The following is a 57,671-nucleotide window of genomic DNA, read 5'->3' as shown; positions in this document are numbered from 1 at the left end:
TGGCTTTTGTAATACGTGCTAAAGTAGCACCGATACCGTAGTAAGTCGCCCCTTTTTTAGCGATAATTTCGTAAGCTGCATCACGCACTTGGAAGAATACTTCGACTAATTTTTCTTCATCTACATGTGGATTTTGACGAACCCATTCATAGATTTGTAAACCACCGACATTTGTATGAGACCAAACTGGGAATTCAGTATCTCCGTGTTCACCCATGATATATCCGTGAACATTACGAGCGTCAACACCCACTAATTCAGCAATCGTTTGACGGAAACGAGCACTATCTAAAGAAGTACCGGAACCGATAACACGTTCTTTTGGAAGTCCAGAGAATTTCCAAGTTGCATAAGTTAAGATATCCACAGGGTTTGAAGCCATTAGGAAGATTCCATCAAATCCACTAGCCATAATAGAATCTACAATGTTTTTCAAAATCTTTAAGTTTTTAGAGACTAAATCCAAGCGAGTTTCACCTGGTTTTTGGGCTGCTCCAGCAGTAATACATACAATATCTGCATCGTGGCAGTCTTCGTATGTTGCTGCGTAAATCTTTTTAGGGGCATTGAAAGCTAAGGCATGTGATAAGTCTAACGCATCGCCTTCTGTTTTTTCGAAATTGATATCAATGATTCCAAGTTCTTCCGCAATCCCCTGTAATACAAGAGCGTAAGCGTAACTAGAACCAACGGCACCATCACCGACTAAAATTACTTTATTACCATGTTTTTGAGATTTTTCCATGTTCATACCTCCTAAAAAATTAGTAATGGAATATCCATAAATAAGTATAGCACGATTTCCTGAAAATTGATTTTCATAAGGCCTTTATTATGATAAATAATACATAAAAAACACAATTTCGTGAAAAAGTGAATTAATAACGGGAAGTTGTGGGGGTATGGTATAATAGCAAAATAGAAGAAAAAAGAATAGGTGAAAGTATGAAATTAGTCGTTGGTCTAGGGAATCCCGGAGCAAAGTATAAAGGGACCAGACATAATGTCGGATTCATGACAATGGACGAAGTGGCCTATCAAGAAAAATTTGATTTTGATAAAGCACTTTTCGATGCAGTATTTGCACAGGGCCAAATGGGCGGAGAAAAAGTCATCTTCATGAAGCCCTTGACGTTTATGAATTTATCAGGGGAAGCGATTCGACCATTGATGAATTATTATAAAATAGGGATTGAAGATCTTTTAGTCGTTTATGATGATATGGATCTGCCGGTTGGAAAGATTCGTCTTCGTCAAAAAGGTAGCGCTGGTGGCCATAATGGGATGAAGAGTATTATTTCCTGCCTCGGGACAAGTGAGTTTAACAGAATTAAGGTTGGGGTTGGCCGTCCTAAAGAGGGACGTACTGTCGTAGGACATGTGCTCAACCGGTTTGAAAAAGAGGAAGAAGAGGACATTATTTTTGCAGTGCAAAAGAGTGTCGATGCGATTCGTTCGTGGATTGATACGGATGATTTTGTTAAAACCATGAATCAATTTAATTAAAAAAATAGAAGAAGAGATGCTGCGAAGTTTTTCGCGGTCTCTTTTTGTCGTTAGAAAAAGGAGAAATTTATGCAATTATTGCACCAAACAATCAGTAAACTGAAAGGATTTAAAGAGTGGTTCGATACTCTCAGTCTCCACGAGAGTCAATTGGTTCTAGGACTCAGTGGTTCTGTAAAACACTTGGCCGAGTCGTGCGCATTTGAGAAATTAGATAAGCAATTAGTGATTGTGACGCCAACGCTCTTACAAGCAACGCAGACTTATGAGGAATTATCAGAGTGGTATGATGAGGATATTGTTCATCTCTTCCCGGTAGAAGAGTCGCTTGCCGCGGATTTTTCAGTGGTGTCACCAGATGTGGTGAGCCAACGCATTCGCACGCTTGATTTTCTAAGCCGCGGACAAAAGGGAATCGTCATTGTGCCATTATCAGGAATTCAAAAGCTCTTAGTTCCAGCAGCGTTATGGAAGAAGAGTTCGATTGAACTTGCGATGGGGTCTGAAATTGAATCGATGGATGCTTTTGTGGAGCGGTTAGTGGAATTAGGATATCGTCGTGAAAATATGGTCGCGACTCCTGGTGAATTTGCGCTTCGTGGAAGTATCGTCGATATTTATCCGCTCGACCAAGAATATCCACTTCGTCTTGATTTCTTTGATACAGAAGTGGATTCGATTCGCGCATTTAATGCGGAGACACAACGTTCGATGGATGTGATTGAAGAAGTGCGAATCTTACCCGCCACAGACTTACCTCTGCAAAAGGAAGCCGTTTGGAAGGCGCAAACGAAAATTCACGCGCTCTATGATAAGGACGTGAAGTCTTCCCAAAGTCCAGAGCGCAGAGACCAAGTGTCGAGTATTCAACAAGCTATCGATGCACAATTAGAAAATGGAGAGATTCCTTCAAACTTACCGTACTTCTTGGAATGTATTTATCCTGAGAAGACTAGTTTATTAGATTATGTTTCTAAAGATGCGTACCTCATTATTGATGATTACGCTCGTTTTATCGAAAAGAGTAAATCGTTAGAAGAAGAGGCTGGCTATTGGAAGACGCACCATATCGAAACAGGTGCGATTGCGTCTGGATTGTCTCTCGTTCAAGATGGACGAAAATTGTTAAAGGAGAGTCCTCTTAAGAGAACGTATTTAGCCATTTTCCAAAAAGGACTCGGACGACTATCTCTCGATGCGATTCATCCGATTACGACTCGCACGATGACACAGTTCTTCTCGCAAATGCCGATGGTGAAAGTCGAAGCGGACCGCTGGAAGAAACAAGGCGCAACAGTCATCGTTTTAGTCGATGATGCCAAACGTGCACAAAAAGTAGAACAAACCTTTGCCGATTTTGATATCAAGAGTGTGATTTCAAACGGGACTGTACTAGAAGGGCAACTTCAAATCATGGTCGGCAAGATGCACAATGGATTTGAACTGCCAGAAGACAAATTTGCTATTTTAACGGAACGCGAATTATTTAATAAACTCACAAAACGTGCTCCGAGAAATCAAAAAATATCGAATGCGGAACGCTTGAAGAGCTACACCGAGTTAGCTGTTGGAGACTATGTAGTTCACGTGAATCACGGGGTCGGTGTGTATCAAGGGATGGAGACGCTCGAAATCGGCGGCATTCACCAAGACTACATGTCGATTCATTACCAAGATGGCGGGAATTTATTCGTTCCAGTTTCTCAAATTAAGCTCGTTCAAAAATACGTGTCGTCTGATGCCAAAGTACCAAAACTCAATAAATTAGGTGGTACGGAATGGGCGAAAACAAAACGAAAAGTGGCTGCGAAGATTGAAGATATCGCTGATGAACTGATTGAATTATACGCAAAACGCGACGCCGAAAAAGGCTATGCGTTTAGCCGCGATACTGTGGAACAACAAGAATTCGAGCAAGCCTTTCCTTACACGGAGACTCAAGACCAACTGCGAAGTGTGGCAGAGATTAAGGAAGACATGCAAAAGGACAAACCGATGGACCGTCTGCTTGTAGGCGACGTTGGATACGGGAAGACGGAGGTAGCGATGCGTGCGGTCTTCAAAGCCGTAATGGATGGGAAGCAAGCAGCTGTTCTTGTTCCGACAACGATTCTCGCCGAGCAACATTACGAGAATTTTGTTCAACGATTTTCTGACTATCCGTTTAAGATTGGTTTACTGAGTCGATTCCGAAGTAAGAAAGAACAAGAAGAAACCATTAAAAAGCTTCGAAAAGGATCAGTGGATATCGTGATTGGGACACATCGTCTTCTTTCAAAAGATGTGCAATTTTTAGATTTAGGACTCCTCATTGTCGATGAAGAACAACGTTTTGGTGTGAAACATAAGGAGCGTTTGAAACAATTGAAATCGCAAGTGGACGTATTGACGCTAACAGCAACGCCAATTCCACGCACACTCCATATGTCGATGCTTGGGGTGCGTGATTTATCCGTCATCGAAACGCCACCAGCAAACCGATATCCGGTCCAAACCTTTGTGATGGAACAAAACCCAATGACGATTCGAGACGGAATCGAACGCGAGATGGCTCGTGGCGGACAAGTCTTCTATTTATATAATCGAGTTGAGACGATTGAGAAGAAGGCCGATGAACTGAGAGTTTTGGTTCCAGGTTGTCGTGTCGGTGTAATTCATGGTCAAATGAGTGAAACGACGCTGGAAAATATTCTCTTCCAATTTATCGAAGGGGAATACGATGTCTTAGTAACAACGACGATTATCGAAACCGGAGTCGATATTCCAAACGTAAACACGCTCTTTATTGAAAATGCAGACTACATGGGACTTTCTCAATTGTATCAATTGCGTGGACGTGTTGGCCGTACGAATCGTATTGCCTATGCATACCTCATGTATCAACCAGATAAAGTCTTAACCGAAGTCAGCGAGAAGCGACTCCAAGCGATGCGCGACTTTACAGAACTTGGATCTGGATTCAAGATTGCCATGCGTGACTTATCGATTCGTGGGGCAGGGAATTTACTTGGAAAACAACAGCATGGATTTATCGATTCGGTCGGATTTGATTTATATTCTCAATTATTAAGTGAAGCCGTGTTGAAGAAACAAGGAAAAGAAGTGAAGTCGGACGAAGAAACCGTCGAAATCGACTTGCAGATTGATGCGTATATTCCTGCAAGTTATATTCAAGATGAACGCCAAAAAATCGAGATGTACAAACGGATTCGTTCAATTGATAGCGTGGAAGCTTATGAAGAACTGCTCGATGACTTTATAGACCGCTTCGGGGACTTCCCAGATGAAGTTAGTGCATTAGCGGAAGTTGGATTGATTAAACATTACGCGAATGAAATTAACGCTGTTTCGATTAAGCGTAAAGACAATTCGGTGACGATTACGATTGCCCAGCCAACTGCAACTCGTTTGCAAGGGGTGCCTGTCTTTGAGGCGCTTGGTCCAGTGAAATTACCAGCACAAGTGGCCAACAAGGGCGAAAGTCTTCAGATTTTATTAAATATCACGCAAAAGCCTGTTGACTTATGGCTTGAGCAAGTTAAACTGTTTGTAAAAACATGCGGGGAAATTCTAGCCCGCGATGAGGAAAAACATGAAGAAAATCAACAGTAAAGGGATGATGCAAGGGGCAATTGCGCTTTCGATTGCTGCATTTATTGCAAAAATTTTAAGCGCTGTATACCGAGTTCCTTTCCAAAACATGGTCGGAAACACTGGGTTTTATGTATACCAGCAGGTGTATCCTATTTATGGAATCGGCATGACCTTTGCATTAACAGGATTCCCGGTATTCGTTTCAAATGTGGTTGCGGAATACTTGGAGTCGACACATTTAAAGAAATTATTGAAGCAGCTATTCGTGATTTCTAGCCTCATTGGAGTGGGGATTTTTGCCTTCCTCCATTTGGGGGCTGGAATGATTGCCCGCTGGATGGGTGACGTTGAACTATTGCCGGTCGTCCAAAGCGTTTCCTGGATGTTTCTATTGATGCCATTTTTGGTCATCACAAGAGGGTATTTCCAAGGAAGTTTTCGGATGATGCCAACTGCCATCTCACAAGTGGTGGAGCAGGTCGTTCGTGTCGCGGTGATTCTCTTTGTGGCGAGTCTGTTTGGTAGCACCATTTCAGACTATTACACGATGGGGACATGGGCGATGTCGAGTGCGACGATTGCGGCAGTGTTTGCAATACTTGTGATGCTTTATTATGCATATCAGGAAACGAAAGATCCGCTCGACGCCTTGACGATTTCACCAGTAGAAATGGAAGTTCCAACTTTTGGGCATCTCTTTAAACGCTTTGCCTTTGAAGGAGGAACCATCTGTCTCCTTAGTTCGATTTTAGTCTTGTTCCAATTGGTGGATTCATTCTCTGTGTACAATGTCTTAACGGACCAAGGAATGATTCCGGAAGTGGCGAAAGACCTGAAAGGAATTTACGACCGTGGACAACCGCTTGTTCAATTAGGAATGGTAGTTGGAGTAGGATTTTCGTCGAGCTATATGCCGATGTTATCGCGTGCCTTCAAGAAAGGCCACGACTTAGAGTTTAAGAGATTATCTGCGTCTCTTCTTCGAATGACGATGACTTTCTCACTCGTTGCTACGATGGGGATGATTGCCATCTTGCCGTGGTTAAATACTGCACTCTTTGGAGATGCGAATGGACAGGCAGTGCTGCTTGTTTATATCACAAGTATTTTCTTTGCGTCAGTCATTATGTCGCTGCACGGCATTTTCCAAAGCCAGCATCAATATCCAAAGACGCTTCTGGCACTCGTAGCAGGACTCGTAGTGAAAGCTGGTACGAATTACTTATTCGTAGCGATGTTTGGAACACTTGGTGCCAGCCTTGCGACGGCGCTCGGATTATGTGTCATGATGGGCGTGATGATGGCTTTTGCAAAAGACATTTTTATAAGTGTGTTGCATGAAGGAAATTTCATACAGCTTCTTACTGGAATTGCGATAGGAATGACTGTTATCGTGTCGATATTATCCTACGGTACGTGGCACTTTGCAGGACTTCAAGATTCTAGAACGATGGCTTTTGTATTTTCATTGTTCTATGCCTTCGTCGGAGTAGCACTCTTCTTAGCTGGAACGATGAAATGGAATTTATTTACAAAACGCGAATGGGTGCTAATCCCTAAAGGAAAAACCTTGCTTAGAAAATTTAGTAGAAAAGAGGAAAATGATGAGACTCGATAAGTTTTTAAAAGTATCCCGATTAATTAAACGTCGTACAGTGGCCAAAGAAGTAGCCGATAAAGGACGTGTGTTTATTAATGATAAAGTGGCGAAATCTTCAACGGACGTAAAAGTTGGCGACAAAATCGCGATTCAATTCGGGAACAAACATGTCTTAGTACAAGTGGAAGCGTTGATGGATTCAACAAGAAAAGAAGACGCTAAAGAAATGTTTACGATTTTAGAAGAAAAATTCATTAAAGAAGAAAACACAAATTTATAAAATGAATCTAAAACTAGGTTCTCTCATTTGAGGGAGCTTAGTTTTTATCTAAAAATGTATGCGTTTTCTGTTGACTTCCATTGCAGAAAGGGGTATGATGAATAGTACTTTTTAAAAAGGACTAAAGGAGGAGAAACCATGGATTTACATGCCATAAATATATTGCAACCATTCAATGGATGGATGGAATTACGTCATTTTTTGGCTATTTTTATATCATGCGCATGTGGATTAGCGATTGGTTATGAGCGTACCTCTAGAAATAAACAAGCGGGTGTGAAAACGCACATGATTGTGGCGTTAACTTCTTGTTTGATGATGATTATTTCAAAAGAAGCTTTTTTAGATACTCCAAACTATGATACGGCTCGTGTAGCTGCTCAAGTGGTCAGCGGGATCAGCTTTATTGGAGGGGGAATCATCTTCATGCGTGATAAACGCGTAAGTGGTTTGACTACAGCCTCTGGAATTTGGGCAACTTCAGGGATTGGACTTGCAATTGGTGGGGGATTCTGGTTCTTTGGGGCATTATGCTCAGCCGTTATCGTCATCGTGCAAAAACTTGCGTATGAGCCTTTATTACAAGGGAAAAGCCGTCAGGTAAATATTTACTGTGAAATTCCAAATCCAACAATTGTACAATCTATTTATAATTATTGTCATTTTGGGGATTATCAATCCATACAAGTTGAAGCTAGAGAATTAGACGATGAGAAGTATGAACTAGTAATTCGTATTCAAAATGATGAAGAGATTGTCATTGAAAACTTGAAAAATTACATTCGTGAAACGGAAAATCAAGTCGTAATAAAGCGTGTTAAATTACGGACTGAAGATGTGAATTAATTTTTTTGATGCCGCAGAGAGCTTATCTGCGGTATTTATTTTTAAAGAAATCGTTTTTAAGAAATTTTAGAAGGAAAGTCCATCCTTAAAAAACAGGGATAATCATAAAAAAATAAAAAAATTCTTAGTGTTATCATAGACGATAAGGCTCATTCTTGTTATACTCATTGTGTATAAGTTAAAAAGGAGACAATTAAGGTGAAGCAACAAAATCAATCCACAAATTCGAATATCGTTTCTATCAACCAAAAAAGAAAACAAAAAACTTCTTCGCCAGTTTGGAAAAGTCATTCACTAGTAACCAAACTGATTGTGATTGCATTAATTGCCATATCCGGAGTGATGATTGTCGGTATTGGGAATCAATTACAACAGGCGAATCAATTAGATCAAAAGATCGAAAAGGCAAAAGCTGAAAAAGAATTCGCTGAAAAACAAAAAGAATCTTTAACACAGCAAGTTGAACTTCTTCAAAGCGATGAATACATTGCGAAGTTAGCGCGTAGTGAATACTATTTAAGCAAAAATGGTGAAATTATTTTTAGTACGCCTAACGACACTGCTGAAAACAAAGCGCAACAAGTCAAAGAAGAAGTGGAACAAGGGGAAACGGTTGTTAAAGTAACCACACAAAACCGATAAGGCAACGAACCCTTTTTATACGTGAGCGTGTATAAAAAGGATAAAAATGAAGGAGGAACGCTTTTTATATGTCAATCGAAGTAGGAAACGTAATCCCAGGTAAAGTTACTGGAATTACAAATTTTGGAGTTTTTGTCGATTTAGGAGATCGTAAAACAGGTCTTGTTCACATCAGTGAGGTTTCAGATTCGTTTATCCAAGATATCAAAGAAGTTTTGAAGGTTGGAGACGAAGTTAAAGTGAAAGTCATGACAATTGCTGACGACGGCAAAATTAGTTTATCGATTCGTCGTGCCGTTGATAAACCAAAGGAAGATTCTGAAGATAAATCTAAAAACAAAAAAACTTTCACACCACGTAATCAAGATTCACAAGATTTCAAGAAAAATCGCTTTGCTGGGAAATCAGCTGCTCCATATGAAAAGAAATCTCCTTCGCAATCAAAGGCAACTGATTTTGATTCATTAATGAGTTCCTTCTTGAAAGACTCTGAAGATCGTTTAACTTCATTGAAACGTAACACTGAAGGGAAACGTGGAGGCCGTGGCGGTCGCCGTTCATAATGACTATCCTAATCTCTTCTAGTACATGCTAGAGGAGATTTTTTTGACAGAAAGGAGAGACCTATGCAACATCAATTTGCCAGCTTATTTAGAAAAAGAGTACCTGAGTATACTCATCAAAAATATGTTCTCGCTGTATCGGGCGGAGTCGATTCGATGGTCTTGTTGAATGCGATGGCTCTCTTGTTCGAAGACCATGCGAAAGACCATATTGTGGTTGCACATGTGAACTATGGACTTCGAGCACAATCGATGGATGAAGAACAATTAGTCCGTCGTTTTTGTAAATCGCGTCAAATTCCATTTGAAATAAAAAATTTTAAGGAAACGAAGGAAGAAAAAGCTTCAGAAAGTATCTTAAGAAATTTTCGTTATGAATTCTTTGAGGAAGTATTGAAGAAACATCAAGCCCATTATTTAGTAGTAGCACATCACCAAGATGATCAACTCGAAACCATTTTAATGAAGTGGTCTAGAGGAAGTACATTGGAAGGATTGTCCGGGATGAAGGAAATTCGTCAGGTGAAAGGGATGACGATTTTACGCCCCTTCCTATCACTGAATAAAAAAGAGTTATACCAAGAAGCCGAAACACATCAAGTTCCTTATTTAGAAGATGAATCGAATGAATCGGACAATTATACTAGAAATAGATATCGTCATCATGTGGTTCCTTTTCTAAAGGAGGAAAATCCAAATGCCGGAAGTCACTTCCAAAAGAGTGCGCAGATGATTGCGGATGCCGTGGCCTGCTTAATGCCAATTTTAGAGGAAAAACAGGAGCTGTTATTCCAAAAAGGAAAGAAAAGAGTTTTATTCCACCGCGAAGCATTCCTAAAGGAACCTGTAGAAATGCAACGATTACTCTTGCAACAAGTTCTCATCCAAATGGATACAACGATTTCAGTTGTCCAGATGGAACAAATTTTGGAAAAGATAGGTTCGAATAAAGCGCAGCTCACTCTAGATTTGTCAAATGGATGGAAGTTTAAGAAACGTTATGAAGAATGTTTATTTGAAAAAGGAAGACCTAGAGTCGTTCCAAATATTGAATACGTACTCTCCAAGCCAGAAGATACATTAATTCGTCCAAATGAAGATGAACAAATTTTGCTCACAACAGGAAAGACGTCTTCAGAATTTGCTTTTCCAGTGAATAAAGAGGATTTTCCACTAACCATTCGTCATGCAAAAGCTGGAGATAAAATTGCACTGAATGCAGAAGGAACGAAACATCAAAAAATTTCCAGATGGTTTATCAATTCAAAGATTCCGCTTGAAGAACGAAAACAAATTTGGGTTGTGGAGGATGCAGGAAAAAAAATTCGTGCAATTTTAGGTTATCGCTATGCTCATCCGTTGTCCTTTGAGGAGGAAACTGGTAAAATGATTCTATCTTACGAAAACAAAACGAGGTGCACACATGTTAAAAAATGATATGTCAGAAATTTTAGTATCAGAAGAACAATTACAAGAAACAATCAAGAAATTAGGTGCTACTTTAGCGGAAGATTACCGTGGGAAAGATCCGTTAGTCATTTGTATTCTTAAGGGTGCTATTTTCTTTATGGCAGATTTAGTTCGTGCGATGGACTGTAACTTAGAAATTGATTTCATGGATGTATCTAGTTATGGAAATGAATTTGAATCAAGTGGTGAGGTTCGTATTTTAAAAGACTTAGGTCAAAGCGTTAAAGATCGCCATGTGATTATCGTAGAAGATATTATCGATACTGGACGTACTTTAAAACACGTAGTTGAATTATTAAAACACCGTCAAGCAGCAAGTGTAAAAGTAGTCACTTTATTAGATAAACCAGAACGTCGTGAAGAAGCCATCGAAGCAGATTATGTTGGAATTGAAGTTCCAAATAAATTTGTTGTAGGTTATGGATTGGACTTCAAACAATTTTATCGTAATCTCCCTTGTATCGGCGTATTGAAACCAGAATTTTACGAAAATTAAGAATGAGTTAAACTATTCGTCAATAAAAGTCAAATATGTTATGATGGAGCGGTAGTTAAGAATACTATCGTTCTTCTTTTTTAAGAAGATGAGGAGGTCCAATGAATACAAATAATAACCGATCAATTTTTAGATCAAGTTTACTATATATGCTTATTTTCGGTGCGATTGTCATTTTTGTAGGAATGTTCAATGGTAATTCGAAAGGCCCTGTAGCAGATATTTCTTATACAGAATTTATGCAAAGTTTGAAAAAAGGCGAAATTAAAGAATTAAAAATGCAATATTCAAACTCTGTTTATACGATTACTGGGGAATATACAGACCCTAAGGAACAAACTACAGAGGAAGCTAAAAATCAAAATGGATTATCGATTTTTGATAATCGTTCTACAAAGAGTACACAATTTAAAACAACAGTATTGCCAAATGACTCTACTGTAAAAGAAATTAATGAAGCCGCTCAAGCAAAAAATACAAAAGTTGAATCTTTACCAGAAAGTTCTACAGGAGTATGGATTGCTGCTCTTATCCAAGTGGTTATTCCAATGGGGATTTTAGGATTCTTGCTTTATAGCATGTTTATGAGTCAAGGTGGCCAAGGCGGACGTAACAATCCGATGAACTTTGGTAAGAGCCGTGCAACCAATCAGAAGAAACAAAACGTAAAAGTGCGCTTCTCTGATGTAGCCGGTGCCGAAGAAGAAAAACAAGAGCTTGTAGAAGTGGTTGAATTCTTAAAAGACCCACGTAAATTCACAGCGCTTGGTGCTCGTATTCCTGCCGGAGTACTTCTTGAGGGCCCTCCAGGAACAGGGAAAACCCTTCTTGCAAAAGCCGTTGCCGGTGAAGCAAACGTACCTTTCTTCTCGATTTCAGGTTCTGAATTCGTAGAAATGTTCGTAGGGGTTGGGGCAAGTCGTGTGCGTGATTTATTCGAAAACGCGAAGAAAAATGCTCCAGCAATTATCTTTATCGATGAAATCGATGCCGTTGGTCGTCAACGTGGAGCCGGAATGGGTGGCGGACACGACGAACGTGAACAAACATTAAACCAATTACTAGTTGAAATGGACGGGTTCGAAGGAACAGAGGGAATCATCGTGATTGCCGCAACAAACCGTTCAGACGTATTAGACCCAGCCTTACTTCGTCCAGGACGTTTTGACCGTCAAATCTTAGTAGGTCGTCCAGACGTAAAAGGCCGTGAAGCGATTCTGAAAGTACATGCACGCAATAAGAAACTTGCAAAAGACGTGGACTTAAAAGTAATTGCGCAACAAACTCCAGGATTCTCTGGTGCTGAACTTGAAAACTTATTAAACGAAGCAGCTTTAGTAGCCGCTCGTCGTGATAAAACCGCCATTGACGCATTAGACGTGGATGAAGCACATGATCGTGTAATTGCTGGTCCAGCGAAGAAAGATCGTGCTATCAGCAAGAAAGAACGCGAAATGGTGGCTTACCACGAGGCAGGTCATACAATTGTTGGTATGGTCTTAAGCGATGCACGTGTGGTTCATAAAGTAACGATTGTCCCTCGTGGACGCGCTGGCGGGTATGCGATTATGCTTCCAAAAGAAGATCGTTTCTTAATGACAAAAGAAGAATTATTCGAACAAGTAGTTGGACTTCTTGGTGGTCGTGCTGCTGAAGAATTTATCTTTGGCGTGAAGACTACAGGAGCAAGTAACGACTTTGAACAAGCAACAGCTATCGTTCGTAGCATGATTACAGAGTACGGAATGGTGGACGAATTAGGAACGGTTCAATACGAAGGAAATCATCAAGTATTTATCGGACGTGACTATGGTCAAACAAAAGCTTACTCAGATCAAGTGGCCTTTGAAATCGACAATGCAGTACGTCGTATTATGAAAGAAGCTCATGAAAAAGCTCTTCAAATTCTTGAAGAACATAAAGAACAATTAGAATTAATTGCTCAAAAACTTCTAGAATTAGAAACATTAGATGAACGTACCATCAAATCACTTTTTGAAACAGGTGAAATGCCAGCTACAATCGTGGAAGATGAATATCCAAGCGAATCAGAAGCGGCAAGTTTTGAAGAAACAAAAAAAGCCTTAGCAAAACGTGATGCAGAACAAGCAGAAGGTAAAGAGATTCCTGAAGAGGACGAGGAAGTGGAAGTTGCAGATGTAACTGAAGCTCCAAGCGAACTTGAGGGTGAAAACAAAGACGAATAATAGAAAGAAAAAGAGAGCTGAGGCTGTTGTCACAGCTCTTTTCTTTTAAAAGGAGAAACAAATGGCAGATTCATTATTAAAAGTATTAGCATTCAATGATGAGGTTAAAGCCGTTGCTATGGTGGCAACAGATGCTATCGCCCAAGCCCAACGCAGACACGACACTTGGAGTTCTGCAACAGCAGCGCTCGGACGTACCATCATCGGAACACAATTATTAGCAAGCAGTTTAAAAGGGGATGAACGCATCACGGTTCAAGTGAATGGGGATGGCCCTGGCGGGAAAATCATGGCGGATGCGAATGGCCGCGGGGAAATGCGTGGTTATATCACGAATCCTCATGTCAGCCTTGAGTTAAACGACAAAGGAAAATTAGATGTCCGTGGGGTCGTTGGAACAAACGGAACGATTACCGTCATCAAAGACTTAAATATGAGAGAACCATTCTCTGGTCAAGTGCCCATCGTGGACGGGGAACTCGGAATGGACTTTACGTATTACTTAGCAGTTTCAGAACAAATTAATGGAGCTGTTGGGGTATCGGTTCTAGTCAATCCAGATGAAACGGTTCGTGCAGCAGGTGGCTTTATGATTCAATTATTACCAGGGGCTAGCGAAGCGACAATTTCAGAAATCGAACGTCGTATTAACGAGATTCCAATGGTTTCAAAATTGATTGACCAACAAGAACAACCGCGCGATATTTTAAATCGACTATTAGGTTCGGAAAACATTCGTGAATTAGAAGAAATGCCTGTGAAGTTCCATTGCGGCTGTACACGTGAACGTTTCAGTGCAGGATTGATGTCGATTGGAGTAGATGACTTACAACATCTCATTGACGAAGATCACGGTGCAGAAGTGGTGTGTCATTTCTGTGGTGAGAAATATCATTTCGAAGAAGCTGAACTACAAAGCTTAATTGATGAGATTAAATCTCAACGCGAGAAATAAGGATTAAAGCTTTAAACACTGCTTGGGTGTTTAGAGCTTTTTTGGTTTATCTGGCTGTATGATTACTTGATTTTTCTGCTGTTTTAAAGTGCAACTGAAGGTGCAACCACTAGTTGACAAAAAGGTTAGGAGGCTGTATTTTCAAGTTGAGATAAAATTGTTAGGATTAGAATAGAATAAAGGAGGATGATATGATGAAACTCGCTGAAAAAATATACAACCTTAGAAAAGAAAAAGGATGGTCACAAGAAACGCTAGCGGAACAAATTAAAGTTTCCCGTCAAAGCATTTCTAAATGGGAATCCGGTCAAGCTGTTCCAGAAATCGAGAAGATTATTGAGTTAAGTACTATCTTTCAAGTAACGACAGATTACCTGCTCTTAGATGAAAATACGACTAAAAGTCAAAAGATCGAACTGACTGAAGATGAAAAAGACAGATATTATAAAGAAGTGAAGTCTTTTGGTCGCTGGCAGGTCATTTATATTTTTGTAGTCGCATTGGCAATCTATCTTGTTTTTGCTGGGGCTAGCTTCCCTGCTGAATTTACCACATGGATTTGGTTAACCTTCATTCTGTTAATCGCTTCTGCATTTGCAATCAGTAAAGCTTTAACGATAAAAAAACAGTACTTAGATAAAGTGATTGGGAATGAGGAAGATTCCAAACAAAACAACGCTACAACTGAATAGAACGATTCGAAGGCTGCATCTCGGGGGGATTATCTTAGAGGGCAGCCTCTTTCATTACAGCGATGGAGTATATTTTCAGATGTTTTTTACCTTCTTTTGATTTATAATGGGCTGGACAGTTTATTTTTGAATCATTTGTTTCCTATCCATAAAGATAATCATCATTCATTCTGTATAGGAACAAGCATAAGGAAGTGGAGTTAGTAGTGCATAAAGGATATGTGAGACGAACGCTCTCTCTCTGGGGGACGGCTCTTTTTTTAGCAATGATAGGAATTTTCTTTCTGTTTGGAACCGTTAAAGGATACATGGGAGGAGAGGCGCTCTATAAGGTGGGGGAGATTTATCATTTGAATCATGCGGGAACGTCCGTTGCGATTCGTGTGTTGGATATAGACTTAGAGGCCGTCACTTACGATGGAAACGAATATTATTTAGTAAAGCATGAAAAAGGGGTTACACCTCTTCAAGCGCAGGCCAATGACATTCAGCAGTTATTGGATTTGAAAAAAGAGAATTTGAAGGGATGGGAGCCTTTAAGAGATAAGAATATTTATTTAAATGTTCGTGTAACACCAGCAGTGACGAAAGGTCGTAGAGGGAGTACTACCGTCCATATACCGGCAGTATTGATAGAAGCCTTTACAAGACAATATCAGAAGGGGACTCTCTTACCGACAGAAGACTCTGTACCGCTGGACTTCCTTCATTATTTAACTCTTACATCCACTACAAATCGTTTATTGGAGACGGCGGTTTCGCTTTTTGTCATTTTAATAGCTTTGGCATACTTTTACGGTGCATATAAACGAGTACGGTCTTTGAAGGAACATTACGAGATGTTCGATAAAGAGTTTCTGAGATACGCACTAAATATGAAGGCTTTACCAATGGATGCAGATTTTCACGATCCTATCCTAAAAGTACTGGTGAAGGATCACAAATTAGTTTGCTATAATAACGATTTTAGAGTGATTAAGCTACGGGAAGTACGAAATGTTGAAGTTCGTCGCCAATTGGCAAAAAGCAGTGTTGCCTATGCCATCGATTTTAGATTTAGCGGGAATAAGAAAGTAACCATTCAATTAAAGAATCGTCTAGAAGATGTTCGCCAATTAGTGGAATATTTGAATGAAAAAGAAAGAACCAAAATATCGATATCGTTTTAATAGTAGTGGATATGCGGTTCGAAGAAGATAAGTTAAAAATTTCAATAGAAAGTAAGAGGGGTCGGGATGCATAAAGGAATTTTAAGACGAACATGGGGAATGTGGATACTCACGGTCCTGTTAGGATTAATAGTGGCAATGGTGGGGATTGTAGTTTCGTTTGGCTTTATGAGTGGACGTGAATTATACGAACATGGAATCATTTATGAAATGGAAAAAGATTCATCGTCTAGTTCGATTAAAGTGTTAGATATTGACCCAAGTCCGCTAGAGATAGACGATGAAACATATTATTTAGTGAAACATAATTATGGAGTATCGTTCTTAAAAACAGATACTTCCGAAATCAAACAAATTCTAGAGTTTAAACAGGCGCTTCCGGATAAAACGAACGCGCTCGCCACATCAGACTTCTACTTGAATATACGTGTAGTTAATGAGAAAGAGAAAAAAGGGAGATCTAGCGTCAAAACAAATATTACGCAAGAAATGAAGGAAAGATTTGAAGAAAAATTAAAACTGAGCCCACTTTCGGTGCAGGTGACTCTCGATAAATTGGATAAAACTCATTATTTAACCATTACGAATAATGCAAATAGATTTTTCGACATCGTGATGTTAATGGTGGTCATCGTGTTTTTTGTTATTGTGTTGGTGTGGCAAATCGTTCGCGTTCGTCAAATAAAAAAACACTATGCTCGTTTTGATGAGCTTTTCCCTGACTATCAAAACGATATGAAACGTTTATTGGATGATGCGGAGTATCTTGATGATCAACTTGGGGTACTTGTCAAAGATGGAATTTTGGTTTCTTTTGGGACGGAGTTCAGGGTAGTAGACTTAGAAAAAGCAGTCAGTGCATCCGTTATTCGTCAAAAATCAAAATGGGGCGCGAAATATCAATTTTCGTTCTTCAATGAAGGCCGAAAGCCAGTAGAAAAAGTTCCACTTGCTAATTTACAGGACAATGTCATTGATTTAGTTCATTATTTAAGAGAAATTTGCTCATATAATGTTTATATTCAATTTTAAAAAAATAAAATTTTTTTTATGGTACTCAAAACAGTCTACGATTTGTTCGTGGGCTGTTTTGCTATACAGAAACCTTTTGATACTGCGGGTTTAGATCGGCAATAGGAACATTAATTCGGTCACAAACAAGTTAAAAAGTTAACAAATGATAACCATAAAAAGAGTCGAATGTTCATTGTTTAGTGATATGATGAACATATCAAATCAAAGGACGTGATTTTATGGATTTCACAGGTAAAGTTGCCATTGTCACTGGTGGGGCAAATGGTATTGGTAAAGAAATCGTTCGCGGTATCGTAGAAGGTGGCGGTTTTGTAGTCATTGCAGATATTAATGAAGCTGCAGCAAACAAAACTGTTGAAGAATTCGGACCAGAACACACAAGCTTCAAATACATGGATTTAGGAAATCATGAATCTATCGTAAAAAGCATGAATGAAATTTTAGCAGAACACAAAGTCGATATTTTAGTGAACTGCGCTGGGGTGATTAGTGCAAAACCATTCGATCAATTAACATACGAAGAATGGGAAAGAACAATCCGTATCAATCTTTCAGGATGCTTCTCAACCATTAGCACCATTTTCCCTCACTTTATCGAAAACAAGGGTGGACGTATCGTAAACGTTTCTTCCGTTGCCGCTAAATTGGGTGGTGGACTTTTAGGGACTGCTGCTTATGCTTCTTCTAAAGCTGGTTTAAATGGGCTAACAAAAGCCGTTGCTAAAGAAGGCGGTAAATACAATATCGCATGTAATGCTGTATGCCCTTCATTCACTCGTACAGATATGACGACAGTATTATCAGAAGATAAAGAAAAGAGCCAAAAAGTAATCAGCATGATCCCTCTTGGACGTCGTGCAGAACCAGTTGAAATCGCTCAAATGATTCTCTTCTTCGCAAGCGATCTTGCAAGCTTTGTAACAGGGGAAATCGGTGACTGCGATGGCGGTATCACATTAGATGGCTGATTTTAGCTAGATTCTTATTTCAAATCAGAGAAGGACTGTGAACAGTATGAAAAAGATTAAAATTCCTGGGGATACAATCATTATTCCAATGTTTATTGGATGTGTGATAAATACGTTTTTCCCTCAAGTATTACAAATTGGTGGATTTACCACTCCAATCGTGAAAGGTGCTGGACCACTTGTTGGGGCATTCCTCTTCATTATCGGGGGGACCATTTCTCTTAAAAACACACCAAAAGCCGTTGGACGTGGGGCAGCGATTATTTTAGCGAAAATTGCGGTATCTGTAGTCTTAGGGTTGTTGGTCGCGAAAGTATTCAATGACAACTTCCTCGGACTTAGCGCTGTTGCCGTTATTGGTGCCATTTCTGTAGCTAATAATGCCATGTATGCGGGGATTGTAGATGTATACGGGGACGAAATCGATGCTGGAGCCGTTGGGATTACAACCTTGAGTGTTGGCCCAATGGTAACAATGGCCGTATTAAGTAGTGCCGGCCTTGCAAACATCTCGATTTGGAACTTAGTCGGAACGGTATTACCACTTGTGTTAGGGATTGCGTTAGGAAATGCCTTCCCTTACATGAAAAAAGTACTCTCAAATGGGATTACGGCTATCATTATCGTCGTTGGTTTCTGTTTAGGGGCAAATATGAGCTTTGGTCAAATCCTTGAAGGGGGTCTACCTGGTATTTTACTAGGGGTGATTACTACACTCGTTGGGGGTATTGCCTCCATCGCCGCAGACCGCTTAACAGGTGGGAACGGGGTTGCCGGTGCTGCCATCTCAAGTACAGCAGCCAGCGCTATTGCTACACCAGCTGCACTTTCAGCAGTGGATGCAACGTTCAAAGGAATTGAAGCAACCGCAACGACTCAAATTACCGCTTCAGTAATCGTAACAGCGATTTTAACTCCAATCTTAACAGCGTATATCGCTAAAAAATTCGGAAACAAAAAAGAAGCTGAAGTACAAGAAGCTTAATCGTATTTAAAAAGTGAAACCACCTCGGATTTTTCCGAGGTGGTTTTTGTTTTCCCTTGAGTGTAACAATAATGTTACGTAACAAAAATTTTACAACTCAATAAGTTGGGTTGTATCAAAATTGATACAAAAAGAGTAGAGTGTATCATGCATGATACACTCTGAATTCTGTGAGCCTTTCACCTGAATTTTTGCACAAAAAAGAACCTCAAAAACTGAATGGAAATCTTTTGAATTCTATAGTGAGAGCAGTAGTGACTACTGCCTTCGCTATGAAGAACTTCAAAAGATTGAAATAAAGTATCTGAGACTCTTCTCTTCTTATTTTTTACAATGAATTACGCTTCACCGAAAATGCCTGTTGAAAGGTAACGTTCGCCTGTATCTGGTAATAGAACGACAACAGATTTGCCTTTTCCTAAGCGTTTTGCCACGCGTAAAGCGGCAGTTACAGCAGCTCCAGAAGAAATACCAGCAAGGATACCTTCTTTAGCAGCTAAGTTTTTCGCTGTTTCAATCGCATCGTCACTTGTTACAAGTTCAAAACCGTCGATCACATCACGGTCGATAATGCTTGGTTTAAAACCAGCAGAAATTCCTTGGATGCGGTGTTTTCCTTTTTGACCTTTAGAAATAAATGGCGCTTCTTCAGGTTCAACCCCGATGATTTCAACGTCTTTATTGACTTCTTTTAACGCACGGCCAACACCTGTAATCGTACCCCCAGTACCGATACCGCTGATATAAGCATCTGGAGTTTTTCCGTCGAAGGCTTTAATAATTTCTTGTCCAGTTGTTTGATAGTGGATAGCTGGGTTTGCTTCGTTGTCAAATTGACGTGCCCAGAAGTAGCCAGGTTGTGCAGCTAATTCTTCTGCTTTGGCAACGGCAGCGCCAAATCCATCCGCAGCAGGCGTTAATAATACTTCTGTACCGTATGCTTTCATTAATTGACGGCGTTCGATAGACATGGATTCAGGCATGATTGTAATGACCTTATATCCTTTAGCAGCGCCGATAAGTGAAAGTCCTACCCCTGTATTTCCACTTGTTGCTTCGATGATTGTGTCGCCAGGTTTTAGCGAGCCATCTTTCTCAGCTGTTTCGATGATGTTTAAAGCGATACGATCTTTGACAGATCCACCGGCGTTAAACGACTCGACTTTTACATATACATCTGCAGAATCGTCTGAAACTAAACGGTTTAGTTTCACAAGGGGAGTGTTCCCGATTAATTCTGTGATAGTTTCTACTGATTTGACCATAAATGATTCCTCCATAAAGTTAGACTGGGCAACTTTAAGGGTTGCTTGGTTTTAATTGTAACTGGGAATGAGTAGGTGCACAATAGTTTTTTATAAAAAAACAAAAAAAGTATAGAAAATTCACTTTAGTTATGATACACTACCCTCTAGCAAGGGCTTTTAAACTCATCCAGAGAGGTGAGAAAGGCTAAGAACAAGTTTATTAGACTAGCCCTACGCTTAATAACATAGGGCTTTTTGTGTGCACAAAAACGCCCGGAAAAGAGGGGAAAATGGAGTTACAAACTTCAAAAGTCGATCTGTTGTTGGATGTGGATCAAAAACCGGAGCTCGTGCCTGGACTGTTCTTGAGTTTGCAGCACGTGTTTGCGATGTTTGGAGCCACTGTTTTAGTGCCGTTAATATTGGGGATGCCAGTATCGGTTGCTTTATTTGCGTCAGGATTAGGAACACTAATCTATATGGTAGCGACACAATTTAAAGTACCTGTTTACTTGGGATCCTCTTTTGCTTTTATTACGGCCATGCAGTTTGCAATGGCGCAAATGGGCGGAAGTCCAGATGCAGCTCAGACAGGGGTAGTGTTAGTCGGACTATTGTATGTGGTAGTGGCAATTTTCGTGAAGTTATTAGGAACGGGATGGATTAACCGATTATTACCACCGATTGTCATTGGACCGATGATTATCGTAATTGGTCTAGGTCTTGCAAACAGTGCGGTTAAAAATGCGGGCTTTGTTGTGGATGGAGACTGGAAACCAATGTTCGTGGCGGTGGTGACCTTCCTTATTACAGCATTTATTAATACGAAAGCAAAAGGTTTCTTGAAAATAATCCCATTCTTATTTGGGATTATTGGTGGATATATCGTAGCCATCTGCTTTGGTCTAGTAGATTTCACAAAAGTAATAGAAGCTCAATGGATTGCTTTGCCAGAGTTATACTTGCCGTTCGATACAAATGGGCTTTTCAATCAGTATCATTTATACTTCGGTCCGGAAACATGGGCGCTTCTACCAGTAGCTGTTGTGACGATTGCAGAACACATTGGAGACCATACCGTACTCAGTCAAATTTGCGGGAAGCAATTCTTGAGTGATCCAGGTTTACACCGTACCTTAATCGGAGATGGCGTAGCAACCGCCGTATCTGCCTTTCTAGGAGGACCAGCGAATACGACTTATGGTGAAAATACTGGGGTTGTGGGTTTAACACGTATTGCTTCTGTATCAGTCATTCGTAATGCAGCGATTATTGCAATTCTCCTCAGTTTCTTTGGTAAATTCACGGCTTTAGTTCGTACGATTCCAAATGCGGTACTTGGAGGAATGGCGATTCTCTTATACGGGGTTATTGCTTCCAATGGGTTGAAAGTGTTAATTGAAAAACAAGTAGACTTCCGTCAAGTACGTAACTTAATTATTGCAAGTTCTATGTTAGTACTAGGATTGGGTTCTGCGGTATTACAATTAGGACCAGTAACGTTATCAGGTACAGCTCTTTGTGCCATTGCAGGAATTCTGCTCAATCTCATTTTACCTCACGAAAAAGTAGAAGATAACGAATAATAGTCATTAAAAACTATAAAGAAAAGCACTGAAGACATGAATACGTGATGTCTTCAGTGCTTTTTTGACGGTTTAGTTCAAAAATACAGCATTTATATAAAAAAATTAATAATAAATCTGATTAATCACAATGGAAGTAAATTTTTTAGGGTGATTTTATTGATAAAAGAAGCTTAAATTACTTGCGCCAATGGATATATACTCTTATATTATATAAGTAATGTAGTTAAAATTATTTACAAAAATATATAAGAATGACTGTTTTTGACCGTTTTAAACCGAATCGGTCAAGAAAATTAGCAGATTGATACATTTAGGAGGAACTGCATGCTTACTGAAAAGAGAAGAAGAATTATTTTAGATTTATTAGACAAGGAAGATACAGTTCACCTAAAGGATTTAATGGAGGCTCTCCAGGCTTCTGAATCCACTATTCGACGCGATCTTTCTTTATTAGAAGAAGAAGGAACCCTGATTCGTATCCATGGTGGTGCTAAAAGAGTGTATTCGAAAGAGTTTGAACCGACCACCAAAGAAAAAGAACGTTCAAATCGAAGAGAAAAAGAATGTATTGGTCGCTATGCAGCCTCTTTAGTAACGAAGGGCGAAACGATTTATATGGATGCAGGGACAACGACTTTAAGAATGATTCCGCATTTAGAAGGAAAAGATGTCACGGTGATTACAAATGGGGTACAGCAGGCCCATCTTCTTGCAGACTATGGAATCAAAACGGTGTTATTAGGCGGTCAAGTAAAGGTAGAAACGAGTGCAGTTATTGGAACTCTTGCTCAAAACCAACTCAGAGAATATTTCTTTAAAAAAGCGTTTCTCGGGATGAATGGAGTCGATCTCAGTTATGGGTATACAACGCCGGATGAGGAAGAAGCTCAAATTAAAAAAATTGCCATTAGTAAGAGTAATCATGCTTATGTTTTGGCGGATTCTAGTAAATTTGCTAAAGTAAGTTTATGTAAGGTTGCTGATTTTCATCAAGTAACCATGGTAACAAACACGACGAAAGAGCAAGCGGACTTACGTTACCGTATGGCTGGTAGCATTCGTCTTGTTGAAATGGACGCATAAAAGAGGAGAGATAGCATGATTTACACGATTACGTTTAATCCAGCAATTGACCTTGTTGTAAAAGTTCCTAACTGTGAACTAGGGACTTTGAACCGATCTATAGAAGAAAATTACGTTGCAGGCGGTAAAGGAATTAATATGTCGGTAATCCTAAAACGATTAGGGTTTGATAATACAGCCACTGGGTTTTTAGCAGGTTTTTCAGGGAACTTCATCAAAGAAGCTCTCCAATCCGAAGGTATCGGGACAGACTTTATTCAAATCGATGGAGTCACTCGAATTAATCTAAAGTTGAAGAGTAATGAAGAAACGGAAATTAATGCAAATGGACCGGTTGTAACCAAGGACGATTTTGGACGTCTAGTGACCTATTTTGAAGACCGACTTCAAGAAGGGGATGTTGTATTTTTAGCAGGGAATGCAGGAAATGGAATGGACCATTCGGCTTATACGACCATTGCTAAATTATGTGACGAAAAAGGGGTCAAACTAGTCCTCGATACAACAAAGGATTTACTGACCAAATGTCTTCCATACCATCCGTTTATCATTAAACCAAATCATCATGAATTAGGTGAGATTTTCGGGGTAACGATTGAGACAGAAGAACAAATTGTAGATTATGCAAAACAATTACAGCAAATGGGGGCTAGAAATGTACTGATTTCTCGCGGTGGTGATGGCGCAATGCTTATCACAGAAACTGGAGAAGTGTACACATCGAATGTTCCGAAAGGGACACTTGTGAACTCTGTAGGCGCAGGGGACTCAATGCTTTCTGGTTTCATGGCAAAATTTATCGAAACAGGCGATTATGCAGCAAGCTTGAGGCAAGGAGCTGCGACTGGAAGTGCGACAGCCTTTTCTGTAGGAATTGCTGAAAAAGCATTTATTGAAGAGCTATTACCACAAGTTGTGGTTACGAAACAGTAAGAGTGAAGGTGACGAAAATGAAATTATCAGATTTGTTTATTAAAGAAGCCATGGATTTACATCTAACGACTTCAACTAAAAAAGAAACGTTACAGCATTTAGCAGGGAATTTTGCAAGCCTTGGTAAAGTAAGTGATGTGGATGCTTACGTGGCAGCTCTAGAAGCTCGTGAAGCGCAATCTACCACTGGTGTAGGTGACGAAATTGCCATTCCTCACGCACAACACGAATCCATTACGCAAGCTGCGATTGTTTTTGGACGTAGCGAACAAGGAATTGAATGGGAATCGTTTGACGGCCAACCTGCAAAATTAATCTTCATGATTGCGGCTCCAGCAGGGGGCGGAGGCGAGCACCTGCAAGCCTTAGCAAAACTATCATCAGTATTAATGAATCCTGAAGCAAAAGCAGCCTTACTTCAAGCAGGGGATTCTGATGAAGTGGTTGAAGTCTTTAAAAAATTTGAAGAACCACAAGAAGAAGCCGTTGAAGAAGTAGCAGAAGAAGCATCGCCATCAAACGACGATGTGTACATTTTAGCGGTCACAGCGTGCCCAACAGGAATTGCGCATACTTTTATGGCTGAAGAAAAATTAAAACAAGCCGGAAAAACGGCTGGGTACAAAATTAAAGTAGAAACAAACGGACAATCAGGAATCGGCAACCGTTTAACAAAAGAGGATATCCAGCGTGCAACAGCTATCATCGTTGCGGCGGACAAACAAGTGGAAATGGCTCGTTTCGACGGCAAGCCCGTCATCATCACAAAAGTAGCGGATGGAATCAACAAAGCGGACGAATTAGTAGCTCGTGCAGCTAAAGTGGATGCGCCAATTTACCACGCTAGTGAAGATGCGAATGCCACAGAAGAAAGCGTAGAAGGCGAGTCTCTTGGCCGTCAATTCTACAAACACTTAATGAATGGTGTGTCACACATGTTACCATTCGTTGTTGCTGGTGGGATTTTAATCGCTGTTTCATTCTTCTGGGGAATTACTTCCTTCGATGTGAAGGATACAGCAAATTATAACCCTATTGCTGAAGCAATCTTCCGTATGGGTAAATTAGCCTTTGCGATGATGCTTCCAATGTTAGCAGGTTTTATCGGACAATCGATTGCGGATCGTCCCGGTTTAGTGGTCGGTTTCATGGGTGGAGTTTTTGCTAACCCAGCGTTATTTACAGATTTTGCAACTGGCGGAGTTTTCGCTGAAGGATATGTTTCTTCTGGGTTCCTAGGAGCACTTATTGCAGGGTTCTTAGCTGGCGGAATTATTTCGTTCCTCAAATTTGCTTTCTCATGGTTACCAAAATCATTAGAAGGATTAAAACCAATTTTCTTATTCCCTGTATTCGGGGTTCTTATCATGGGTGCTTTAATGTTATTCGTGATCAATGGACCAATGGGTGCAGTGATGAATGGCTTAACAAACTTCTTAGCAAACGTTCCGAGAGAACTTGGCATGGTATTAGGATTTTTAGTGGGAGCTATGATGGCTATTGATATGGGTGGCCCAATCAATAAAGCAGCTTATGTAACAGGAACAGCCTTAGTGACAAGCGCTGGTGCAGCAGGTTCGGACGTGATGGCTGCAGTAATGGTTGGTGGAATGGTTCCTCCTTTAGCGATTGCAATTGCTGCAACACTTAATAAAAACTTATTTACAGAAGCAGAAAGAAACAGTGCATATGTAAACTATGTAATGGGTGCTGCATTCATTACTGAAGGTGCAATTCCGTTTGCAGCGGCACATCCTTTACAAGTCATTCCTTCATTGGCATTTGCTTCAGGTGTATCTGGTGCATTATCAATGGCGTTTGGTATTGTTAGCCGTGTTCCTCATGGTGGGTTATTCGCTGCGTTTGTAAATGGTGTTTCAAACCCATTAGCATTCGTTTTAATTTGGCTTGTTGGTGGAATTATCGGTGCACTATTGTTAAATATCACCTTATCTAAAAAAGCAAGATAAAAAGTGAATTAAGGCTTCTAAGGATTTTCCTTAGAAGCTTTTTGTTTGTTCATCAGAAAAAATCTGCAAAAATTGAGCTTAAGGATTGCAAAAGAGGAAAGTAGAGGGTATATTTAAAACAGTTAAATAAATAGAAAATGCAAAGGGGTGCCTCTATGGCTGAGATGTATGTACAAACCCTTGAACCTGTTACGTTAATGCGTGCGTAGGAATTGTATTCGATTTCGAAATTAGTTGGAGTCTCTTTGTGTTTTCAAGAAAACGAAGGAGGCTCTTTTTTTAATGAAGAGAAATGTTTTAATTTGGGTAGAGGTCGCAATTATCGCTGCACTCGCAATGGTACTATCATTTGTACCAAAACTAGCAGGGTGGTTTTCACCTTCATGGGGAGCAATTATTCTTGTTATTTTTTCACTCCGTAGAGGATTGACACCTGGTTTGGCTGCTGGACTTTTATGGGGATTGATTCACTTCCCTCTAGGAAAAGTATCATTCCTATCTGTAGAACAAGTTTTGATTGAATATATCATTGCGTTTACAGTTATGGGGCTTGCTGGTTTGGTATATGGACCTTTCCAAAAAGCATTGAAAAATGATAAATTTTCTTCTGCAATTGTATGGTCAGGAATCGCAGCATTATTAGGAGTAGGTGTGCGCTACTTCGTTCATTATATCGCTGGAGTGTTATTCTGGGGGCAATATGCTCCAGAAGGAACAAGTCCATGGGTATACTCATTATCTGTTAACGGGACAGCAGGGGCTGGAACATTTTTAGTTGTTATGGTTGCATGCATCTTGTTGATTCGTCAAAAAAAAATATGGATAGCAAAATAGGGAAATTGTGCTTTCCGAGTCCTGGTTTAACCTGAAACCAGGGCTCTTTTTGTTGGAAAAGAAAGAGAAAAAGAGTAAGACACTTCGTGCCTTCAAATAACTCTATAGTAGTCATTAGTGCTGTACCGACCTGAGCCTAGGTCTCAGGTCTAACGAGCTTCAAACTGACACTAGGAATGAATTCCAAGTGTCAGTAATTCACATCGATTACAAACGCCACAATGACTACTATAGAATTTGAAGGCACTCGTTATTCTTACTCTTTTTCCGTAAAAGAACCTAGTTTCGGTTAACCATTTTATAGGGTGGCATAAGAGCGGGAGTGTTTGACAGAAGCTCATTTCAATAGTAAAGTTAATGAAGAAAGAGGTGTTGGTATGGTAACAGAATGTGAAAAAATGAATGTCTCTCATGAGATATGGATGATGATTATGAAAATATACAATGAGAATCTACGGACGTTTTCAATCTCATTAAAAGAATTAGGATTGAATCCAACACATTTTGAAGTTTTACATGTGATTTTTAGACGAGGAACAGTGGACCAAAAGACAATTGCCTCCACGTTGAACTTAACACAGGGGAATATCACCCACTGTATTCACCATTTAGAAAAATTAGAATTGATCACTATTGAGAAAAGTTGGAAAACAAAACATGTTTCACTGACAGAAAAAGGAAAACAGCAGCTAGATCAATTAATTCCTGCTCAGCATGAAATGATGGAACATACATTAAGAGGATTAAATTGCACTCAAAAACAACAATTGCGTGATTTGCTAATTTCATTTGAAAATACGTGTAAATCCTCAGTTTAAGTATAATTTAAATTGAAATCGTATCCTTATATAGTAGGGGAAACCATGAGAATTCTAGTAGCTGAAGATGAAATTGATTTAGCGGAAGCTCTGAAGATGATGCTCGAAATGCAAAAATATAGTGTAGAAATGGTCCATGATGGCGAAGACGCGCTTTTTTATGCGGAGTCTACGCCATATGATTTAATTTTATTAGATGTCATGATGCCTAAAAAGAGTGGAATCGAAGTGGTCAGAGAATTACGTTCCAATGGGATTCATACGCCCGTTTTGATGTTGACAGCAAAAAGTCAATTAGAGGATAAAGTGACTGGGCTTGAAGAAGGAGCGGATGATTATTTAACGAAACCTTTTGAAGGTGCTGAGTTACTAGCGCGCGTGAAATCTTTACTACGTCGTCCGAATGTATTTGTGGCATCTGTTATGACACTAGGGAATGTTGAATTAAACCGAGATACCTTCACGATGATGACCTCTAAAGGGCAAGTATTATTAAATAATAAAGAATTTCAATTGATGGAATATTTTATGATGAATAGTAATCAAGTGCTTTCTACGGATTTAATTATGGAGAAAGTTTGGGGGCTTGATTCTGAGGCCGAAATTAATGTCGTTTGGGTGAATATCTCATCGTTGCGAAAAAAATTAGCAACGATTGAGGCCGATGTAACGATTAAATCTGCTCGCGGACTGGGCTATCAATTAGTGGTTGAATCAGCAGCCAACTAAGCATCCTGTATATGTTTAGAAAAAGAAAAGGAGGAGCATATGTTTCGACAACTACAAAAAAGTTTTGTGAAGAGTGCCATGTTATCTTTTACAATCGTACTCTTTGTAGTCTTAGTGATTGGGAATGGGATAAACTACCGACAAACAATCGAACAAGTAGATCGTGTGGCAACGATGTTAGTTGAAAATAATGGAACGTTCCCAGATGCTCCATCCAATGAGGAGCCAAAAGAACACCCTTCACATGGGAAGCCAATTGGTCATGAATTTAGAAAAGATGACCAATTATCCACGCGCTATGCGGTTGTTAAAGTTGAAAATAATGAAGTGACTTCTGTAGATCAATCGCATTTAATCTCTGTAGAAGAATCAAGTTTAAAAGAGTCAGCTCTGCGATTGGTAGAGTCCAAATCCTTGAGTGGATGGGAAGGAAGTTTGCGTTACAAGCTTTCGGGTGAAGAATCATCTTTTATGGTCGTTTTTGTAGATGCGAACCGTGAAGTCCAACAAGTATGGCGCTTGTTAATGGTCACAGGGGGAGTTTTTATCGCCTGTTTGATTGTTGTTTATATTCTTGTCCGTGTCGTTTCTAAGAAAGCAATTCGACCATTTGTTGAGAATGTTGAACGCCAGCAACAATTTATTGCTAATGCGAGTCATGAGATTAAAACACCGCTGGCAGTCTTGTCAGCCAATACAGACGTTTTAGCGATGATGGGAATTCAGGAGAAATTTGTTGATAGCAATAGAAGGCAAATTAAACGATTGAATGCCCTAGTCGAGCAAATGTTACTTCTTTCTAGATACGATGAAGGAGAAGCAAGCACGACGAAAGAAAAAGTGGATTTAGTGGATATTACAAAGAATATCGTTGAAGAGATTCAAGCAGTATTAGATGAAAAAGGGCTTCAAGTCAAATATACCGGAAATAATTCCAGCATGATGACAACAAATAAGGAAGCTGTCACAGAGTTAATTCGGATTTTATTAGACAATGCCATCAAGTATACGGTAGGAAGTTCTACAATTACTGTTGATGCAAAAGAACATCAAATTTCGTTTGAAAACAATACTGAGCCAATTACAAAAGAACAAGTCAGTCAATTATTTGATCGATTTTACAGAGTAGACAGCTCAAGAAATCGTGCCACAGGTGGAAGTGGACTTGGACTTGCCATTGCAAAGAAGATTGCTGAAACCAATCAAGTCCGCTTGAGCGCCGAATTAATCAGCGACCATCAGATTCGCTTTGTCATTGATGGTGAAGAAAATGGATAACCGATTTGTTTACGAAGTTTTAGAAGTGGTAGGTGAAATTCCTAGAGGGAAAGTGGCTACCTATGGACAAATTGCTAGTCTTGTAGGACGACCGAAAAACGCAAGACTCGTTGGGAAAATTTTAAGTCAGGTGGAACTCTTTGGGGACTATCCTTGCCACCGAGTCGTTAATGCGAGTGGAAGACTTGTACCTGGATGGCTGGAGCAAAAGGAGTTATTAGAAACAGAAGGAATCCTCTTTAAAAGCCCAACAAATATATCGCTAAGAGAATATCAATGGAATCCTGAAGTGGATTAGCTCAATCTGAAGAAAAGATTGGGCTTTTATTTTTATAGTGATTTAAGATAGATAGAAAATCAAAGATATTGGAAAATCATTCCAGCGTCTTTTTTTCGTACGAAATTATCATATATGGTAATTTGTACTGACCCCAAAAAGTTAGACAATTAATTTAAGTAAAGGATTTAGTTCTGTATTGCACAGGACTAAGTCCTTTTAATTTTACTTTGATTCGTTTGTTGTTGTAATAATCAATATAGTCGACGATTGCCCCCTCAAGTTCCTTTATAGACTTAAATGTCTGCTCATAGCCATAAAACATCTCTGATTTAAGAATGCCAAAGAACGATTCCATCATGCCATTGTCAGTACTATTACCTTTACGGGACATAGATGGCTGAATTCCCTTATCTTCTAAAAAACTATGATAAAACTCATGCTGATATTGCCATCCCTGATCACTGTGGAGAATAGTACTCTCGTATTGTTCTTCTCTAAAAGCTTGTTTTAACATATCTTTTAATTGGTCTAAATTTGGTGAAGACGAAAGGGAATAAGCTATAATTTCGCTGTTATAACCATCTAAAATTGGTGATAAATATAGTTTTTTGTTACTTGTTGGGATAGAAAATTCCGTAATGTCTGTATAGCACTTTTCCATCGGTTTTGAAGCTTCAAATTGGCGTTGAATAATGTTTCCAACTCTCTTTCCAACGGTTCCATGATAAGAAGAGTACTTACGTTTTCTGCGAATACGAGCCCTTAGACCTAACATTTTCATCAGGCGCTGTACCTTTTTATGGTTTACGATGAAACCACGGTTTCTAAGTTCAAGAGTAATACGACGATAGCCATAATTTCCTTTATGCTCGTTATAAATAGTTTCTATTTCGTTTTTTACGGCCTGATTCTTATCTTCTAGGTTTAGCTGCTTTAAGTGATAGTAGTAAGTTGAACGAGCAAGTTTAATAATCTTTAGAAGAATATCTAAAGGAAACTCTGGCACTAACTCTCTGACAATCTGTGCCTTTCTTCTTTCTCTTTTTCCTCCTTCAAGCGGAGTTCTCTCAACTTTTTTAGAATGGCATTCTCCGCTCTTAAATACTCATTTTCAGCCTGAAGGCGTTCTAGTTCTGTCATCTCTTCTGGTTTTTTCTTTGGCTTACGTCCCATCTTAAGTAGTCTCCCTCTTGTTTTCTCAACAATAGTATACTTATTTTTCTTGTATTGTGCGAGCCAGTTATAAAGCATCGCAGGACCTGGAAGACCGTATTCAAGAGAAACTTTTTCTATACTCAAACCTTTATGTAAGACTTTATCAATCATTTCTTGTTTTATTTCTGGAGGATAATAAATATTCTTCCCTCTTTTTACTATCTCTAAACCATAACGATCAATCAATTTAATCATATAGACAAGATTTCTCGCATTTATACCGAACGTATCCGCAAGGCGTGCGTAGCTAACTCCTTATTTTCTGAGTTCGTAAATTTGAATTTTATCCTCATAAGTTAATTTCATAAAAAAACACCCCAAAAGTTAGATTTTCTGTCTAACTTTTGGGGTGCACTTCAAATTATCATATATGATAATTTTCAGTTTGAAAAAACTTTTTCGAAAAACTTTTTTTGTTTTAAGTTCATTTTAAGTAAGCTCGCTATGATAGAACCATCAACAAGATGTTGATAGGAAGCGAGGAGGACTAACATGAGAAGAAACAAATTAATTGTTCTACTATCCGCAATTACCATTGCAACTACATTGGTTGCATGTCAAAACACACAAGCACAAACAGCGACTGAAACTTCACAAGTACAATCGCAGCAAAGTCCTCCCGCTAAACCTGGAGGAGAAGGGTTTGGCGGAAGTGACCAAGTGACTCAAGGGGATGCAGCAACAAACTTAACAACAGATGCAACAGTAACTGGAGAAACTTACGAATCTACTGGTGATGATGAAAATGCGCTTCGTGTGACAGGAGCAACAGTCACATTAGATGGCGTAACGGTTAACAAAACGGCCGGAGCGACATCGAATACAGAAAACGGAGACTTCTATGGAATGAACGCAGGATTCTTAGCAACCGATGGAGCGACAGTAACGATTAAAAACGCTACTGTAAATACAACCGCACAAAACGGTAACGGAGTGTTCAGTTACGGCTCAGGAACAACCGTCAATGTATCAGATACAACCATCACAACAACAAAAGATAACTCAGGTGGTATCCAAACTACTGGCGGTGGTACAATGAACGCTACAAACTTGACGGTGAACACCGCGGGGAATTCATCAGCAGCGATTCGTACAGACCGTGGTGGTGGTACAGTAGTTGTAGACAAAGGAACGTACACTTCTACAGGATACAACTCACCAGCCGTATACTCTACAGCAAATGTCACTGTTAAAAATGCAACTTTAAACGCTGAGAACTCAGAAGCACTTGTAATCGAAGGTCAAAACTCTATTACATTAGAAAATACAAATGTTACAGGGAATATGAGTTCAACAGAAGGTAGCTCTTCAGATAACAATGTACATAATGTGATGATTTACCAATCAATGTCAGGGGATGCTGAAAGTGGAACGGCTACTTTCACAATGAAAGGTGGCACGTTAACAGGACGTAATGGAGACCAAATCTACGTAACGAACACACACAGCGTTATCACTTTAGAAGACGTAACGATTACAAATCAAGATACATCTGGCAGATTACTTGCCGTCTTAGGAAATGATGCGACACGTGGCTGGGGTACAGCCGGTGCCAATGGTGGTCAGGTTGAATTAACAACAACGAACCAAACATTAACAGGGGCTATTGAGGTTGATACCGTTTCTACTTTGAACTTTACAATGGGTAAAGGAACAAACTTTACAGGTACCATCAATATCGTAAAAAATGCTGAAGGAGGGACTGCTGTGGACAATAATGCAGTAATCACAGTAGAAGAGGGGGCGACATGGACGTTGACAGGAAACGTCAAAATTACATCTTTAACGAACAAAGGAACCATTAACTTGAATGGATATACGATTACATTAGCCGATGGAACCGTCTTAAAATAAAACTTAACGAAACTTGAAGAAGTTAGACAATTGTCTAGCTTCTTCTTTTTTTTCTGCATTGGAGTGGGTCATTTTTTTCAAAATAGTATTGTATGATTCCTTTTAGGATGTCTCTAAAAAAAGACTTTACACTTTTTCAAGCGTTTTTTGAAAGTGGAAGAAAACAGAAGATTGTGATAAAATTTGTTAAAAGAATGTATAAAAGAGGTGCTCTGATGGATCAAAACGAAAATAAAAATGTAGAATTAGAATCGGTTGAAAAGAAAGCTACAGAAGTGAAAGAAGAAGTAGTAGAAGCTGCTGAAAAAACTGCAGAAGAAGTTAAGGAAGTTGCAGAAACAGCCAAAGAAGAAGTTTCTGAGGCAAAGAATCCTGAAGCAGATGGAGACTTTAAAGAAGTTGTAGAAACCGTAAAAGAAAAAGCAGGAGAAGCAACTGAAAAAGCAAAAGAAGTTGCGGGTGTTGCTAAAGAAAAAATGGAAGAAGCAGCCAAAAAAGTATTCACTGAAGAAAATAAAGAAAAGATGAGTCAAGCAGTGGATACAGTAGCAAGCTATAATAAAAATTCATTATTCGAAAAAATCTTCTTTGGTTTTTCGGTTGCTATTGCGTTATTCTCTGGATTAGTGGTTCTTAATGGTCTTGGCTATGCCTTAAAAGGAAATGCACTTTCATCCGTTGATTTTTACGAAGTTTCAAATAAAGTGAAAAACTTAAACTTATACTTCAGTTTAACGTTCTTCTTAACGATTATTGCAACTGTTTTTGTAGCGTATTTCTTATTTATGGCGAATAAATCTAAGAAAAACTTGTGGACAAATGTTAATGTCACTTCATTAGCAATGGTCGTTGGCGTATACTTAGCTCACCTTTTAGGCGGAGGGTTCATTAGTCTTATCGGTACAATGACAGATATGTTTAATGGAAAAGTGAACACATCTATTTCAAATCTTGTGATGCAAGCTTTCACAGATCCAAATCATGCGACAAAACAAGCGATGTCTTTAGTGAACAGCTTTGAATCAGGATCTAAATTAGCAGTATTATTCTATATTGTTGCCTGTGCAGCAGCGATTGTTACTTCTTACTTCTATTATCAAAAACTATTTCAAAAGAAAGACTAAGAAGTAGAATGACTTTCTCTTCTTAAGGGAGATTAGTTTATTTGAGAACAGTTCAGAAGTAACCAAAAAATAAAATTGCTATTCTTTGTCGGTAGTGGCCTGAATTGAAAACTAAAAATAAACGAGACAATCCCCTTTCTGTATGCTAATTGCACAGAGGGGATTCGTTGATTATAGAGAGTTATTGAAGTAAAGCCTATTTTGAATAGTTATTGAAGACATATTATGGACTGAGGTGAAATTATGGCATTTTTCTTAGTGGGAAAAGACAATTCATCGTTTTTTTCTAAGAGAACTACTTGGGAACTAGGAGCAGCCCTTGAAGCTGCTAATGAAGGCGATGTTATTGAAATTGAAGATACTTATTGCCTAGAAGGATTAGATTTATTTATTCATAAAAATATTTCTCTGATTGGGAAAATGAATAAATCAAGAGAAGATAGTTTTCCACAGATTTTGGGTGCGATATTTGTGGATAATTGTACGGTGCATTTAGAAAACATCATTATTCGAGATAATCGTGAAGAAAGCAATGCACTAAACTTATGCAATCAAGCAAAAGTATATGCGAAAAATGTTTTAATAGAAAATCAACTAGTGGAAGGAGAGCTTTATCCTCTTTGCTTTATTGAAGAGTCAGAGTTGTCTTTAGAGGATTCTTTTGTGAGAGCTGCTTCGTGCATTGCCGCTAAAGATTCTACATTAAAATTTTCTCAAACAGATTTGTATTCACATATCATTCTCGAGCATACGGATTTAGAAATTGCACATTCCAAGGTAGAAGTGGAAGGTAAAAATGCCATTGTTGCAAACGACAATTCCAATATCTCTATTCTCGACTCAACAGTTTCTGCTCAGGGACGGGTTGAAGATTACCCGATTGTGCTTTGTAGAGATTCGCAAATTTCTACAAAAGAGTCGAAAATCATTTATTTACATGCGCTAGAAAATTATACGAGTGCTCTCTATTTAGAAAATTCGAAAGCGACGATCGATTCGACTGTTGTAAACACTTTTGAAAGTAAAGGGTCAAAAGCGACGATTCACAATCAACTTTGTGTGGTAGAGACGGCTATGATGACAGAGAGTTCCCAAATAACAGGGGATGCCTTAGTTATTGGCGGTCGAGATAATGGCAAGGTGAATTTATTCCTAAGTGACAGAAGTTCTCTAGAATTAAAGCTTCTTGCTATTGGGGTTGAAAAAAATCCAGATATTAAGATTGAACGTGGATCTCATCTATCTGCAGAAAAGACCGTCTCTATTTTGACAAATGAAGAACAAGACATCTTACTAGACAGTGATAATCAATTAATGTTTGATGATCGAGAAGTGACTACAGAATATTATGGTGAAAAAACAGCCAGTGAGAGATTAGAAGAAATGATAGGGTTAGAGAACTTGAAGAGTGAAGTCAAGGAATTTATCGCTATTTCTAAAATGAATAAAATCCGTAAGGAAAAAGGATTTGCGACTTCAGGGTTTAACTTACATTCATTATTCTTAGGGAATCCAGGAACTGGTAAAACAACGGTCGCTCGATTAATGGGACAATTATTACATGAAAATGGCATTATTGCTTCTAGTAAATATGTTGAAACTTCTAGAAGTAATTTAGTGGGACAATATATTGGTCATACCGCTCAAAAAACAAAAGAAATTTTAGAATCTGCTTTAGGCGGGGTATTGTTTATTGATGAAGCATACACGCTTGCGGTAGGTGGTGAAAATGATTTTGGAATTGAAGCTATCAACGAAATTTTGAAATTTATGGAAGATCATCGAGAAGATTTGGTTATTATCTTTGCAGGCTATACGAAAGATATGGAAAGATTTTTAGAAATGAACGAAGGACTTCGAAGCAGAATTCCAAATACCTTTGTTTTTGAGGACTATACTTACGAACAACTTGTGCAAATTGGGTTGGATGAACTTGCGAAAAATGGGTATACGGTAGATGCAGAGGCGTATAAAGCGTTGATTGAAAATAATTTAGAAAAAACCAATGATCATAGTAATGGTCGATGGGTAAGAAATCAAAACGAAAAAATCTTACGAAAATTAGCAGTCTATATGTTTGATAATGGATTGGAAGATTTAAATGATATTCCAAATGCGATTATTAAACAATGTATGGTCTAATCAAAATAGAAAGAGAGGCGTACTGATGGCAGAAGAATTTGATAATGAAGTGAAAGAAGAAAAACAATATGTTTTACCTGGTGGAGAAGGCGGAAATGATAAAAGTATTTTCGGAATTTGGGAATCGATTCAAAATCATTTAACTCCCGAATATAGAAAAAGATACTTTATTCGCAGACTCCTTTGCTGTATTGTAATTACTATTATTTGGTCTTCTATTACAGCTGGGTTTATGCCAGGTTTATTAAGCAATATTGTTTCGCTCCTGTTAGGAGTTTTGTCATTTGTTTTTTGGCATTATTCTTATTGGAGTTATCAAGGTGGACATATCGATAACTTTTTAAGTGGATATATTCGATTTGGAGGGTTCATCAGTTTAGTGTTTCGAACAATTTTTCAGTATGTTTTAGTCTATCTGTGGATAACCTTCATTGCTCCTTTAAGTGGATATGTCACTTGGCAAAAGGCTGTTAAAAAAGATAAAGTACTATACATTGAAACAAAATTATAAGACAAAGAGGTGAATTTGCTCACCTCTTTTTTGTTTTAAGTTCATTTTAAGTTCGCTTCGTATACTAAAACCATCAAGAAAAGGAATCGAGGAGAACGAGATGGAACATAAAAAACAATGGTTATTGACAACAACATTATTTATCTCTCTAGGTTTGGCTGCTTGCGGATCACAAAGCGTATTAAGCCAAGCAGAAGCACAAGCGCAAACTACTACTAAGACATCTACAACTTCAAAGGAGCAGACGACTTCTTATTTTGAAACGTCCGATTTAACAGCAACTTACGATGAATCAACCGCTTCAAAAATTTCGTTGCAAGGGACAACGGCAACCGCTTCAGGTGAAGGGGTAACAGTGAATGGAAGCACAGTGGAAATCACTAAAGCTGGAACATACATCGTAGAAGGAACGGCATCGAAAGTTCAATTGAAAGTGGCAGCGGGAAAGGAAGATGAAGTACAAATCGTCTTTAAGAACGTAACATTGAAGAATACAGAAGCTCCATTATTAGTGGACACGGCGAAAAAAGTGATTTTAACGCTAGCCGATGGAACGAAAAATGAAGTGGCCGATGAATCAACATCAACGGTCAAAGGAGCCATCTACTCCGATAGTGACTTAACGATTAACGGGAAAGGGTCATTAACCGTCACAGGCGCAGCAAGTAATGCCATTAAATCGAAAGACGGCATTCGCATTGTAGATGCAACCATCACTACAACAGCCAAAAAACACGGAATTGCAGCGAATGACTTCGTGAACGTATCGGGTGCGACACTAAACTTAACAGCCGATGAAGATGGCATTCACTCAGATAACGAGGATGATGTATTGCTAGGAAATGTTTACTTAGTCAATACGAATATCACCGTCAATGCTGGAGACGACGGAATTAACGCTTCGAATACGCTGCTCATCGATGAAGGCGCGACAATTGACGTACAAAAGAGTGAAGAAGGTCTTGAGGCTCGATTGATTCATCAAGTCGGTGGCACGATTACCGTAAAATCTTCTGACGATGGATTAAACGCGAAAGATTGGACGTTAGAATCCTCTGACGAGCAAGGTCCAGGTCAACAAACGAAGAAAGTAAAATCTGAAGCCGCAAATGCGAAAAACTTAGAGCAAGCAGGTGATGTGAAGATTGTGATTGACGGAGGAACCTTAACCGTAGACGCTGAAGGGGACGGTCTTGATGCTAACGGATCAATTGAAATTAATGGCGGAACAGTCGTTGTTAATGGTCCAACAAGCGGTGCAAATGGAGCTCTTGACTATGACGATACCGCAACATTAAACGGTGGTACGGTACTCTTTGTCGACAATGGACAAATGACGATGGGATTCGGTAATGACTCTAATCAAGCTTACTTAATGGCAAGCATTCAAGGAACGGCTGGCTCGACCGTTGAAGTAGTTGATTCTTCAGGGAAAACTGTCGCAAGCTTAAAAGCCTCTAAGTCGTTCTCAACAGTATTAATCAGTAGCCAAGATATTAAAGAGGGCGAAAAATATACGATTAAAGTTGGTTCAAACACAACAACGGCTACAGCTTCAAAACAAGCAGTTAATGTTGGTGGAGGACCTGGACAAGGTGGACCTGGTGGAGGACAACCAGGACAAGGAGGTCCAGGCGGTAGACAAGGCCGATAATCATTTCTAGGAACCTTGAAAGGGGTGGGTCCACCAGAACATGAAGACGAAAGAAGTAATTGAAACATTTTTTAACAAATGAGGTGAGTCCACCAAAAAAGAGTAAGAAAATCATGAAAAATAAACAAAGGAGGTGCACGTTATGTAAAGATTGATGGATAAAATGATAACAGCACATCTGACATAAAATGGGGTATTTCTCAGCTGGCGAAAGCTTAACTGAGACAATACCCCATTATTCATGTTATATTATCTAACATAAGAGGTAAGACAGATTTTGACAACGACTCAAAATGTTTTTTAGAATATACTTACATAAAGGAGGAAGACTGATGGGTGAAAAGGAATTACGACGTTCACTAGCCGTCTTTCCAATCGGAACAGTGATGAAGCTGACCGATTTATCTGCAAGACAAATTCGATATTATGAAGAACAGCGATTGGTAATTCCTGAACGTTCTGAGACGAACCGTCGCATGTATTCCTTGAATGATGTCGATCGCTTATTGGAAATTAAAGATTATTTGGCTGATGGATTAACCATTATGGCCATTCAGAAAATTTTCAATAAAAATACAAATCCCGTAACAAAAGAGATCGTAAAAGAAACGCTGACGGATGAGGATGTCCGACGAATCTTCTACGACGAGATTATGCATATTAGCCGCTACTCTGGCGGAGAAAAATGGAACTTATAGGAGGAAGCCAATGATTACACATGAAGAGATTAGAAGACAGGTAGAAGAGAAAGATGTTCGTTACTTACGATTGATCTTTACGGATATTCTAGGAACCATTAAAAACGTGGAAGTGCCAATTACACAATTAGATAAAGTATTGGCCAACAAAATGATGTTTGACGGTTCTTCAATTGAAGGATTTGTTCGTATTGAAGAAAGTGATATGTACTTATATCCAGACCTTTCAACTTGGGTGGTATTTCCATGGAGCAGTAAACATGGTACCATCGCGCGTTTAATCTGTGATGTTTACAAACCAGACGGAACACCATTTGCGGGGGACCCTCGTTCAAATTTAAAACGTGTGTTAAACGAAATGAAAGAATTAGGGTTCTCAAACTTCAACTTAGGACCAGAGCCAGAGTTCTTTTTATTCAAACTAGATGAAAACGGCGAACCAACCCTTGAAGGAAACGACCAAGGAAGCTACTTCGACTTAGCACCAATCGACCTTGGGGAAGAATGCCGTCGCGAAATCGTTCTTGAATTAGAAAAGATTGGTTTTGATATTGAAGCAAGTCACCACGAAGTAGCGCCTGGCCAACATGAAATCGACTGGAAATACTCTGATGCGGTTGCGGCTTGCGATAACATTCAAACCTTCAAACTGGTGGTAAAAACAATTGCGCGTAAACATGGATTACATGCAACTTTCATGCCGAAACCAGTATTTGGAATTGCTGGCAGCGGAATGCACTTCAACTTATCGTTATTTGACAAAGAAGGAAAGAATGCGTTCTTCGATGAAAACGGTGACCAACGCCTTAGCGACACTTGCCGTCACTTTATCGCAGGAGTGATGAAACATGCTAAAGCTCTAACAGCGGTATGTAACCCAACCGTAAACTCGTATAAACGTTTAGTTCCAGGATACGAAGCGCCTGTATATATTGCGTGGTCAGCACGTAATCGTTCGCCGCTAATCCGTATTCCAGAATCTCGTGGAATTTCAACTCGTATTGAATTGCGTAGCGTGGATCCATCTGCGAACCCATATTTAGCAATGGCTGCGATTTTAACGGCAGGGCTTGAAGGGGTTAAAGAAAAAATGGAAGTTCCTGCAGCTATTGACCGCAATATTTATGCGATGTCTGCTCGAGAACGCAAGGAAGCAGGAATTGATGATTTACCAGGAACATTAAACGAAGCGATTGAATACTTGAAACAAGATAAAACCGTTCAATCAGCATTAGGAAGTCATATCTTAGACAACTTTATCGAAGCGAAACGTTTTGAGTGGGCTGCATATCGTAGTCAAGTATCTCAATGGGAATTAGATCAATACTTAAAACTATTCTAAAAGATTAAATCAAAGGGCGTATCGTCGTGATGCGCTCTTTTTTGTACAAAAAACAAAATGTAACATATAAGTTACGTAACTTATATGTTACAATTCAGTTTTTGATACAGATATCTTTAACCAACACCCATTTCCATTGATACATAAAGCTTTCTCTTCGTAAAGTTTTGACATATTTTGCTGAAAGTGTAATACTGATAAGGAAACATGATAAGAAAGAGAGTGCACACATGTATATAAAAGAGATGTCGAATGCGTTAGAAGAGTATCATTCTTTTATGGAAACACAAGCCAACAGAACGGTTTTTCAAACGCCTGAATGGGGTGAAGTGAAGGCAGATGGCTCATGGACAAAAGATGTATTGCTGGTCATGACAGATGCTCATGAACCCGTTGCAGCTGCGATGATTCTTTACCGTAAATTACCCGGAGTGAATAAGTATTTAGCGTACGCGCCTCGTGGGATTGTAACGGATTATACAAATGCAGAACAATTAAAATCGGTCTTTGCGACTTTAAAAGTGTATTTAAAAGATAAAAATGCATTTGGATTAAAGATTGACCCAGAGTTACAATGGCGTGAATGGACAAACAAGTTCGAAATGGTCGAAGGTGGATTCAACAATGAAGAGTTCCGCAATAACATTTTAGCGTCTGGTTTTGTCGAACGCCCTATGGATTTAGGGTTCGACGGGATTCAACCGCGTTTAACAATGATTTTATCATTGAAAGATGAAGGGAAAGGCATCGTTGAAACGTTCAATAAGAAAGAGCGTTATAAAGTGAATGTAGCCAAAAAACAAGGAGTTGTTTGCTACAAAGGAACGCTTGAAGATATGCCAATCTATGATGAATTGAACAAGATTACGGCTGAACGTGACAAATACGTTGCCCGAAGTATCGAGTATTTAACAACAATGTACCAACACCTTCACCCTAAAGGCATGGTGGATTTATACTTTGCCAAAGTAGACTATAATGTCCAATTATCATTTGCGACAAATCGCTTAGAAACTGCGCAAAAAGAGTTCGATAAGTTAACAGGACAATTGGGAACCCTTAATAATCCTAAGCGAATTGAAAATGTTCAAAAACAAATCGACTCTCTAAAAGTAAATATTGAAAAATATGAAAAGGAAATTGACCGTGTAAAAGGCGACTTAGAACAGTATCCAGAAGGGAAAGTAGTTAGTGGAGCTTTTGTAGTGACGTACCTCGATAAAGCGTACTACTTATACGGGGCTAATATTACTGACGATGGTGGATTGAATGCGAACAAAGCGCTTGTATCGTGGATTATGCAAACTCTTTATGATGAAAAAGGCATTCGCTCATTCGACTTCTTTGGAGTTTCTGAAGACCAAGAACATCATGGTGGTATTAACGGCTTTAAGCAATCGTTTGATCCTGAGTTAGTCGAATATATCGGTGAGTTCGATATGCCAATCTCTAAGTTCTGGTTTGAAGTGTTCCATACTTGGGCGCCTAAAGCAGTCAGCTTAAAGAACAAATTATTAGTAAGACGTAAAAAATAGTCAAAAGGCTGGAAGAAGTTTCCGGCCTTTTTTAAAAAAGATTGAAAGGAGAATGGAATGCAGAAAAGTAGTCATTTAAGAAAACTTGTTTTTATCGCATTATTAACAGCTCAAGGAATTGTCTTAGGGTTGTTGGAACAAGCCATTCCGTTTCCTTTTGCGTTTGCACCAGGGGCTAAGTTGGGATTGGCGAATATAGTAACTTTAATTAGTTTATATACTTTATCGTTTAAAGAGGTCGTCTTTGTCATTGTGATGAAAACGTTGCTGACAACCGTTCTTGGAGGGACTTTTTCTACTTTTCTATATAGTGGTATGGGTGCCCTTGTCAGCTTTATCGGAATGTATCTTGTAAAGCAACTTGGTGAAAAGCGTGTCAGCATGATTGGAGTGAGTGCTACTGGTGGAATTCTGCACAATGTAGGGCAGTTGATGGTAGCAAGTTGGATGGCTAAATCGTGGACGGTGCTCTTATATTTACCAGCAATGTCAATCGTTGGAATCTTTGCAGGTATAGCTGTTGGGGTTGCCGCAAATTACGCGTTGGCTCATATTAAAGTTCTTCAATATTTTTCTAAAAAATAGAAGGGTTTCTTCGTGAAGAAAAAGACAATCCTATGGACAAAAGCACAATTATAGACTATACTACTAAAGTGATAAAGCTCAAGGGGGATTTACAATGACAAAAACAAACATTGTAGTAATCGGTGCAGGTTTTGCCGGAGTTGCTGCTACCAAAACATTGTCACATAAGTTGAAAAAGAATAAAGATGTTACGATTACATTGATTGATAAACATCCTTACTTAACTTATATGACGGAATTACATGAAGTTGCTGGGGGACGTGTTGAACCAGATGCGATTCAATACGACTTACAAAAGATTTTTGCTCGTTCAAAAAATGTCAACTTAGTAACAGATACAGTTACGAACTTAGATAAAGAAAATAAAGTAGTTCGCACAAAACATGGTGAATTCTCTTATGATTATTTAGTGCTTGGAATGGGTGGAGAAGCAAATGACTTCGGCGTCCCAGGTGTTAAAGAAAATGGATTTACGTTATGGTCAATGGAAGATGCTGTTAAAATGCGTAAACACATCCTTAACTGTGTTGAAAAAGCAGCTAAAGAACATGACCCTCAAAAACGTAAAGCGTTATTAACGTTTGCGGTATGTGGTGCCGGATTTACTGGGGTTGAACTAGTCGGTGAATTAATGGACTGGATTCCAGTGTTAGCACATGAATACAATTTAGATAAAGAAGATTTTGACTTATATATTATTGAAGCCGTTCCAACTATCTTAAACATGTTAGATGCAAACGATGCGGATAAAGCAGAAGCCTTCATGGTAAAACGCGGCATCAAAGTGATTAAAGGAAACGGAATTTCCGAAGTGAAGCAAAATAGCATTCGCTTAGCAGACGGTACAGTAATTCCAACTTATTCACTATTCTGGACAGCAGGCGTTAAAGCAAACACTGAAGCAGAAGTGTTTGGGTTTAAAGCGGCAAGAGCTGGACGTTTAGTCGTTAATGAGAATATGTTAATCGATGGCGAAACAGATATTTTTGCTGTTGGAGACTTAGCGTACTATGAAGAACCAGATAAAGAAAACCGCCCACATCCACAAATTGTACAAGCGGCTGAACAAACTGGTAAAACAGCAGCGAAAAATATTATTGCATCAATTAACAATACTTCAAAAGTTGCTTACAAAGGAAAATACGATGGATTCATGGTTTCTATTGGATCTCACTACGGCGTTGCTTTCTTGATGGGGAAATGGCACTTAAGTGGATTTTTCGCAATGTTGATGAAACACTTAGTAAATATTAAATATTTCCTTGAGATTTTCTCCTTATACTATGCGATTCAATATGTATTCCATGAATTCTTCCATATTAAAAACCGTCGTAATATCTTCCGTGGACACCTATCACGCTACGGTAATGTATTATGGTCAGTGCCGCTTCGATTATTCTACGGTGGTATGTGGACAATTGAAGGCTTGAAGAAAATCTTTGGTTTATGGGGAGCTCATAGTTGGATTGATGGAACTCATTTAGCATTCCCATTCCCTTGGTTGTTAGAACCAACTTCTGCTGCAAGTGGAGCAACTGAAGCTGTTTCAGCTGCAAGTGGTGCTACAGAAACAGCAGCACAAACAGCTACTCAAGTCGTTTCATTCGGTTTCAACTATTCATATGGGGAACAACCAGCAATGGTATTAGAAAAGATGCCAGATTGGTTTGCTTCAATCATGCAAATTATGATTCCTAATGTTGAAGTTGCACATTTAATGCAAAAAGTAATGTCCTTTGTAGAGTTAGCAATCGGTCTTGCTATTATGGCTGGTTTCTTAACTTGGATTGTAAACGCAGTGACAATCGGTTTAGTCGCAACATTCTGTTTATCAGGAATGTTCTACTGGGTAAACATGTGGTTTGTTCCTGCTGCGATTGCATTAATGAACGGCTCAGGTCGCGCGTTTGGTTTAGACTACTACTTCATTCCTTGGTTCCAAAGAACAGCTGGAAAATGGTGGTATGGTAAATCGAAAGCAATCTATGGCTTCGATAAGCAAGGAAACCAACTTGTAAAATAGGATATGGTATAATGAGGTCGACAATTTTGTCGGCTTCTTTTTTTAAAAGTCGATTTGAAGGAGAAAATATATGACGGCTGTACATCCAATGTGGATGAATTATCCAGAACTTCACGAAGAACTAAAACAAGTAAAAAAAATAATGAGAGATTCCATTCAAATAGAGAATAAGGCTATTAAGGATGCAATTTTATCAGTCCTTGATTCAGGGGGGAAAATGGTTCGTCCTGCATATTTGATTCTATTCTCTATGTGGAACGACAATAGAAATAAAGAAGAAGTTCTTGCTATTGCGGCTGCTTTGGAGCTATTACATGTGGCTACATTATTCCATGACGATGTGATAGATGAATCTAGCGTTCGAAGAGGTCAAGAGACGATTAGCGCAAAATTGGGGAATCGAGTAGCCATTTATGCAGGGGATTATTTATTGACGGTTTGTTATCAACTGTTATCTTCCTATAGCAAAGATTTAGTGAATATCCAAATTCCCACGAGTGGAATGATGCAAGTGATTCAAGGGGAACTGTCTCAAATGGAAGAACGTTATCGTTTAGATGTGACGGTTCAAGACTATCTGAAGAGAATTGAAGGGAAAACAGCGCAACTTTTTATGTTAAGTTGTGTGATGGGAGAACAGTTTTCAGTCTTGAAAGAAGAAGCAAGAGCAAGACAAATTGGTCATGCGATAGGAATGTCTTTCCAAATTTTAGATGATATCTTAGATTATGAAATTGATGCTCATCAATTTGGAAAACCGGTATTAGAGGATGTAGCTCAAGGGGTGTATACTTTACCGCTCATTATGGCTTTGTCCAAAAAAGAGAAGGAATTGCTCCCACTTCTAGAAAAAAAGGAGCTTATTTCTGAAGTGGAAAGAAAGAAAGTGCAACAACTGGTATTAAAATCTGGTGGAGTAGAGTCTGCAAAAGAATTAGCCAAAAAATATACGGATCGCGCTTTGCAACAAATTGAACGACTGCCAGAAAAGAATGTGAAAGCGATGTTGTTTGATATCACAAGCCGTTTATTGCAGAGAGAATATTAATAACTATTCATTCACAAAGAAAGGTGTTTTCATTTCAGAAAACACCTTTTTCACTTTATTCCTTTAAGTGAAAAGAAGAACAAAATTCCAGAGAAAACTAGACTTTTGCCCGTGATATGCTATAATAGATGTTACGAAATATAAAATATAGAGAAGGATGGTAAAAACCATGACTATCAAAAAATCTTTATCTGCAACAGCAGTATTATTATCATCTGTGTTTGTTTTAGCAGCATGTGGCGGAAACAGCAAAACAGATTCAAGCAAAACAACAACACAAGCATCTACAACACAAACTGCAACTACACAAGCGGCGGCACAAAAATCTGATGCAGCTTTAAAAGATGGTACTTATAAATTAGTATCAGCTGCTGACAAACGTGGTTGGCATGTTGAATTTACGATTACTGTTGAAGGTGGAAAAATCACTAAATCTGATTATGACAACTTAAACGATAAAGGTGAACGTAAATCAGCAGATGCTGCATACGAAAAATCAATGAAAGATAAATTGGGTACTGGACCAGCTGAATACTTTAAAGCATACAATGAAGGTCTTGTTTCTAAACAAAATCCTAAAGATGTTGAAGTAGTAGCAGGAGCAACAAACGCACATACTTCATTTGTGGAATATGCAAACAAATTAATTGAAGCTGCTAAAAAAGGCGATACTACTGAAATTAAAGTAGAAGCACCAAAAAACTAATGGATTACAAGTGAAGACTCTGAACTCCTGTACTTTTCGTGCAGGAGTTTTTAGTTTATTGATTGGAAATAGTGTGAGGATTTACTAAGGTAAAGTTTAGTTTTTATGAAAAATGCGATACAATATATAAGGTGAATGAGAAGGAGAGTGTTATGAGAAAAAAGTGGATGACATGGGGGCTAATGGCAGTGATGGGGACAGCTGTCTTAGCTGCTTGCCAGAATCAATCGAATAATGAAGCCGACACAGTTTCGGGGGCATCAATTAAAACTCCAAGAGAAATCATTAAATCTCCGGTTAAAAAGACAGATTTCTTATTAGGAACGGCTGTTTCATTGTCTGTCTATCATCCTAATTCAGAGGCTTTAATCGAGAGTGCTTTGGAGATGATTAAAGATTTAGAAAAGAGAATTACTGTAAATGCTTCCGGATCTGAAGTGGATGAAGTAAACATTGCTGCGGGTGAAAAGCCTGTAAAGGTCAGTTCAGATGTTTATGAGCTCATTAAATTAGGATTGGAATATAGTGCGGAGTTTAATGGGTCGTTTGATATTACTGTGGGACCATTAACGTCGCTTTGGCATATTGGATTTGATGATGCCAAAAAACCTACTCAAGAAGAAATTGATGCAGTCCTTCCTCTTGTTGATTATAAGGAAGTAGAGATGAATGATGCTGACCAAACCGTTTTCCTAAAGAAAAAAGGAATGAAATTGGATTTAGGCGGGATTGCCAAAGGATATATTGCCGATAAGGTTTGGGATTATTTTGCTAAAGAAGGAGTAACGACTGCCGTTATCGATTTAGGTGGAAATATTGTTGTTATGGGAGGGTCCCCTGCAAGAAATGGGGTGGCTTGGAATGTAGGAATTCAAGATCCAGTAGAATCGCGTGGAACAACTTTAGGGACGATTTTAGAAAAAGATAAAACAATCGTCACTTCAGGAATCTATGAACGTTATTTAAAAGTGGACAATCAAGTCTACCATCATATTCTAAATCCAAAAACGGGCTATCCTTATGAGAATAATATCGAAGGAGTATCGGTGATTGTAAATCGTTCGACTAAAGGAGATGCTTTATCGACTTCGATGTTTTCTGTAGGGGTAAAAGAAGGTCTGGAATATGCAAATAGCCATAAAGATGTGGATGTCATTTTTGTGACAAAGGATAAAAAGGTCTATGTATCCGATTCGATTAAAGAGACTTTCAAACTAACAAACGGAGCACTTGAGTTGAAGGAGTCTATAGAATGATGTCAAAAAAAGAATTTATTGAATTAGTGGAATTGCGAACGAAATTGGCTAGCGTTTTCCCATTTTTAACTGCTTTATGCTATTCTTTTATATTATTTAAAGAAATTAATCTTCTTAATATGTGCCTCTTCTTTATTGGAATGTTGTCATTTGATATGGCTACGACCGTTATGAATAATTTGATGGACTATGTAAAAGCAAAGAACTCTGACTATCGTGATCATCATAATGTGATTGGAACAAGTAGTATAACGGTGAAAAAAGCGTGGCAAGTATTCGGGATTCTGTTTGCAGTAGCTACAGTTTTTGGAATCGTTCTTGTGGTGCGCACGAATATTATTTTGTTAATGGTCGGAGCACTTTGTTTCTTTATCGGTGTGTTCTATACTTTTGGTCCAATTCCGATTTCTCGGATGCCTCTTGGTGAAGTGTTGTCAGGTTTCACGATGGGATTCGGGATTTTCTGGATTACGGTATTTTTAAATGTGCCAGAAGGAACTATTTTTGCAGGCGTGCAGTTAGACGGAAGTATTTTAACGATGCAACTGGATATCGTTGCTCAGTTAAAGGTGTTTCTGTTATCATTGCCACTTGTTTGTACGATTGCCAATATTATGTTAAGCAACAATATCTGTGACTTAGAAACGGATATTACCAACCACCGTTATACATTGGTTTACTATATTGGAAAGAAACAAGCTTTAGTGGTGTATCAAGTGCTTTATGCAGTTGCGTTGGGGGCGATTCTACTAGCTGTATTGTTAGGAGTTGTGCCATGGATCCTGCTTGGTGTTCTTGTAGTTGGAATTCCTATTTATAAACATATTCAGCAGTTCAAAGCTGTACAAGATAAGAAAACAACCTTTGCTTTAGCCATTAAAAATATGGTAATGATTCATTCTTTACAAATTATTCTGCTTCTTGTAGCAATATTATTAGGCTACTAGTGTTGACTTGACAAAATTTCACTGTTTCCTTATGATTAAATAGATATGGATTTATAGAAAGTAGTGAAAGAATGGCACAGAAAAAAGCAGCGTTAGCTTGTAGTGTATGTGGATCAAGAAATTACACCATTACTCTTGGTCAAAATCGTCGAGTTGAACGTTTAGAAATCAAAAAATTCTGCAAATATTGTAATAAACAAACACTACATCGTGAAACAAAATAAAGAGGAAAGGGAGACCCAGCATGCGTTTTTTATCAAATGTTTTTAAAGAGATGAAAAAAGTAACATGGCCAACAGGTAAAGAAGTAAACAAATATACTATTACAGTAATTATTACAGTGGTAGTAGCATTAGGCTTTTTTGCTGTGGTGGACTATGGGATTCATCAACTCATTACATTCCTTTTAAAATAATAGTACTTTATAGTGATTAGTGATATACTAAAAGCAGTTGAAAAAAACCTTCATCTTGAAGGTTTTTTTGTATGGAAAAATGTTGTTGATTCTTTAAGGAGGAGTATTAATGGAAAAAGAATGGTATGTATTACACACGTATTCAGGATATGAAAACAAAGTGAAATCAAATCTTTTATCACGTATCCAAAGCATGGGGATGGAAGAAAATATTTTTCGTGTCATCGTTCCTGAAGAAGAGGAAGTTGAAGTAAAAGATGGTAAAACAAAAACAACGGTGGAAAAAACTTTCCCTGGTTATGTATTAGTAGAAATGGTGATGTCTGACCAAGCGTGGTACGTCGTTCGTAACACTCCTGGGGTAACAGGTTTCGTTGGTTCGCACGGTGCGGGTTCAAAACCATCTCCTTTATTACCAGAAGAAGTAGAAGCAATCTTAGGACGTATCGGTGAAAAAGTACATGCTCCAGTTGATTTACATGTATCTGTTGGAGATTACGTAATCATCACTGAAGGTGCCTTCAACGATATGAGCGGTAAAGTAGTAGAACTTGACCACGAAAAACAAAAAATTAAAGTAGCGATTGAAATGTTCGGTCGTGAAACCATTGCAGACTTAGAGTTCCACCAAGTGAAAGAAGATGACTCTTATTAAAATGTATCCTACAATGTTAGAACGATTTATTCGATATGCGAAAATCAATACGCGTAGTGACTTGAAATCAACTAGCATCCCTACGACAAAGAGCCAATGGGAATTTTTAGAGATGCTTCGTGATGAATTAGTGGGGTATGGCTTTACAAAAGTAGAACTCGATCCAGAGGATAGCTACTTAGTGGCGCTACTCCCCAGTAACTTAACAGAAGAAAGTACGGCTCCAGCGATTGGGTTTATCGCCCACGTCGATACCGCAGATTTCAACGCTGAAAATATCAATCCACAAATTCACGAGAATTATAATGGAGAAGATGTGTTGCTAAATGCCCAGAAAAATTTGGTGATGACGGTCAGCGAGTTTCCAAATTTGAAGAATTATATCGGTGAAACGCTAATTACCACAGACGGGACTACACTGCTGGGTGCCGATGATAAGGCAGGGCTCGTTTCGGTATTAGAAGCGTGTTTGTACTTAATGGCTCATCCAGAGATTCCGCATGGCGATATATGGTTAGCATTTGGGCCTGACGAAGAAATTGGAAAGGGCGCACACCGTTTCAAAGCGGATAGAATGCCTGCAAAATTTGCCTATACTTTAGATAGTGGAGTGGTAGGAAAGTTAGAATATGAAACGTTTAATGCGGCTCGTGCAGTGGTGACAATTCACGGGACTAGTGTTCACCCAGGGCAAGCCAAAGATGTCATGGTGAATGCTTTAGCGGAAGCGGCAAAACTATTTGCTCACATGCCAGTGGATGAAGTGCCAGAACGTACAAGTGGGTACGAAGGATACTTTATGTTATCGAAACAATCAGGCGACATCGGTAAGGTTGAATTGGAATATATTATTCGTGATCACTCGATGGAGAAATTCGAAGAGCGAAAAGCGCAGTTCCAACAAATCGTCGATGCGCAAAATGCAACGTATGATGTGCCACGTATCGAATGTACGATTTACGATGAGTACTATAATATGTATGAAATCCTAAAAGACGATATGACTTCAGTTGAAGTAGCAATTGAGGCTTATAAAGAATGTGGTATCACGCCAGATATTCAACCATTCCGTGGAGGAACAGATGGATGTATTATTACTTATAAAGGAATCCCAACTCCAAACTTATTTACCGGAGCTGAGAACCTCCATGGGCAATACGAATTCGTAACTCTCGAAAGCATGCAAAAAGCCAGTGATGTAGTATTGAAGATAATTAAATTAGTACAAAATAAAAAGGTCGGGTAATTACTCGGCCTTATTTTTATAGATATTGATTACCATTAAAGTAAGATAAAAAAGATAAGGAATACATTATCATATGTTATAATGCATTACAAATACTTAGAATATTAATAAGGCAAGCTATTCGAAAGTAGGTTTAAAATGATTTTGAACAACAGAATAGGGAGATGTTTAGGATGAAAAAAGTAATGATTATTATTAATCCAACTTCTGGTGGAGAAAAAGCTTTGGATTATAAAGAAAAAATTGAAAACAAAGCGAAAGAATATTTTGACGTTGTTGAAACTAGAATAACTGAGAAAGCGAAAGACGCAACTATTTTTGCTGAAGAAGCTGTTAAAGAAAAAGCTGAAGCTGTAGTAGTGTTTGGTGGTGATGGTACCGTTAATGAAGTAATTTCAGGAATAGCTGAAAAAGAATATATTCCTAAACTAGGGATTATCCCAGGTGGGACAGGTAATTTAATTACAAAATTATTAGAAATCAGTCAAGATATTGACCAAGCGATAGAAGAACTCGATTTCAACAATACCAACGCTATTGATATTGGGAAAGCTAACGATCATTACTTTGGATATATTTTTAGTGTGGGATCCCTGCCAGAAGCCATTCACAATGTTGAGATTGAAGATAAGACAAAATATGGGGTTTTAGCCTATGCAATTAATACGATGAAATCGGTATTAAAAGATGAAGCGTTTATGATTCATGTTGAAACAGAGAATGGAAACTATCACGGAGAAGCTAGTCAAGTACTTGTTCTATTGTCCAACTATTATGCGGACAAAAAAATGTTTGATGAAAACAAGGATGGCTATGCTAATATATTGATTCTTAAAGATGCTTCTATCTTCTCAAAACTATCACTCATTCCTAATATATTAAAAGGGGATGTGGTTGAAAATGAAAATATCGAATATATTAAAGCAAAAAATATAAAAATTTCATCGGATTCCAAACTAGAGTCTGACGTTGATGGAGACCAATCAGACGATCTTCCAGTTCAGATTAAAATTTTTGGGAATCACGTTTCAGTTTACTCAGCTCCAAAAGAGTAAAGTGAATACTCGTACAAAAATAATAATAAAAAGCGTTCAAGAAGATTCATTTGACCTCTTCTTGAACGCTTTTCTAATAGATGCCGAAAACAGGGGTCGAACCTGCGACCTACGCGTTACGAGTGCGTTGCTCTGCCAACTGAGCTATTTCGGCTGATGTACTCTTTATTATACGAGCCTCTAAAAAGAAAGTAAAGACTTTATTGAAAAATCAATGAAAAAGGAATTAAAAAATTTTTTTAAAAAATAAATCATTTCGTTTGCAAACAGTTCTTGGTTATGATAAATTAATATCACTGTTGAGCGAACGTTCGCTTATAAAACAGTTTCAAAAAACTTTGAAAAAGTTGAATAAAAACTGTTGACAGTAAAAATGTCCTGTGATAGGATATAGAAGTTGTTGCAAAACAACGATTGACCTTTGAAAACTGAACAAAGAAGACGAACCAAATGTGTAGGGACTTCATTAATTTTAATGAAGAAACAACAATTTCTTATCTCTTAAAGAGATACAATAAGTCAGTAATTAAAATGAGCTTTTCAAAGCTCATGAAAATTCAAATTTTTCATGAGAGTTTGATCCTGGCTCAGGACGAACGCTGGCGGCGTGCCTAATACATGCAAGTCGAACGAGAGCGACCGGTGCTTGCACTGGTCAATCTAGTGGCGAACGGGTGAGTAACACGTGGGTAACCTGCCCATCAGAGGGGGATAACATCCGGAAACGGATGCTAAAACCGCATAGGTCTTCGAATCGCATGGTTTGAAGAGGAAAAGAGGCGCAAGCTTCTGCTGATGGATGGACCCGCGGTGCATTAGCTAGTTGGTGAGGTAACGGCTCACCAAGGCCGTGATGCATAGCCGACCTGAGAGGGTGATCGGCCACATTGGGACTGAGACACGGCCCAAACTCCTACGGGAGGCAGCAGTAGGGAATCTTCCGCAATGGACGCAAGTCTGACGGAGCAACGCCGCGTGAGTGAAGAAGGTTTTCGGATCGTAAAACTCTGTTGTTAGAGAAGAACAAGTGCTAGAGTAACTGTTAGCGCCTTGACGGTATCTAACCAGAAAGCCACGGCTAACTACGTGCCAGCAGCCGCGGTAATACGTAGGTGGCAAGCGTTGTCCGGATTTATTGGGCGTAAAGCGAGCGCAGGCGGTTCCTTAAGTCTGATGTGAAAGCCCCCGGCTCAACCGGGGAGGGTCATTGGAAACTGGGGAACTTGAGTGCAGAAGAGGAGAGTGGAATTCCATGTGTAGCGGTGAAATGCGTAGATATATGGAGGAACACCAGTGGCGAAGGCGACTCTCTGGTCTGTAACTGACGCTGAGGCTCGAAAGCGTGGGTAGCAAACAGGATTAGATACCCTGGTAGTCCACGCCGTAAACGATGAGTGCTAAGTGTTGGAGGGTTTCCGCCCTTCAGTGCTGCAGTTAACGCATTAAGCACTCCGCCTGGGGAGTACGACCGCAAGGTTGAAACTCAAAGGAATTGACGGGGACCCGCACAAGCGGTGGAGCATGTGGTTTAATTCGAAGCAACGCGAAGAACCTTACCAAGTCTTGACATCCTTTGACCACTCTAGAGATAGAGCTTTCCCTTCGGGGACAAAGTGACAGGTGGTGCATGGTTGTCGTCAGCTCGTGTCGTGAGATGTTGGGTTAAGTCCCGCAACGAGCGCAACCCTTATTACTAGTTGCCAGCATTCGGTTGGGCACTCTAGTGAGACTGCCGGTGACAAACCGGAGGAAGGTGGGGATGACGTCAAATCATCATGCCCCTTATGACTTGGGCTACACACGTGCTACAATGGATGGTACAACGAGCAGCGAACTCGCGAGGGTAAGCGAATCTCTTAAAGCCATTCTCAGTTCGGATTGTAGGCTGCAACTCGCCTACATGAAGCCGGAATCGCTAGTAATCGCGGATCAGCACGCCGCGGTGAATACGTTCCCGGGTCTTGTACACACCGCCCGTCACACCACGAGAGTTTGTAACACCCAAAGTCGGTGAGGTAACCATTTGGAGCCAGCCGCCTAAGGTGGGATAGATGATTGGGGTGAAGTCGTAACAAGGTAGCCGTATCGGAAGGTGCGGCTGGATCACCTCCTTTCTAAGGATAAACCTCAGTGCCGTAAGGTATTGAAGGTAATACGGAACCCTACAGGGTTTAGACTTCTTTGTTTAGTTTTGAGAGGTTCATCTCTCAATTTTGTTCTTTGAAAACTGAATACTATATCACAACAAATAACCAATTAATTTACCGAGAGTTAGAGTAACATCTAACGAAAAGAGTTTTTTAACAAAACGCAACGCTATGCGACATTTAACCAACGGTTAAGTGAATAAGGGCGCACGGTGGATGCCTTGGTACTAGGAGCCGAAGAAGGACGGAACTAACACCGATATGCTTTGGGGAGCTGTAAGTAAGCTAAGATCCAAAGATTTCCGAATGGGGGAACCCAGCACCTTTCATAGGGTGTTACCAATGAGTGAATACATAGCTCATTAGGAGGTACACGCAGGGAACTGAAACATCTCATTACCTGCAGGAAGAGAAAGAAAAATCGATTCCCTGAGTAGCGGCGAGCGAAACGGGAGGAGCCCAAACCAACGAGCTTGCTTGTTGGGGTTGTAGGACTAGAACGTGAGAAGACATCAAGATAGCAGAAGTGGTCTGGAAAGGCCCATCACAGAAGGTGACAATCCTGTACGCGACATCTTGACGAACTCTACTAGCATCCTGAGTACGGCGGGACACGAGGAATCCCGTCGGAATCCGCCAGGACCATCTGGCAAGGCTAAATACTACCTAGTGACCGATAGTGAACCAGTACCGTGAGGGAAAGGTGAAAAGAACCCCGGGAGGGGAGTGAAAGAGTACCTGAAACCGTGTGCTTACAAGTAGTCAGAGCCCGTTAATGGGTGATGGCGTGCCTTTTGTAGAATGAACCGGCGAGTTACGTTTACATGCGAGGTTAAGATGAAGAGTCGGAGCCGTAGCGAAAGCGAGTCTGAATAGGGCGCATGAAGTATGTGGACGTAGACCCGAAACCAAGTGATCTACCCATGTCCAGGTTGAAGGTGCGGTAAAACGCACTGGAGGACCGAACCAGGGCACGTTGAAAAGTGCTTGGATGAGGTGTGGGTAGCGGAGAAATTCCAATCGAACTTGGAGATAGCTGGTTCTCTCCGAAATAGCTTTAGGGCTAGCCTCGGAAGTGAGAATCGTGGAGGTAGAGCACTGTTTGGACTAGGGGCCCATCTCGGGTTACCGAATTCAGATAAACTCCGAATGCCATGTATTTATATCCGGGAGTCAGACTGCGAGTGATAAGATCCGTAGTCGAAAGGGAAACAGCCCAGACCACCAGCTAAGGTCCCAAAATATCTGTTAAGTGGAAAAGGATGTGGGGTTGCACAGACAACTAGGATGTTGGCTTAGAAGCAGCCATCATTCAAAGAGTGCGTAATAGCTCACTAGTCGAGTGACCCTGCGCCGAAAATGTAACGGGGCTAAACAGATTACCGAAGCTGTGGATTGGACCTTATGGTCCAGTGGTAGGAGAGCGTTCTAAGGGCGGAGAAGCATGATCGTAAGGACATGTGGAGCGCTTAGAAGTGAGAATGCCGGTATGAGTAGCGAAAGACGGGTGAGAATCCCGTCCACCGAATAACTAAGGTTTCCTGGGGAAGGCTCGTCCTCCCAGGGTTAGTCGGGACCTAAGGCGAGGCCGATAGGCGTAGTCGATGGACAACAGGTTGATATTCCTGTACTTCTATAAATCGTTTGAGCAATGGAGGGACGCAGGAGGCTAAGAAAAGCGTACGACTGGAAGTGTACGCCCAAGCAGTGAGTCGGCTGATGAGTCAAATGCTTATCACAGATGCGACAAGCTGTAACGGGGAGGGAAGTTTAGTACCGAAGTTTCTGATGTCACACTGCCGAGAAAAGCTTCTAGCAAGATTTATAGGACCCGTACCGCAAACCGACACAGGTAGTTGAGGAGAGAATCCTAAGGTGAGCGAGCGAACTCTCGTTAAGGAACTCGGCAAAATGACCCCGTAACTTCGGGAGAAGGGGTGCTGGTAGCAATACCAGCCGCAGTGAATAGGCCCAGGCGACTGTTTATCAAAAACACAGGTCTCTGCAAAATCGAAAGATGACGTATAGGGGCTGACGCCTGCCCGGTGCTGGAAGGTTAAGAGGAGAGGTTAGCGCAAGCGAAGCTTTGAATTGAAGCCCCAGTAAACGGCGGCCGTAACTATAACGGTCCTAAGGTAGCGAAATTCCTTGTCGGGTAAGTTCCGACCCGCACGAAAGGCGTAACGATCTGGGCACTGTCTCAACGAGAGACTCGGTGAAATTATAGTACCTGTGAAGATGCAGGTTACCCGCGACAGGACGGAAAGACCCCATGGAGCTTTACTGTAGTTTGATATTGAGTGTTTGTGTCACATGTACAGGATAGGTAGGAGCTGAAGAATCCGGGACGCCAGTTTCGGAGGAGGCAACGGTGGGATACTACCCTTGTGACATGACCACTCTAACCCGCACCCCTTACCGGGGTGGGAGACAGTGTCAGACGGGCAGTTTGACTGGGGCGGTCGCCTCCTAAAGTGTAACGGAGGCGCCCAAAGGTTCCCTCAGAATGGTTGGAAATCATTCGAAGAGTGTAAAGGCAGAAGGGAGCTTGACTGCGAGACCTACAAGTCGAGCAGGGACGAAAGTCGGGCTTAGTGATCCGGTGGTACCGTATGGAAGGGCCATCGCTCAACGGATAAAAGCTACCCTGGGGATAACAGGCTTATCTCCCCCAAGAGTTCACATCGACGGGGAGGTTTGGCACCTCGATGTCGGCTCATCGCATCCTGGGGCTGAAGTCGGTCCCAAGGGTTGGGCTGTTCGCCCATTAAAGCGGTACGCGAGCTGGGTTCAGAACGTCGTGAGACAGTTCGGTCCCTATCCGTCGCGGGCGTTGGAAATTTGAGAGGAGCTGTCCTTAGTACGAGAGGACCGGGATGGACACACCGCTGGTGTACCAGTTGTTCTGCCAAGAGCATCGCTGGGTAGCTATGTGTGGACGGGATAAACGCTGAAAGCATCTAAGCGTGAAGCCCCCCTCGAGATGAGATTTCCCATCACATTAAGTGAGTAAGACCCCTGAGAGACGATCAGGTAGATAGGCTAGAAGTGGAAGTGCCGCGAGGCATGGAGCGGACTAGTACTAATCGGTCGAGGACTTAACCACGAGTTGTATAGCTGGTAGATTGATGGAGTTGGATATAGATTCAGTTTTGAAAGAACGAAAGTTTTTTCAGAAATAAAGTGTGGTGACGATGGCAAGAAGGATACACCTGTTCCCATCTCGAACACAGAAGTTAAGCTTCTTAGCGCCGATAGTAGTTGGGGGTTTCTCCCTGCGAGGGTAGGACGTTGCCACGCTTTATTATAATGGAGGTTTAGCTCAGCTGGGAGAGCATCTGCCTTACAAGCAGAGGGTCAGCGGTTCGATCCCGTTAACCTCCATTGATGAGTGATTAGCTCAGTTGGTAGAGCATCTGACTTTTAATCAGAGGGTCACAGGTTCGAGCCCTGTATCACTCATAGCCGGCTTAGCTCAGTTGGTAGAGCATCTGATTTGTAATCAGAGGGTCGAGGGTTCAAGTCCTTTAGCCGGCATTAAAACCAAATTTGCGGAAGTAGTTCAGTGGTAGAACACCACCTTGCCAAGGTGGGGGTCGCGGGTTCGAACCCCGTCTTCCGCTTAGCCAATGTAAAACCATGGCCCATGCCGGGGTGGCGGAATTGGCAGACGCACAGGACTTAAAATCCTGCGGTCAGTGATGACCGTACCGGTTCGACCCCGGTCCTCGGCATTAACTAAAT

General features: G+C 39.8%; 46 protein-coding genes, 6 tRNA genes, 3 rRNA genes, 1 pseudogene and 1 riboswitch (1 of these 57 cut by a window edge). Of the genes and pseudogenes, 52 read left to right on the top strand and 4 right to left on the bottom strand.

Going from position 1 to position 57,671, the window contains the following annotated elements:
• Positions 1-745, bottom strand: partial view of an L-lactate dehydrogenase gene (locus tag NQ540_RS08235; RefSeq protein WP_005606138.1) — the 5' portion only. It extends 230 nt beyond the left edge of the window; only the first 745 of its 975 coding nucleotides appear in the window; it begins with the start codon at positions 743-745; its stop codon lies beyond the left edge, outside the window.
• A 200-nt stretch (positions 746-945) separates the two neighbouring features.
• Here NQ540_RS08235 and pth point away from each other — a divergent pair, with 200 nt between their 5' ends.
• From pth to NQ540_RS08155, 16 genes are all read left to right on the top strand, one after another.
• Positions 946-1,506: an aminoacyl-tRNA hydrolase gene (pth, locus tag NQ540_RS08230; RefSeq protein WP_039848942.1), complete on the top strand. Its 561-nt coding sequence runs from the start codon at positions 946-948 to the stop codon at positions 1,504-1,506.
• 69 nt (positions 1,507-1,575) lie between these two features.
• Complete coding sequence (gene mfd, locus NQ540_RS08225; protein WP_005606133.1) at positions 1,576-5,118, top strand: transcription-repair coupling factor; 3,543 nt, start codon at positions 1,576-1,578, stop codon at positions 5,116-5,118.
• Positions 5,099-6,718, top strand: coding sequence for a putative polysaccharide biosynthesis protein (locus NQ540_RS08220; protein ID WP_039848941.1), 1,620 nt, complete (start codon positions 5,099-5,101; stop codon positions 6,716-6,718). Before mfd ends, NQ540_RS08220 begins: the two co-directional genes overlap by 20 nt.
• Complete coding sequence (locus NQ540_RS08215; protein ID WP_039848940.1) at positions 6,705-6,980, top strand: RNA-binding S4 domain-containing protein; 276 nt, start codon at positions 6,705-6,707, stop codon at positions 6,978-6,980. Before NQ540_RS08220 ends, NQ540_RS08215 begins: the two co-directional genes overlap by 14 nt.
• A gap of 138 nt (positions 6,981-7,118) precedes the next feature.
• Positions 7,119-7,826, top strand: coding sequence for an MgtC/SapB family protein (locus NQ540_RS08210; RefSeq protein WP_005606127.1), 708 nt, complete (start codon positions 7,119-7,121; stop codon positions 7,824-7,826).
• A gap of 198 nt (positions 7,827-8,024) precedes the next feature.
• Complete coding sequence (locus NQ540_RS08205) at positions 8,025-8,468, top strand: FtsB family cell division protein (RefSeq protein ID WP_005606125.1); 444 nt, start codon at positions 8,025-8,027, stop codon at positions 8,466-8,468.
• A gap of 68 nt (positions 8,469-8,536) precedes the next feature.
• Positions 8,537-9,031 carry a S1 domain-containing RNA-binding protein gene (locus tag NQ540_RS08200; RefSeq protein ID WP_005606123.1) on the top strand — a complete coding sequence of 165 codons (495 nt, stop codon included), beginning with the start codon at positions 8,537-8,539 and terminating at the stop codon, positions 9,029-9,031.
• A gap of 63 nt (positions 9,032-9,094) precedes the next feature.
• Positions 9,095-10,468 carry a tRNA lysidine(34) synthetase TilS gene (gene tilS / locus NQ540_RS08195; protein WP_005606120.1) on the top strand — a complete coding sequence of 458 codons (1,374 nt, stop codon included), beginning with the start codon at positions 9,095-9,097 and terminating at the stop codon, positions 10,466-10,468.
• Positions 10,455-10,997: a hypoxanthine phosphoribosyltransferase gene (gene hpt, locus NQ540_RS08190; RefSeq protein ID WP_005606114.1), complete on the top strand. Its 543-nt coding sequence runs from the start codon at positions 10,455-10,457 to the stop codon at positions 10,995-10,997. The genes tilS and hpt overlap by 14 nt, the downstream gene beginning before the upstream one ends.
• Positions 10,998-11,098: 101 nt before the next feature.
• Positions 11,099-13,204 (top strand): ATP-dependent zinc metalloprotease FtsH, encoded by a 2,106-nt coding sequence (gene ftsH, locus NQ540_RS08185; protein WP_039848938.1) that lies wholly within the window; start codon positions 11,099-11,101, stop codon positions 13,202-13,204.
• Between the two features lie 61 nt (positions 13,205-13,265).
• Positions 13,266-14,159: an Hsp33 family molecular chaperone HslO gene (gene hslO / locus NQ540_RS08180; RefSeq protein WP_005606110.1), complete on the top strand. Its 894-nt coding sequence runs from the start codon at positions 13,266-13,268 to the stop codon at positions 14,157-14,159.
• A 194-nt stretch (positions 14,160-14,353) separates the two neighbouring features.
• On the top strand, positions 14,354-14,851 hold the full coding sequence (locus NQ540_RS08175; protein WP_039849019.1) for a helix-turn-helix domain-containing protein: 498 nt from the start codon (positions 14,354-14,356) through the stop codon (positions 14,849-14,851).
• 194 nt (positions 14,852-15,045) lie between these two features.
• A complete protein-coding gene (locus tag NQ540_RS08170) occupies positions 15,046-16,020 on the top strand; it encodes a hypothetical protein (RefSeq protein ID WP_005606107.1) in 975 nt (324 codons plus the stop codon).
• Positions 16,021-16,086: 66 nt separating this feature from the next.
• Positions 16,087-17,052 carry a hypothetical protein gene (locus NQ540_RS08165; RefSeq protein WP_005606106.1) on the top strand — a complete coding sequence of 322 codons (966 nt, stop codon included), beginning with the start codon at positions 16,087-16,089 and terminating at the stop codon, positions 17,050-17,052.
• A 221-nt stretch (positions 17,053-17,273) separates the two neighbouring features.
• Positions 17,274-18,023, top strand: coding sequence for an SDR family NAD(P)-dependent oxidoreductase (locus NQ540_RS08160; RefSeq protein ID WP_005606105.1), 750 nt, complete (start codon positions 17,274-17,276; stop codon positions 18,021-18,023).
• A gap of 46 nt (positions 18,024-18,069) precedes the next feature.
• Entirely contained in the window at positions 18,070-19,008 is a 939-nt protein-coding gene (locus tag NQ540_RS08155) for a 2-keto-3-deoxygluconate permease (RefSeq protein WP_005606104.1), read from the top strand.
• Between the two features lie 338 nt (positions 19,009-19,346).
• On the opposite strand, the gene cysK is transcribed toward NQ540_RS08155, so the two are convergent.
• The gene (gene cysK / locus NQ540_RS08150; protein WP_039848936.1) at positions 19,347-20,273 is read right to left on the bottom strand and encodes a cysteine synthase A; all 927 of its coding nucleotides are present in this window, start codon (positions 20,271-20,273) and stop codon (positions 19,347-19,349) included.
• A 272-nt stretch (positions 20,274-20,545) separates the two neighbouring features.
• On the opposite strand from cysK, the gene NQ540_RS08145 reads away from it, so the two are divergent.
• The 9 genes from NQ540_RS08145 (at position 20,546) to NQ540_RS08105 (ending at position 29,787) form a co-directional block, all read left to right on the top strand.
• Positions 20,546-21,841 carry a uracil-xanthine permease family protein gene (locus tag NQ540_RS08145; RefSeq protein ID WP_039848935.1) on the top strand — a complete coding sequence of 432 codons (1,296 nt, stop codon included), beginning with the start codon at positions 20,546-20,548 and terminating at the stop codon, positions 21,839-21,841.
• 327 nt (positions 21,842-22,168) lie between these two features.
• Positions 22,169-22,927: a DeoR/GlpR family DNA-binding transcription regulator gene (locus NQ540_RS08140; protein ID WP_005606101.1), complete on the top strand. Its 759-nt coding sequence runs from the start codon at positions 22,169-22,171 to the stop codon at positions 22,925-22,927.
• Positions 22,928-22,942: 15 nt separating this feature from the next.
• The gene (gene pfkB, locus NQ540_RS08135) at positions 22,943-23,860 is read left to right on the top strand and encodes a 1-phosphofructokinase (protein WP_005606099.1); all 918 of its coding nucleotides are present in this window, start codon (positions 22,943-22,945) and stop codon (positions 23,858-23,860) included.
• A gap of 17 nt (positions 23,861-23,877) precedes the next feature.
• A complete protein-coding gene (locus tag NQ540_RS08130) occupies positions 23,878-25,830 on the top strand; it encodes a PTS fructose transporter subunit IIABC (protein WP_039848934.1) in 1,953 nt (650 codons plus the stop codon).
• 133 nt (positions 25,831-25,963) lie between these two features.
• Positions 25,964-26,059, top strand: a riboswitch (TPP riboswitch).
• Positions 26,060-26,112: 53 nt separating this feature from the next.
• A complete protein-coding gene (thiT, locus tag NQ540_RS08125; protein WP_039848933.1) occupies positions 26,113-26,664 on the top strand; it encodes an energy-coupled thiamine transporter ThiT in 552 nt (183 codons plus the stop codon).
• A 377-nt stretch (positions 26,665-27,041) separates the two neighbouring features.
• Positions 27,042-27,482, top strand: coding sequence for a MarR family winged helix-turn-helix transcriptional regulator (locus NQ540_RS08120; protein WP_039848932.1), 441 nt, complete (start codon positions 27,042-27,044; stop codon positions 27,480-27,482).
• 45 nt (positions 27,483-27,527) lie between these two features.
• Positions 27,528-28,211, top strand: a complete 684-nt coding sequence (locus tag NQ540_RS08115) for a response regulator transcription factor (RefSeq protein WP_005606092.1) — start codon at positions 27,528-27,530, stop codon at positions 28,209-28,211.
• A 39-nt stretch (positions 28,212-28,250) separates the two neighbouring features.
• Positions 28,251-29,489, top strand: a complete 1,239-nt coding sequence (locus NQ540_RS08110; protein ID WP_005606090.1) for a sensor histidine kinase — start codon at positions 28,251-28,253, stop codon at positions 29,487-29,489.
• The gene (locus tag NQ540_RS08105; RefSeq protein WP_005606088.1) at positions 29,470-29,787 is read left to right on the top strand and encodes an MGMT family protein; all 318 of its coding nucleotides are present in this window, start codon (positions 29,470-29,472) and stop codon (positions 29,785-29,787) included. Before NQ540_RS08110 ends, NQ540_RS08105 begins: the two co-directional genes overlap by 20 nt.
• A 154-nt stretch (positions 29,788-29,941) precedes the next feature.
• Here the strand turns inward: NQ540_RS08105 and NQ540_RS08100 are convergent.
• Positions 29,942-31,290 (bottom strand): annotated as a pseudogene (locus NQ540_RS08100) (IS3 family transposase).
• Positions 31,291-31,476: 186 nt separating this feature from the next.
• Between NQ540_RS08100 and NQ540_RS08095 the strand changes: the two are divergent.
• The 19 genes from NQ540_RS08095 to NQ540_RS08005 all read left to right on the top strand — a co-directional run bounded on the left by NQ540_RS08095 (position 31,477) and on the right by NQ540_RS08005 (position 51,780).
• Complete coding sequence (locus tag NQ540_RS08095) at positions 31,477-32,838, top strand: autotransporter outer membrane beta-barrel domain-containing protein (RefSeq protein ID WP_005606086.1); 1,362 nt, start codon at positions 31,477-31,479, stop codon at positions 32,836-32,838.
• 215 nt (positions 32,839-33,053) lie between these two features.
• A complete protein-coding gene (locus NQ540_RS08090) occupies positions 33,054-33,962 on the top strand; it encodes a hypothetical protein (protein ID WP_039848931.1) in 909 nt (302 codons plus the stop codon).
• Between the two features lie 243 nt (positions 33,963-34,205).
• Positions 34,206-36,104 (top strand): AAA family ATPase, encoded by a 1,899-nt coding sequence (locus NQ540_RS08085; RefSeq protein WP_005606083.1) that lies wholly within the window; start codon positions 34,206-34,208, stop codon positions 36,102-36,104.
• A 25-nt stretch (positions 36,105-36,129) separates the two neighbouring features.
• A complete protein-coding gene (locus NQ540_RS08080) occupies positions 36,130-36,615 on the top strand; it encodes a hypothetical protein (protein WP_039848930.1) in 486 nt (161 codons plus the stop codon).
• A gap of 100 nt (positions 36,616-36,715) precedes the next feature.
• Entirely contained in the window at positions 36,716-38,269 is a 1,554-nt protein-coding gene (locus NQ540_RS08075; RefSeq protein ID WP_005606079.1) for a carbohydrate-binding domain-containing protein, read from the top strand.
• 332 nt (positions 38,270-38,601) lie between these two features.
• Entirely contained in the window at positions 38,602-38,967 is a 366-nt protein-coding gene (locus NQ540_RS08070) for a MerR family transcriptional regulator (RefSeq protein ID WP_039848929.1), read from the top strand.
• Between the two features lie 10 nt (positions 38,968-38,977).
• Positions 38,978-40,309, top strand: a complete 1,332-nt coding sequence (gene glnA / locus NQ540_RS08065; RefSeq protein WP_005606075.1) for a type I glutamate--ammonia ligase — start codon at positions 38,978-38,980, stop codon at positions 40,307-40,309.
• Between the two features lie 230 nt (positions 40,310-40,539).
• Positions 40,540-41,844 carry a peptidoglycan bridge formation glycyltransferase FemA/FemB family protein gene (locus NQ540_RS08060; protein WP_223429365.1) on the top strand — a complete coding sequence of 435 codons (1,305 nt, stop codon included), beginning with the start codon at positions 40,540-40,542 and terminating at the stop codon, positions 41,842-41,844.
• Between the two features lie 57 nt (positions 41,845-41,901).
• On the top strand, positions 41,902-42,429 hold the full coding sequence (locus NQ540_RS08055; protein WP_005606072.1) for a Gx transporter family protein: 528 nt from the start codon (positions 41,902-41,904) through the stop codon (positions 42,427-42,429).
• 94 nt (positions 42,430-42,523) lie between these two features.
• Entirely contained in the window at positions 42,524-44,452 is a 1,929-nt protein-coding gene (locus NQ540_RS08050; protein WP_005606070.1) for an NAD(P)/FAD-dependent oxidoreductase, read from the top strand.
• A 70-nt stretch (positions 44,453-44,522) separates the two neighbouring features.
• Positions 44,523-45,500, top strand: a complete 978-nt coding sequence (locus NQ540_RS08045; RefSeq protein ID WP_005606067.1) for a polyprenyl synthetase family protein — start codon at positions 44,523-44,525, stop codon at positions 45,498-45,500.
• A 169-nt stretch (positions 45,501-45,669) separates the two neighbouring features.
• Entirely contained in the window at positions 45,670-46,206 is a 537-nt protein-coding gene (locus NQ540_RS08040) for an FMN-binding protein (protein WP_039848928.1), read from the top strand.
• A gap of 152 nt (positions 46,207-46,358) precedes the next feature.
• Positions 46,359-47,462, top strand: a complete 1,104-nt coding sequence (locus NQ540_RS08035) for an FAD:protein FMN transferase (RefSeq protein WP_039848927.1) — start codon at positions 46,359-46,361, stop codon at positions 47,460-47,462.
• Positions 47,459-48,409 (top strand): 1,4-dihydroxy-2-naphthoate polyprenyltransferase, encoded by a 951-nt coding sequence (locus NQ540_RS08030; protein WP_005606059.1) that lies wholly within the window; start codon positions 47,459-47,461, stop codon positions 48,407-48,409. Before NQ540_RS08035 ends, NQ540_RS08030 begins: the two co-directional genes overlap by 4 nt.
• 71 nt (positions 48,410-48,480) lie before the next feature.
• Positions 48,481-48,633 carry a 50S ribosomal protein L33 gene (rpmG, locus tag NQ540_RS08025; RefSeq protein WP_005606057.1) on the top strand — a complete coding sequence of 51 codons (153 nt, stop codon included), beginning with the start codon at positions 48,481-48,483 and terminating at the stop codon, positions 48,631-48,633.
• A gap of 20 nt (positions 48,634-48,653) precedes the next feature.
• Positions 48,654-48,824, top strand: a complete 171-nt coding sequence (secE, locus tag NQ540_RS08020) for a preprotein translocase subunit SecE (protein ID WP_005606054.1) — start codon at positions 48,654-48,656, stop codon at positions 48,822-48,824.
• 109 nt (positions 48,825-48,933) lie between these two features.
• The gene (nusG, locus tag NQ540_RS08015; RefSeq protein WP_005606052.1) at positions 48,934-49,479 is read left to right on the top strand and encodes a transcription termination/antitermination protein NusG; all 546 of its coding nucleotides are present in this window, start codon (positions 48,934-48,936) and stop codon (positions 49,477-49,479) included.
• Positions 49,466-50,725: a peptidase T gene (gene pepT, locus NQ540_RS08010; RefSeq protein ID WP_005606049.1), complete on the top strand. Its 1,260-nt coding sequence runs from the start codon at positions 49,466-49,468 to the stop codon at positions 50,723-50,725. The genes nusG and pepT overlap by 14 nt, the downstream gene beginning before the upstream one ends.
• 173 nt (positions 50,726-50,898) lie before the next feature.
• Positions 50,899-51,780 (top strand): diacylglycerol/lipid kinase family protein, encoded by an 882-nt coding sequence (locus NQ540_RS08005; RefSeq protein ID WP_039848926.1) that lies wholly within the window; start codon positions 50,899-50,901, stop codon positions 51,778-51,780.
• 81 nt (positions 51,781-51,861) lie between these two features.
• Here the strand turns inward: NQ540_RS08005 and NQ540_RS08000 are convergent.
• A tRNA-Thr gene (locus NQ540_RS08000) sits at positions 51,862-51,934 on the bottom strand.
• 410 nt (positions 51,935-52,344) lie between these two features.
• Here NQ540_RS08000 and NQ540_RS07995 point away from each other — a divergent pair.
• The 8 genes from NQ540_RS07995 to NQ540_RS07960 all read left to right on the top strand — a co-directional run bounded on the left by NQ540_RS07995 (position 52,345) and on the right by NQ540_RS07960 (position 57,661).
• Positions 52,345-53,894 (top strand): 16S ribosomal RNA (locus NQ540_RS07995).
• A gap of 222 nt (positions 53,895-54,116) precedes the next feature.
• Positions 54,117-57,033 (top strand): 23S ribosomal RNA (locus NQ540_RS07990).
• 78 nt (positions 57,034-57,111) lie between these two features.
• Positions 57,112-57,227, top strand: a 5S ribosomal RNA gene (rrf, locus tag NQ540_RS07985).
• The 16S, 23S and 5S rRNA genes sit together here with 5 tRNA genes alongside, the layout of an rRNA operon.
• 11 nt (positions 57,228-57,238) lie before the next feature.
• Positions 57,239-57,311, top strand: a tRNA-Val gene (locus NQ540_RS07980).
• A gap of 5 nt (positions 57,312-57,316) precedes the next feature.
• Positions 57,317-57,389: transfer RNA gene (locus NQ540_RS07975), tRNA-Lys, on the top strand.
• Between the two features lie 2 nt (positions 57,390-57,391).
• Positions 57,392-57,464, top strand: a tRNA-Thr gene (locus NQ540_RS07970).
• A 14-nt stretch (positions 57,465-57,478) separates the two neighbouring features.
• Positions 57,479-57,550, top strand: a tRNA-Gly gene (locus NQ540_RS07965).
• 25 nt (positions 57,551-57,575) lie between these two features.
• Positions 57,576-57,661, top strand: a tRNA-Leu gene (locus NQ540_RS07960).
• Positions 57,662-57,671 lie beyond the last annotated feature (10 nt).

The sequence above is a fragment of the Granulicatella adiacens ATCC 49175 genome, from assembly GCF_025150565.1.
Lineage (GTDB): Bacteria > Bacillota > Bacilli > Lactobacillales > Aerococcaceae > Granulicatella > Granulicatella adiacens.
This window is presented reverse-complemented; position numbering and strand designations above follow the sequence as displayed.

Bases quoted from the DNA above. Each gene is read 5' to 3' on its own strand.
- NQ540_RS08035 (WP_039848927.1), top strand. From the start codon at position 46,359: ATGAGAAAAAAGTGGATGACATGGGGGCTAATGGCAGTGATGGGGACA.
- NQ540_RS08120 (WP_039848932.1), top strand. From the start codon at position 27,042: ATGGTAACAGAATGTGAAAAAATGAATGTCTCTCATGAGATATGGATG.
- NQ540_RS08085 (WP_005606083.1), top strand. From the start codon at position 34,206: ATGGCATTTTTCTTAGTGGGAAAAGACAATTCATCGTTTTTTTCTAAG.
- pfkB (WP_005606099.1), top strand. From the start codon at position 22,943: ATGATTTACACGATTACGTTTAATCCAGCAATTGACCTTGTTGTAAAA.
- NQ540_RS08075 (WP_005606079.1), top strand. From the start codon at position 36,716: ATGGAACATAAAAAACAATGGTTATTGACAACAACATTATTTATCTCT.
- pepT (WP_005606049.1), top strand. From the start codon at position 49,466: ATGACTCTTATTAAAATGTATCCTACAATGTTAGAACGATTTATTCGA.
- NQ540_RS08055 (WP_005606072.1), top strand. From the start codon at position 41,902: ATGCAGAAAAGTAGTCATTTAAGAAAACTTGTTTTTATCGCATTATTA.
- NQ540_RS08155 (WP_005606104.1), top strand. From the start codon at position 18,070: ATGAAAAAGATTAAAATTCCTGGGGATACAATCATTATTCCAATGTTT.
- NQ540_RS08050 (WP_005606070.1), top strand. From the start codon at position 42,524: ATGACAAAAACAAACATTGTAGTAATCGGTGCAGGTTTTGCCGGAGTT.
- thiT (WP_039848933.1), top strand. From the start codon at position 26,113: ATGAAGAGAAATGTTTTAATTTGGGTAGAGGTCGCAATTATCGCTGCA.
- NQ540_RS08105 (WP_005606088.1), top strand. From the start codon at position 29,470: ATGGTGAAGAAAATGGATAACCGATTTGTTTACGAAGTTTTAGAAGTG.
- NQ540_RS08090 (WP_039848931.1), top strand. From the start codon at position 33,054: ATGGATCAAAACGAAAATAAAAATGTAGAATTAGAATCGGTTGAAAAG.
- NQ540_RS08110 (WP_005606090.1), top strand. From the start codon at position 28,251: ATGTTTCGACAACTACAAAAAAGTTTTGTGAAGAGTGCCATGTTATCT.
- secE (WP_005606054.1), top strand. From the start codon at position 48,654: ATGCGTTTTTTATCAAATGTTTTTAAAGAGATGAAAAAAGTAACATGG.
- rpmG (WP_005606057.1), top strand. From the start codon at position 48,481: ATGGCACAGAAAAAAGCAGCGTTAGCTTGTAGTGTATGTGGATCAAGA.
- NQ540_RS08160 (WP_005606105.1), top strand. From the start codon at position 17,274: ATGGATTTCACAGGTAAAGTTGCCATTGTCACTGGTGGGGCAAATGGT.
- pth (WP_039848942.1), top strand. From the start codon at position 946: ATGAAATTAGTCGTTGGTCTAGGGAATCCCGGAGCAAAGTATAAAGGG.
- NQ540_RS08210 (WP_005606127.1), top strand. From the start codon at position 7,119: ATGGATTTACATGCCATAAATATATTGCAACCATTCAATGGATGGATG.
- mfd (WP_005606133.1), top strand. From the start codon at position 1,576: ATGCAATTATTGCACCAAACAATCAGTAAACTGAAAGGATTTAAAGAG.
- NQ540_RS08045 (WP_005606067.1), top strand. From the start codon at position 44,523: ATGACGGCTGTACATCCAATGTGGATGAATTATCCAGAACTTCACGAA.
- NQ540_RS08175 (WP_039849019.1), top strand. From the start codon at position 14,354: ATGAAACTCGCTGAAAAAATATACAACCTTAGAAAAGAAAAAGGATGG.
- hpt (WP_005606114.1), top strand. From the start codon at position 10,455: ATGTTAAAAAATGATATGTCAGAAATTTTAGTATCAGAAGAACAATTA.
- NQ540_RS08040 (WP_039848928.1), top strand. From the start codon at position 45,670: ATGACTATCAAAAAATCTTTATCTGCAACAGCAGTATTATTATCATCT.
- NQ540_RS08140 (WP_005606101.1), top strand. From the start codon at position 22,169: ATGCTTACTGAAAAGAGAAGAAGAATTATTTTAGATTTATTAGACAAG.
- NQ540_RS08215 (WP_039848940.1), top strand. From the start codon at position 6,705: ATGAGACTCGATAAGTTTTTAAAAGTATCCCGATTAATTAAACGTCGT.
- hslO (WP_005606110.1), top strand. From the start codon at position 13,266: ATGGCAGATTCATTATTAAAAGTATTAGCATTCAATGATGAGGTTAAA.
- NQ540_RS08030 (WP_005606059.1), top strand. From the start codon at position 47,459: ATGATGTCAAAAAAAGAATTTATTGAATTAGTGGAATTGCGAACGAAA.
- NQ540_RS08115 (WP_005606092.1), top strand. From the start codon at position 27,528: ATGAGAATTCTAGTAGCTGAAGATGAAATTGATTTAGCGGAAGCTCTG.
- glnA (WP_005606075.1), top strand. From the start codon at position 38,978: ATGATTACACATGAAGAGATTAGAAGACAGGTAGAAGAGAAAGATGTT.
- cysK (WP_039848936.1), bottom strand. From the start codon at position 20,273: ATGGTCAAATCAGTAGAAACTATCACAGAATTAATCGGGAACACTCCC.
- NQ540_RS08095 (WP_005606086.1), top strand. From the start codon at position 31,477: ATGAGAAGAAACAAATTAATTGTTCTACTATCCGCAATTACCATTGCA.
- NQ540_RS08005 (WP_039848926.1), top strand. From the start codon at position 50,899: ATGAAAAAAGTAATGATTATTATTAATCCAACTTCTGGTGGAGAAAAA.
- NQ540_RS08130 (WP_039848934.1), top strand. From the start codon at position 23,878: ATGAAATTATCAGATTTGTTTATTAAAGAAGCCATGGATTTACATCTA.
- tilS (WP_005606120.1), top strand. From the start codon at position 9,095: ATGCAACATCAATTTGCCAGCTTATTTAGAAAAAGAGTACCTGAGTAT.
- NQ540_RS08145 (WP_039848935.1), top strand. From the start codon at position 20,546: ATGGAGTTACAAACTTCAAAAGTCGATCTGTTGTTGGATGTGGATCAA.
- nusG (WP_005606052.1), top strand. From the start codon at position 48,934: ATGGAAAAAGAATGGTATGTATTACACACGTATTCAGGATATGAAAAC.
- NQ540_RS08220 (WP_039848941.1), top strand. From the start codon at position 5,099: ATGAAGAAAATCAACAGTAAAGGGATGATGCAAGGGGCAATTGCGCTT.
- NQ540_RS08070 (WP_039848929.1), top strand. From the start codon at position 38,602: ATGGGTGAAAAGGAATTACGACGTTCACTAGCCGTCTTTCCAATCGGA.
- NQ540_RS08060 (WP_223429365.1), top strand. From the start codon at position 40,540: ATGTATATAAAAGAGATGTCGAATGCGTTAGAAGAGTATCATTCTTTT.
- NQ540_RS08080 (WP_039848930.1), top strand. From the start codon at position 36,130: ATGGCAGAAGAATTTGATAATGAAGTGAAAGAAGAAAAACAATATGTT.
- NQ540_RS08165 (WP_005606106.1), top strand. From the start codon at position 16,087: ATGCATAAAGGAATTTTAAGACGAACATGGGGAATGTGGATACTCACG.
- NQ540_RS08200 (WP_005606123.1), top strand. From the start codon at position 8,537: ATGTCAATCGAAGTAGGAAACGTAATCCCAGGTAAAGTTACTGGAATT.
- ftsH (WP_039848938.1), top strand. From the start codon at position 11,099: ATGAATACAAATAATAACCGATCAATTTTTAGATCAAGTTTACTATAT.